Annotated in this window: 52 protein-coding genes and 1 tRNA gene (2 of these 53 running past the window's edge); 21 read left to right on the forward strand and 32 right to left on the reverse strand. The window is 64.6% G+C overall.

The features are described from left to right. The 3 genes from CFR71_RS05405 to hrcA form a co-directional block, all read right to left on the reverse strand. Positions 1–1,235: the start of a penicillin-binding protein 1A gene (locus CFR71_RS05405; protein WP_110528160.1), read on the reverse strand. 1,405 nt of this gene lie to the left of the window's left edge; the window shows 1,235 of its 2,640 coding nt (coding positions 1–1,235); the start codon lies at positions 1,233–1,235; its stop codon lies beyond the left edge, outside the window. Between the two features lie 292 nt (positions 1,236–1,527). Continuing rightward, positions 1,528–2,412 carry an aldo/keto reductase gene (locus tag CFR71_RS05410; RefSeq protein WP_110528163.1) on the reverse strand — a complete coding sequence of 295 codons (885 nt, stop codon included), beginning with the start codon at positions 2,410–2,412 and terminating at the stop codon, positions 1,528–1,530. 114 nt (positions 2,413–2,526) lie between these two features. Beyond that, complete coding sequence (gene hrcA / locus CFR71_RS05415; RefSeq protein WP_110528165.1) at positions 2,527–3,597, reverse strand: heat-inducible transcriptional repressor HrcA; 1,071 nt, start codon at positions 3,595–3,597, stop codon at positions 2,527–2,529. A gap of 243 nt (positions 3,598–3,840) precedes the next feature. Here hrcA and rph point away from each other — a divergent pair, with 243 nt between their 5' ends. After that, complete coding sequence (rph, locus tag CFR71_RS05420) at positions 3,841–4,569, forward strand: ribonuclease PH (RefSeq protein ID WP_110528167.1); 729 nt, start codon at positions 3,841–3,843, stop codon at positions 4,567–4,569. Continuing rightward, positions 4,566–5,183, forward strand: a complete 618-nt coding sequence (rdgB, locus tag CFR71_RS05425) for an RdgB/HAM1 family non-canonical purine NTP pyrophosphatase (RefSeq protein WP_110528170.1) — start codon at positions 4,566–4,568, stop codon at positions 5,181–5,183. The genes rph and rdgB overlap by 4 nt, the downstream gene beginning before the upstream one ends. Before the next feature lie 222 nt (positions 5,184–5,405). On the opposite strand, the gene CFR71_RS05430 is transcribed toward rdgB, so the two are convergent. The 4 genes from CFR71_RS05430 to truB all read right to left on the reverse strand — a co-directional run bounded on the left by CFR71_RS05430 (position 5,406) and on the right by truB (position 10,605). Beyond that, positions 5,406–6,824 carry an NAD(P)H-dependent flavin oxidoreductase gene (locus CFR71_RS05430; protein WP_110528563.1) on the reverse strand — a complete coding sequence of 473 codons (1,419 nt, stop codon included), beginning with the start codon at positions 6,822–6,824 and terminating at the stop codon, positions 5,406–5,408. Between the two features lie 122 nt (positions 6,825–6,946). Beyond that, positions 6,947–9,079: a polyribonucleotide nucleotidyltransferase gene (pnp, locus tag CFR71_RS05435; RefSeq protein WP_110528173.1), complete on the reverse strand. Its 2,133-nt coding sequence runs from the start codon at positions 9,077–9,079 to the stop codon at positions 6,947–6,949. 304 nt (positions 9,080–9,383) lie between these two features. After that, positions 9,384–9,653 (reverse strand): 30S ribosomal protein S15, encoded by a 270-nt coding sequence (rpsO, locus tag CFR71_RS05445; RefSeq protein ID WP_003617029.1) that lies wholly within the window; start codon positions 9,651–9,653, stop codon positions 9,384–9,386. Positions 9,654–9,684: 31 nt separating this feature from the next. Next, a complete protein-coding gene (truB, locus tag CFR71_RS05450) occupies positions 9,685–10,605 on the reverse strand; it encodes a tRNA pseudouridine(55) synthase TruB (protein WP_110528179.1) in 921 nt (306 codons plus the stop codon). A 257-nt stretch (positions 10,606–10,862) separates the two neighbouring features. Between truB and CFR71_RS05455 the strand changes: the two genes are divergently transcribed. Further along, entirely contained in the window at positions 10,863–11,831 is a 969-nt protein-coding gene (locus CFR71_RS05455) for an MlaD family protein (protein WP_110528181.1), read from the forward strand. A 286-nt stretch (positions 11,832–12,117) separates the two neighbouring features. Here the strand turns inward: CFR71_RS05455 and rbfA are convergent, their stop codons facing one another. The 5 genes from rbfA to rimP are packed head-to-tail and all read right to left on the reverse strand — an operon-like array spanning position 12,118 to position 18,094. Continuing rightward, positions 12,118–12,561 (reverse strand): 30S ribosome-binding factor RbfA, encoded by a 444-nt coding sequence (rbfA, locus tag CFR71_RS05460; RefSeq protein WP_110528185.1) that lies wholly within the window; start codon positions 12,559–12,561, stop codon positions 12,118–12,120. Next, positions 12,558–15,245, reverse strand: a complete 2,688-nt coding sequence (infB, locus tag CFR71_RS05465; protein ID WP_110528187.1) for a translation initiation factor IF-2 — start codon at positions 15,243–15,245, stop codon at positions 12,558–12,560. Before infB ends, rbfA begins: the two co-directional genes overlap by 4 nt. Next, positions 15,242–15,886 carry an RNA-binding protein gene (locus CFR71_RS05470; protein ID WP_110528565.1) on the reverse strand — a complete coding sequence of 215 codons (645 nt, stop codon included), beginning with the start codon at positions 15,884–15,886 and terminating at the stop codon, positions 15,242–15,244. The genes infB and CFR71_RS05470 overlap by 4 nt, the downstream gene beginning before the upstream one ends. Before the next feature lie 10 nt (positions 15,887–15,896). Continuing rightward, on the reverse strand, positions 15,897–17,447 hold the full coding sequence (gene nusA, locus CFR71_RS05475; RefSeq protein ID WP_110528190.1) for a transcription termination factor NusA: 1,551 nt from the start codon (positions 17,445–17,447) through the stop codon (positions 15,897–15,899). A 20-nt stretch (positions 17,448–17,467) separates the two neighbouring features. Continuing rightward, on the reverse strand, positions 17,468–18,094 hold the full coding sequence (gene rimP, locus CFR71_RS05480) for a ribosome maturation factor RimP (RefSeq protein ID WP_110528193.1): 627 nt from the start codon (positions 18,092–18,094) through the stop codon (positions 17,468–17,470). Positions 18,095–18,313: 219 nt separating this feature from the next. On the opposite strand from rimP, the gene CFR71_RS05485 reads away from it, so the two are divergent. The 3 genes from CFR71_RS05485 to CFR71_RS05495 all read left to right on the forward strand — a co-directional run bounded on the left by CFR71_RS05485 (position 18,314) and on the right by CFR71_RS05495 (position 21,310). Beyond that, on the forward strand, positions 18,314–18,946 hold the full coding sequence (locus CFR71_RS05485) for a hypothetical protein (protein WP_110528569.1): 633 nt from the start codon (positions 18,314–18,316) through the stop codon (positions 18,944–18,946). Then, positions 18,943–20,211 (forward strand): AAA family ATPase, encoded by a 1,269-nt coding sequence (locus tag CFR71_RS05490; RefSeq protein WP_110528195.1) that lies wholly within the window; start codon positions 18,943–18,945, stop codon positions 20,209–20,211. Before CFR71_RS05485 ends, CFR71_RS05490 begins: the two co-directional genes overlap by 4 nt. Before the next feature lie 157 nt (positions 20,212–20,368). Then, positions 20,369–21,310, forward strand: a complete 942-nt coding sequence (locus tag CFR71_RS05495; protein WP_206057957.1) for a hypothetical protein — start codon at positions 20,369–20,371, stop codon at positions 21,308–21,310. 194 nt (positions 21,311–21,504) lie between these two features. On the opposite strand, the gene CFR71_RS05500 is transcribed toward CFR71_RS05495, so the two are convergent. Together CFR71_RS05500 and acnA are read right to left on the reverse strand one after the other, a co-directional pair. Continuing rightward, positions 21,505–22,392, reverse strand: a complete 888-nt coding sequence (locus tag CFR71_RS05500; protein WP_110528198.1) for a LysR family transcriptional regulator — start codon at positions 22,390–22,392, stop codon at positions 21,505–21,507. Positions 22,393–22,668: 276 nt separating this feature from the next. Further along, positions 22,669–25,362, reverse strand: coding sequence for an aconitate hydratase AcnA (acnA, locus tag CFR71_RS05510; protein ID WP_110528203.1), 2,694 nt, complete (start codon positions 25,360–25,362; stop codon positions 22,669–22,671). Positions 25,363–25,634: 272 nt separating this feature from the next. Between acnA and ccmA the strand changes: the two genes are divergently transcribed. Beyond that, positions 25,635–26,279, forward strand: a complete 645-nt coding sequence (gene ccmA, locus CFR71_RS05515; protein ID WP_110528205.1) for a heme ABC exporter ATP-binding protein CcmA — start codon at positions 25,635–25,637, stop codon at positions 26,277–26,279. After that, a complete protein-coding gene (gene ccmB, locus CFR71_RS05520; RefSeq protein WP_110528208.1) occupies positions 26,276–26,956 on the forward strand; it encodes a heme exporter protein CcmB in 681 nt (226 codons plus the stop codon). Before ccmA ends, ccmB begins: the two co-directional genes overlap by 4 nt. A gap of 154 nt (positions 26,957–27,110) precedes the next feature. Here the strand turns inward: ccmB and CFR71_RS05525 are convergent, their stop codons facing one another. Then, complete coding sequence (locus tag CFR71_RS05525; RefSeq protein ID WP_110528575.1) at positions 27,111–27,497, reverse strand: copper resistance CopC family protein; 387 nt, start codon at positions 27,495–27,497, stop codon at positions 27,111–27,113. Positions 27,498–27,619: 122 nt separating this feature from the next. Continuing rightward, positions 27,620–28,750, reverse strand: coding sequence for a type III PLP-dependent enzyme (locus CFR71_RS05530; RefSeq protein ID WP_110528211.1), 1,131 nt, complete (start codon positions 28,748–28,750; stop codon positions 27,620–27,622). Positions 28,751–29,249: 499 nt separating this feature from the next. Here CFR71_RS05530 and CFR71_RS05535 point away from each other — a divergent pair, with 499 nt between their 5' ends. Next, complete coding sequence (locus CFR71_RS05535) at positions 29,250–30,239, forward strand: YihY/virulence factor BrkB family protein (protein ID WP_408891689.1); 990 nt, start codon at positions 29,250–29,252, stop codon at positions 30,237–30,239. Here CFR71_RS05535 and CFR71_RS05540 read toward each other — a convergent pair. Further along, positions 30,196–30,699 carry a septal ring lytic transglycosylase RlpA family protein gene (locus CFR71_RS05540; RefSeq protein ID WP_239020275.1) on the reverse strand — a complete coding sequence of 168 codons (504 nt, stop codon included), beginning with the start codon at positions 30,697–30,699 and terminating at the stop codon, positions 30,196–30,198. The two genes, CFR71_RS05535 and CFR71_RS05540, sit on opposite strands and share 44 nt — an antisense overlap. 335 nt (positions 30,700–31,034) lie before the next feature. Here CFR71_RS05540 and aroQ point away from each other — a divergent pair, with 335 nt between their 5' ends. From aroQ to accC, 3 genes are read left to right on the forward strand one after another with little or no spacing between them, the layout of a single operon-like run. Then, complete coding sequence (aroQ, locus tag CFR71_RS05545) at positions 31,035–31,490, forward strand: type II 3-dehydroquinate dehydratase (protein ID WP_110528217.1); 456 nt, start codon at positions 31,035–31,037, stop codon at positions 31,488–31,490. Beyond that, positions 31,487–31,948, forward strand: coding sequence for an acetyl-CoA carboxylase biotin carboxyl carrier protein (accB, locus tag CFR71_RS05550; protein ID WP_110528220.1), 462 nt, complete (start codon positions 31,487–31,489; stop codon positions 31,946–31,948). Before aroQ ends, accB begins: the two co-directional genes overlap by 4 nt. Continuing rightward, entirely contained in the window at positions 31,948–33,297 is a 1,350-nt protein-coding gene (gene accC / locus CFR71_RS05555; RefSeq protein WP_110528223.1) for an acetyl-CoA carboxylase biotin carboxylase subunit, read from the forward strand. Before accB ends, accC begins: the two co-directional genes overlap by 1 nt. A 184-nt stretch (positions 33,298–33,481) precedes the next feature. On the opposite strand, the gene CFR71_RS05560 is transcribed toward accC, so the two are convergent. The 4 genes from CFR71_RS05560 to CFR71_RS05575 form a co-directional block, all read right to left on the reverse strand. Continuing rightward, positions 33,482–35,716, reverse strand: coding sequence for an FUSC family protein (locus tag CFR71_RS05560; RefSeq protein ID WP_110528226.1), 2,235 nt, complete (start codon positions 35,714–35,716; stop codon positions 33,482–33,484). Between the two features lie 157 nt (positions 35,717–35,873). After that, positions 35,874–36,404, reverse strand: coding sequence for an adenine phosphoribosyltransferase (locus CFR71_RS05565; protein ID WP_110528229.1), 531 nt, complete (start codon positions 36,402–36,404; stop codon positions 35,874–35,876). A gap of 182 nt (positions 36,405–36,586) precedes the next feature. Continuing rightward, positions 36,587–37,900, reverse strand: coding sequence for a multidrug effflux MFS transporter (locus CFR71_RS05570; protein WP_110528234.1), 1,314 nt, complete (start codon positions 37,898–37,900; stop codon positions 36,587–36,589). Positions 37,901–38,081: 181 nt separating this feature from the next. After that, positions 38,082–38,819 (reverse strand): TVP38/TMEM64 family protein, encoded by a 738-nt coding sequence (locus CFR71_RS05575; RefSeq protein WP_239020276.1) that lies wholly within the window; start codon positions 38,817–38,819, stop codon positions 38,082–38,084. Between the two features lie 127 nt (positions 38,820–38,946). Between CFR71_RS05575 and CFR71_RS05580 the strand changes: the two genes are divergently transcribed. Continuing rightward, positions 38,947–40,047, forward strand: a complete 1,101-nt coding sequence (locus tag CFR71_RS05580) for a COX15/CtaA family protein (protein ID WP_110528237.1) — start codon at positions 38,947–38,949, stop codon at positions 40,045–40,047. Positions 40,048–40,148: 101 nt separating this feature from the next. Here CFR71_RS05580 and treF read toward each other — a convergent pair whose 3' ends face one another. Next, complete coding sequence (gene treF / locus CFR71_RS05585; protein WP_110528240.1) at positions 40,149–42,581, reverse strand: alpha,alpha-trehalase TreF; 2,433 nt, start codon at positions 42,579–42,581, stop codon at positions 40,149–40,151. Between the two features lie 973 nt (positions 42,582–43,554). On the opposite strand from treF, the gene tldD reads away from it, so the two are divergent. Then, positions 43,555–45,012, forward strand: coding sequence for a metalloprotease TldD (gene tldD, locus CFR71_RS05595; protein ID WP_110528246.1), 1,458 nt, complete (start codon positions 43,555–43,557; stop codon positions 45,010–45,012). Positions 45,013–45,147: 135 nt separating this feature from the next. Here the strand turns inward: tldD and CFR71_RS05600 are convergent, their stop codons facing one another. From CFR71_RS05600 to CFR71_RS05610, 3 genes are all read right to left on the reverse strand, one after another. Next, positions 45,148–45,939, reverse strand: a complete 792-nt coding sequence (locus CFR71_RS05600; RefSeq protein ID WP_110528250.1) for a pyridoxine 5'-phosphate synthase — start codon at positions 45,937–45,939, stop codon at positions 45,148–45,150. Further along, positions 45,936–46,907: a 4-hydroxythreonine-4-phosphate dehydrogenase PdxA gene (pdxA, locus tag CFR71_RS05605; protein WP_207781329.1), complete on the reverse strand. Its 972-nt coding sequence runs from the start codon at positions 46,905–46,907 to the stop codon at positions 45,936–45,938. The genes CFR71_RS05600 and pdxA overlap by 4 nt, the downstream gene beginning before the upstream one ends. Positions 46,908–47,062: 155 nt before the next feature. Beyond that, positions 47,063–48,472 carry a M20/M25/M40 family metallo-hydrolase gene (locus CFR71_RS05610; protein ID WP_110528256.1) on the reverse strand — a complete coding sequence of 470 codons (1,410 nt, stop codon included), beginning with the start codon at positions 48,470–48,472 and terminating at the stop codon, positions 47,063–47,065. Between CFR71_RS05610 and CFR71_RS16405 the strand changes: the two genes are divergently transcribed. Then, positions 48,471–48,713 carry a hypothetical protein gene (locus CFR71_RS16405; protein ID WP_165832035.1) on the forward strand — a complete coding sequence of 81 codons (243 nt, stop codon included), beginning with the start codon at positions 48,471–48,473 and terminating at the stop codon, positions 48,711–48,713. The two genes, CFR71_RS05610 and CFR71_RS16405, sit on opposite strands and share 2 nt — an antisense overlap. A 40-nt stretch (positions 48,714–48,753) precedes the next feature. On the opposite strand, the gene CFR71_RS05615 is transcribed toward CFR71_RS16405, so the two are convergent. Next, on the reverse strand, positions 48,754–49,044 hold the full coding sequence (locus CFR71_RS05615; protein WP_110528259.1) for a hypothetical protein: 291 nt from the start codon (positions 49,042–49,044) through the stop codon (positions 48,754–48,756). A 170-nt stretch (positions 49,045–49,214) separates the two neighbouring features. Here CFR71_RS05615 and CFR71_RS05620 point away from each other — a divergent pair, with 170 nt between their 5' ends. The 3 genes from CFR71_RS05620 to CFR71_RS05630 are packed head-to-tail and all read left to right on the forward strand — an operon-like array spanning position 49,215 to position 50,973. Continuing rightward, entirely contained in the window at positions 49,215–49,613 is a 399-nt protein-coding gene (locus CFR71_RS05620; protein ID WP_110528262.1) for a LapA family protein, read from the forward strand. A gap of 8 nt (positions 49,614–49,621) precedes the next feature. After that, the gene (gene pyrF, locus CFR71_RS05625) at positions 49,622–50,338 is read left to right on the forward strand and encodes an orotidine-5'-phosphate decarboxylase (protein WP_110528265.1); all 717 of its coding nucleotides are present in this window, start codon (positions 49,622–49,624) and stop codon (positions 50,336–50,338) included. Positions 50,339–50,340: 2 nt separating this feature from the next. Beyond that, positions 50,341–50,973, forward strand: a complete 633-nt coding sequence (locus CFR71_RS05630; protein WP_110528267.1) for a phosphoribosylanthranilate isomerase — start codon at positions 50,341–50,343, stop codon at positions 50,971–50,973. Here the strand turns inward: CFR71_RS05630 and CFR71_RS05635 are convergent. Continuing rightward, positions 50,970–51,302, reverse strand: a complete 333-nt coding sequence (locus CFR71_RS05635) for a hypothetical protein (RefSeq protein ID WP_110528270.1) — start codon at positions 51,300–51,302, stop codon at positions 50,970–50,972. The genes CFR71_RS05630 and CFR71_RS05635 overlap by 4 nt on opposite strands. 254 nt (positions 51,303–51,556) lie before the next feature. Next, a complete protein-coding gene (locus CFR71_RS05640) occupies positions 51,557–52,090 on the reverse strand; it encodes a DUF721 domain-containing protein (RefSeq protein WP_110528273.1) in 534 nt (177 codons plus the stop codon). Between the two features lie 10 nt (positions 52,091–52,100). Here CFR71_RS05640 and CFR71_RS05645 point away from each other — a divergent pair, with 10 nt between their 5' ends. The 3 genes from CFR71_RS05645 (at position 52,101) to hemH (ending at position 54,551) form a co-directional block, all read left to right on the forward strand. Then, positions 52,101–53,174, forward strand: a complete 1,074-nt coding sequence (locus tag CFR71_RS05645; RefSeq protein ID WP_110528276.1) for an A/G-specific adenine glycosylase — start codon at positions 52,101–52,103, stop codon at positions 53,172–53,174. A 101-nt stretch (positions 53,175–53,275) separates the two neighbouring features. After that, positions 53,276–53,416, forward strand: coding sequence for a hypothetical protein (locus CFR71_RS16410; RefSeq protein WP_165832036.1), 141 nt, complete (start codon positions 53,276–53,278; stop codon positions 53,414–53,416). Positions 53,417–53,507: 91 nt separating this feature from the next. Then, positions 53,508–54,551, forward strand: coding sequence for a ferrochelatase (gene hemH, locus CFR71_RS05650; protein ID WP_110528279.1), 1,044 nt, complete (start codon positions 53,508–53,510; stop codon positions 54,549–54,551). A 244-nt stretch (positions 54,552–54,795) separates the two neighbouring features. On the opposite strand, the gene CFR71_RS05655 is transcribed toward hemH, so the two are convergent. The 4 genes from CFR71_RS05655 to CFR71_RS05670 all read right to left on the reverse strand — a co-directional run. Continuing rightward, positions 54,796–55,161, reverse strand: coding sequence for a hypothetical protein (locus tag CFR71_RS05655; RefSeq protein ID WP_239019475.1), 366 nt, complete (start codon positions 55,159–55,161; stop codon positions 54,796–54,798). Between the two features lie 119 nt (positions 55,162–55,280). Then, the gene (locus CFR71_RS05660; protein ID WP_239020278.1) at positions 55,281–55,943 is read right to left on the reverse strand and encodes a hypothetical protein; all 663 of its coding nucleotides are present in this window, start codon (positions 55,941–55,943) and stop codon (positions 55,281–55,283) included. A 247-nt stretch (positions 55,944–56,190) separates the two neighbouring features. Beyond that, positions 56,191–56,267, reverse strand: a tRNA-Pro gene (locus CFR71_RS05665). A gap of 55 nt (positions 56,268–56,322) precedes the next feature. After that, positions 56,323–56,631, reverse strand: partial view of an LOG family protein gene (locus CFR71_RS05670; RefSeq protein ID WP_110528282.1) — the 3' portion only. The gene runs 273 nt beyond the window's last position; the window shows 309 of its 582 coding nt (coding positions 274–582); its start codon lies off the right edge, out of view; the stop codon is at positions 56,323–56,325.

Here is a 56,631-nt window from a genome sequence, read left to right on the forward strand (position 1 = left end):
GCCGACAGCACGACCGCCAGCCGCCATGTCGTCAGCATCGACGCCGGCGCGCCGACCCGCGCCAGCGCATTGGCCCAGTCGCCATGCGGGTCCACGCCATCGAGATGCGTCACCGGGCCGCGCCAGCCCCCATGCGCGCGGTCATAGCGCATCAGCCCCTCGTGCAGGGCGTTCGCCGCCACCTGCTGCAGGTGGGAATCCATGCTGGTATGGACCGACAGCCCCCCTTCCATCGTGGAGCTTACGCCATAATGCTCGATCAGTTCGCGGCGCACTTCCTCGGAAAACCACTCCGAACCGGGCACGGGGCCGGGACGGGTGAAGGAGGACGGGATCAGCGGCTCCTGCTCCGCCGCGCGGGCCTCTTCGGGGCTGATGACATGCAGTTCCGCCATGCGTTCGAGGACCCAGTTGCGGCGTCCTGTCGCCGCCTGCGGGAAACGCACGGGATTGTAGTTGGTGGGCGACTTGGGCAATGCCCCGAGGAACGCCGCCTCCGCATTGTCGAGCTGGTCGAGGGGTTTGTTGAAATAGGTCTGGGCCGCGGCCCCGATACCGTACGCGCCGTCGCCCAGATAGATTTCGTTAAGGTAAATCTCAAGGATCTGCTGCTTGGAGAGCGTCTGTTCCAGCCGCATCGCCAGCAGGGCCTCCTTGGCCTTGCGTTCCATGGACACCGCGTTGGAGCCCAGCAGCATGATCCGCGCCACCTGCTGCGTGATGGTGGACGCGCCGATCGGGCGGTGCTTTGTCCCGCGCATCATCACGTCCGTCAGCCCCGCGCGGATGATCGCCAGCGGATCGACGCCGCCATGGGTGAAGAATTTCTGGTCTTCTGCCGCCAGGAACGCGCTGCGGACCCGTTCGGGAATCGCGCTGTAGGGGACGAAGATACGACGTTCCGCCGCCAGTTCCGCCATGATCTGGTCATCGCCGGAATAAAGGCGGCTCATCACCGGGGGCTGGTAGGTACGCAGCCCGTCAACCGTCGGCAGCCCCTCCGACAGGTGCTGGTATTCCTGCCACGCGGCGACGCCCCCGACCCCGGCAAGCAGCAGCATGACACCCAGCGCCCCGCCGGCGACCCGGCGCACCAGCCGGTAGCGCGGGCGCGGTCCCCCGGTGGGCGGACGCGGGCGCTCCGAAGCGCCATTGCCGCCCCCGCCGCCACTGCGCGAGCCATCTGAAGTTCCATGCACCCGGCCATCGCGGCCCGATCCGTCAGCAAGCGTCATCCGGTGTCCAATAGGGAAATAGGGAGTGTCGTATGCCTCTGTCCTAGCACCGTCCGGCGTCCACGTCGCCCCCGATCCGCGACCGGCGCATGTCGGCCCCGGAGACTGCCTGAAAAGGCTGACCTGACACTCCCCTGAAATCATGAAAGTTTTTGGTGAAGCTTTTTTCAAAAAGCTTCAAAAAGACGCCGCCTTTTTGGAAAAAGGCGGCACCCAAAAACTTTTGTCACTTAATTATCAGACGATTGGTTTCAAACGGTCTCCTGGCGACCGGGATAATTCCCCATCCGCATCAGGCGTTGAGGCGATCCCATTCCGCGCGGCCATCACGGTCAAGGGCATGAAATTCCTCGTCCGTCAGCGACAGGGTCGCCGCCTGCGCGTTGGCGCTGACGTGATCGGGATTGGACGTGCCCGGAATGGGCATCATGACCGGCGAACGCCGCAGCAGCCACGCCAGCGCCACCTGCCCGGTGGACACGCCGCGCGCCTGCGCCACGCGGGTCAGCACGTTATCGCCCCGCACAAGGCCCCCGGCCGCCAGCGGCGCCCACGGGATGAAGCCGATATTTTCCCGCGTGCAGTAATCCAGCACCTCCTCCGAATAGCGGTTGACGAGGTTGAAGCGGTTCTGGACCGTCGCCACGGGGAAATACAGCCGCGCGCGCTCGATCATCTCCACCGTGACTTCCGACAGGCCGACATGACGGATCAGCCCCTGCGCGCGCATCGTGGCAATCGCCTCGAACTGGCGTTCCGGGGTGGCGTCGGGCCCCACGCGGTGCAGCTGCCACAGGTCGATGCGCTCCACCCCCAGGCGGCGCATGCTCATCAGCACGCACTGGCGCAGGTAATCGGGATTGCCGACGGGACACCAGATGTTGGGACCATGCCGGGTATGGCCGCCCTTGGTCGCGATCACCATCCCCGTGTAGGGCGACAGCGCCTCGTGGATCAGGTCCTCGCTGACGAAGGGGCCATAGGCATCGGCGGTATCGACAAAGTTGATGCCAAGCTCCGGCAGGCGCCGCAGGGTGGCAAGGGCCGCGTCGCGGTCGGCGGGTTCCCCCCAGATGCCGGGTCCGGTAATGCGCATCGCGCCAAAGCCGAGGCGCGCGACCTCCAGATCACCGCCAATCCTGAAAGTACCGCCGGGGCGTGATGTGGACAGGGTCATGGCTTCGTTCCTTTCTGCAACGTCACGACATGGCGCGACACCGTATGGCATGATGACGGGCGGGATCACCGGGGGTTGCGTGGACCCAGCCCTGCGCCCTGACGGGCGGGTCGATCAGCCCAGCATGCGCCCGATGACGCGCGCCGTGTAATCCACCACGGGAATGATGCGGCCGTAATTGATCCGTGTCGGGCCGATGACGCCAATCGCGCCGACGATGCGGTTGGAATCGGTGCGGGCCGGGGCCATGACCACCGACATGCCCGCCATCCCGAACAGGCCGCTTTCCGCGCCGATGAAAATCCGCACCCCCTCGGACTCGCAGGCAAGGTCCAGCAGGCGAAGCATTGTTTCCTGCGTTTCCAGACGGTCAAACAGCATCTGGATGGTCGAAAGCCGCTCGATCTCCGTCACGTCCGACAGCAGCCGCCCCTGCCCGCGGATGAACAGCGTGCCGCCACGCTCTTCCGCGTCGCTCCATGTCGCAAGGCCGCTGGAGACCACCTCCGTCGTCAGCTGGTCCAGTTCGGTGCGGTTGGCCGCGATGTCGCCGCTGACCTTTTCACGCAGGATGTCGAGCGTGCGGCCCGACAGATGGGCATTGAGGTAATTCCCCGCCTCCACCAGGGCGGAGGGCGGAAGTCCGGGCGGGATTTCGATCACGCGATTTTCCACCTGCCCGTCGGAGCCGACAAGGATGACCAGCGCGCGGCCCGGCCCCAGCGCGACGAATTCGATATGCTTGATCGTCCCGTCGCTTTTGGGGGCAAGCACCAGCCCCGCGGCCGAGGACAGGCCCGACAGCATCAGCGATGCCTCCCCCAGCATGTCCTGCAGCGAGCGGCCGCGCACCTCCAGCGTGCGGGTGATGGTCTCGCGTTCCTCCTCGCTCAGGCTGCCGAACTGCAGGAGGCCATCCACGAACAGGCGCACCCCCTTTTCCGTCGGCAGCCGACCGGCGGACGTGTGCGGCGAAAACAGCAGCCCGGCCTCCGTCAGGTCTGCCATGATGTTGCGGATCGTCGCGGGCGACAGCGACAGCGGCAGCCGCTGCGACAGGGTGCGCGACCCCACGGGACCGCCGGTTTCGACATACTGTTCGACAATTTCGCGCAGGATGGCGGCGGATCGCGCATCCAGCCCCGGCGGCAGGGCGGGACGTGAAGACAGCGCTCCGATATCCATGTCGTTCTCCCTCCTCTCCCCAGGCCATCACGGACATGATGGCAGCATGGATCTGGCGTGACCGCCCGTTCATGACAAGGTCCGTTCATGACAACGATAGGGACAATGGATTATTGCGACAATCACATGATGTGACGACCGCGCCCCCACGCCATCCCCTGCCCGCGACCGGACGGCGGGGCTGGAAAAGGACAGGGGTTGCGCGCTATGCCGCGCATCAGGATTTTATCGGGAGTTTCCTTCATGCGCCCATCCGGCCGCGCCATCGACGCCCTTCGCCCTGTTTCCATCCAGACCGGCTTTGCCCGCCATGCCGAAGGCTCCGCCCTGATCCGCATGGGCGGGACCGAGGTCCTGTGCGCCGCCACCATCGAATCGCGCGTCCCCTCCTTCCTCAGGGGCAAGGGGCAGGGCTGGGTCACTGCGGAATACGGCATGCTGCCGCGCGCGACCCACAGCCGTGGCCCGCGAGAGGCCGCCAAGGGGAAACAGGGGGGACGCACCCATGAAATCCAGCGCCTGATCGGACGCGCCCTGCGGGCGGTCGTGGACCTGCGCGCGCTGGGGGAAATGTCCGTCACGGTGGATTGCGACGTGCTGAACGCCGATGGCGGCACGCGCTGCGCCGCGATTACCGGCGCATGGGTGGCGCTGCGCATTGCGCTGGACCGGCTGGTGCGCGCGAACGTCCTGCCCGCCCTGCCGATCACGGCACAGGTCGCGGCCGTATCGTGTGGCCTGACCCCGGCGGGCGCGGTGCTGGACCTTGATTACGAGGAGGACAGCAACGCCGCGGCGGACGCCAATTTCGTCCTGACCGAAACCGGCGGCATCGTCGAAATCCAGGGCACGGCGGAACAGGCCCCCTTTTCACAGGAACAGTTCAGCGAACTGATGCGCCTGGCGCAGGCGGGCACGTCACGGCTGTTTGAAATCCAGCGCGACGCCGTGGCGCAGGCGGTGGCGGCATGAGCGGCCAGCAGCCACGCGGCCTGCGCCGGGGCGACACCCTGGTGCTTGCCAGTCACAATGCCGGGAAACTGGCCGAGTTTTCGTCCCTGCTGTCGGGGTACGGCATCAGGGTCGTTTCGGCCGCGACGCTGAACCTGCCGGAACCCGACGAAACCGCGGACAGCTTCGCCGGCAATGCCGAAATCAAGGCGCTGGCGGCGGCAAGGGCGGCCAACCTTCCTGCCCTTGCCGATGATTCGGGATTCTGCGTTCGTGCGCTCAATGGCGATCCGGGCATCTTTTCCGCCCGCTGGGCCGGCCCGAAAAAGGATTTTCCCGCCGTCATGCGCCGTATCCATGACCTGATGGGCGACAGTCCCGACCGGGGCGCGTGGTTCATTTCCGTCCTGTGCCTTGCATGGCCCGACGGACAGACCGAAACGTTCGAGGGACGCATCGACGGACAGGTCGTATGGCCGCCGCGTGGCGAACATGGCCATGGGTATGACCCCATATTCGCCCCCGATGGCAGCAGCCAGACCTTTGCCGAGATGAGCGACGCACAGAAAAACGCCGTCAGCCACCGTGCCATCGCCTTTCGGCTTTTCCGCGACGGATGCCTGCAACCGTCGTAAGGTCCGCGCGCTATGCCATCAAAAAAAACCCTGCCACGACATCGTGGCAGGGTTTTTTCATAAGGATTGTCCGGTCCGGACCTGCTGATAAGAAATGATAAAAGTTTCCGGGTATCGCCTTTTTTCAAAAAGGCGACGTCTTTCGAAGCTTTTTGCAAAAAGCTTCACCAAAAACTTTTGTCACTTCAGGGTTTTGTCAGGCCTGCCTTTTCAGACAGTCCCTCAGCGCCCGGTCATGATCCGTTCGACCAGCTGTCCCACCGTGGGGACGAACCCGTTGGCGTAATAGGGATCCGTCGCGAAACGCCATGCGTTGGTGCCACCGAACATCAGGTTGTGTTCCATGACATCCCCCGCATCCGGACCATGGGCATGGGCCACCGTCTGGAGCGTTTTCTGGATGCAGTAGGAACGCGGATCGGCCTTGTGCCCGTTGGTATAGGACGGTCCACGCTGGCTCCAGTTGGAAAAGCGGCATTCCGACAGGCACCCCATGCAGCCCGCCTGGTCCGCCAGGATCTCGCGCGCCTTTTCCGGCGTCACGAAAACCAGCGTGTTGTCGGGCGTGCGCAGCCCTTCGGTATATCCCTCGCGCTGCCACAGAAGGGCACGTTCGCTGTCCGCGGCGGTGACATAGACGACGCGGCCACGCGCACCCACGCTAAAGGGGGTGGCATGTTCGCCCACCGGTTCGACCACAAAGGCGATCTGGCGTTCGGAACGCGCGCGCAACTCGCGCAGGAACGCATTGTTGACCGCCGAGGAATAGAAGCCGGTCGGGGAGAAGCGGTTGAGGAACACGTCCCCCTTCTTCAGCGTCATCAGCCGCCGTTTCCAGACATCCGGAATGGGGCTTTCACGCGTCAGAAGCGGGCGGGTGCCGAACTGGAACGCCACCGGGCCAAGTTCCGGATTGTCGATCCAGTCCTCCCACTCCTCCAGCCACCATACGCCACCCGCCATGATGATGGGGGTGTCATCAAGCCCGAACGCGCGCATCTGCTTGCGCAGGGCAAGGACACGCGGAAGCGGGTCCTCGGGCGAGAGGGGATTTTCCGTGTTCGACAGGCCGTTATGACCGCCCGCGCGCCACGGATCCTCGTACACCACGCCGCCAAGCAGCTCGCCGCTCTTGTGATAGGAACGTCGCCACAGGGCGTTGAACGCCCGCGCCGACGACACGATGGGATAATAATGGACGCCATGTTCGGCCGCGATATCCGACAGGCGATAGGGCATGCCCGCGCCGCAAGTCAGGCCGTTGATCAGGCCCTTCGTGCCCTCGAGCACGCCACGGATCACACGTTCCGCCCCGCCCATTTCCCACAGGATATTGGCATGGATGCGTCCCCTGCCACCTGCGATCTCGTGCGCGATGCGGACCTGGTCGATGCCGCCGCGAATGGCGTAATCGATCAGTTCCTCATGCTTTTCCAGACGGGTGCGCCCCCGATAGATCTGGGGCACGATATTGCCGTCCGCGTCATACGAATCGGCATTCACGATCGATACCGTCCCCGCGCCGCCCGCCGCGGCCCAATGTCCGGACGAGGCCCCGGTGGAGATCGAAACCCCTTTCCCGCCCTCGACCAGAGGCAGGATATCCACCCCGCCCATCCGGATCGTGTTGATCGCCTTCATCGCCATTCCATCGTCATCTGTAAAACCGGTCCGCGCCGGCCATGTCGCGGGGATCGGGGGGCGCGACAACGTCCGCCGCGCCCCGCCCCGTCATGCTGTCGGTCGTTTCCGCCAACACGCGCTCAGCGCGCGCCGCGGCCCGCCTTGGCACCGACCACATCACCGATATCGGCACCGGTTTCCTGATCGACAACCCGCATGGACAATTTCACCTTGCCACGGTCATCAAATCCAAGAACCTTCACCTTCACCTCGTCGCCCTGCTTGACGACATCGGTGGTCTTGGCCACGCGGCCCTGCGACAGTTCGGAAATGTGGACCAGCCCGTCACGCGGCCCGAGGAAGTTCACGAACGCACCGAAATCGGCGGTCTTGACCACCTTGCCGTTATAGATCTTGCCGACCTCCGGCTCCGCGACGATGCCGCGGATGCGCTCGATCGCCTTTTCGGCCTGATCCTCGGACGACGCGGCGATCATGATCGTGCCATCGTCATTGATGTCGATCTTGGCCCCCGAATATTCCACGATCTCGCGGATGACCTTGCCACCCTGGCCGATCACGTCGCGGATCTTTTCCTTGGGCACGGAAATCGTGGTGATCTTCGGCGCGGAGGCGGAGACGTCGGAGCGTCCTTCCGTCAGGGCCTTGGACATTTCACCCAGGATATGCATCCGGCCCTCGCGGGCCTGACCCAGCGCGATTTCCATGATTTCGGGCGTGATGGACGTGATCTTGATGTCCATCTGCAGGGCGGTGACGCCCTTTTCGGTGCCCGCGACCTTGAAATCCATGTCGCCGAGGTGATCCTCGTCGCCAAGGATGTCGGACAGGACCGCGAACTCTTCCTCTTCCTTGATGAGGCCCATCGCGATGCCCGCGACCGGACGCTTCAGCGGAACGCCCGCATCCATCAGCGCCAGCGACGTGCCGCACACCGTCGCCATGGAGGACGAACCGTTGCTTTCCGTGATCTCGGAGACGACGCGCATCGTGTACGGGAAGGTATCCTTGCCCGGCAGCAGCGGATGCACGGCGCGCCATGCCAGCTTGCCATGGCCGATTTCACGACGACCGGGCGAACCCATGCGGCCGCATTCCCCGACCGAGAACGGCGGGAAGTTGTAATGCAGCATGAAGTTGGTGCGGTATTCGCCTTCCAGCGCGTCGACCACCTGCTCGTCCTGCCCGGTGCCCAGCGTGGCCACGACCAGGGCCTGCGTTTCCCCACGGGTAAACAGGGCGGAGCCATGCGCGCGCGGCAGGATGCCGACTTCGGAGACGATCGGGCGGATCGTCTTCAGGTCGCGCCCGTCGATGCGGTGGCCCGTCTCCAGCACGGCGGAGCGCACGACGTTGGCCTCCAGCTCCTTGAGCAGCGGCTTGGCCGCCTCGACATCGGCGGGATCGAGCTTGGCGAGGATCGCATCCTTGGCCGCCGCGACCTTCTTATAACGCGCCTGCTTGACGCGCTCCTTGTAGGCATCGGCGATCGCGGCACGGCCCAGCTTGTCGATCTTCTTGCGCAGCTTGATTTCCTCGGCGGTCGGCTCGACGAGGTCCCACGGCGCCTTCGCCGCGTGTTCGGCAAGGTCGATGATCGCGTCGATCACTTCCTGGAACGCCTCGTGCCCGAAGGTCACCGCACCCAGCATGATCTTCTCGCTCAGCTCGACGGCCTCGGACTCGACCATCAGCACGCCTTCCTCGGTGCCGGCGACGACGAGGTCAAGCTCGCTGTCCTTCATCTGCCCGATGGTCGGGTTGAGGACATACTTGCCATCGATGTAGCCGACGCGGCAGGCGCCGACGGGGCCGAAGAACGGCACGCCCGACAGCGTCAGCGCGGCGGAACAGCCGATCAGCGCCACGATCGCCGGGTCGTTTTCCATGTCGTGGCTCAACACCGTGGCGACGACCTGGACCTCGTTGCGGAAATTGTCGGGGAACAGCGGGCGGATCGGGCGGTCGATCAGGCGGGAATTCAGGACCTCGGCCTCGGACGGGCGGCCTTCACGCTTGAAGAAGCCACCGGGGATCTTGCCCGCGGCATAGGCCTTTTCCTGATAGTTGACCGTCAGCGGGAAGAAATCCTGCCCCGGCTTGACGCTCTTGGCGCCGACGGCGGTGCACAGCACGACCGTGTCGCCATAGGTGACGACGACCGCGCCGTCGGCCTGGCGGGCGATCTTGCCCGTCTCCAGCACGAGGGGACGGCCGCCCCACTCGATTTCCTTGCGAAAGTAATTGAACATGCAGACACGTCCTGTCCGTTGGCTACCGCAAACGGAACAGAGCGGTCCGAACATTGGGATATCGATGGCAGCGCCTCGGACGGCATGGAGCGATGACGGGCCGGCCGCCAATACACCATGTGGCCTGAAACGCTGCGACCCTGTCCGGGTGTCTCCGCCGTCATGTCGGCAGCGTTGTTTGCGGCATTCACCATTGAACGCCACGAAAATACGCGACCGCGCGGCCGCATGACATCGCTGTCACGCCGGCCCGCGCGGTTACGCGGCGGGCCGCATTATGAATGCGATCCCGCCATGCCGCAAATCAGCGACGCAGGCCCAGACGCTTGATCAGCGTTTCATAACGCGTCTGGCTCTTGCGCTTGACATAATCCAGCAGGCGGCGACGGCGGCCCACCAGCATCAGCAGGCCACGACGCGAATGGAAATCCTTCGCGTGGGTCTTGAGGTGTTCCGTCAGGTTGACGATCCGTTCCGTCAGCAGCGCAACCTGCACTTCCGGCGAACCCGTATCCTTGGCCGCGGTCTGGTATTCATCAATCAGCGCCGTACGGCGTTCCGGGGTAATCGACATCGTGGTGCTCCGTTTACAAAAAGATATGAGGTCACAGCATCCGCACGGGCCGCAGCCATCCATCCTGCGGACGGCACAACCCGACGACACGCACCCCGTCCATCGCGCGCACGACCCCGCTGCGGGGATCGACGGCATCCGGCATCCGGCCCATCAGGTCAAGCAGGCTGAGAGCCTGCCCATGTGACAGGGAGTCCGCTTCTTCTGAGGTCAGGGCCAGCGCCGGGATGTCGTCCAGCGCGGTCGCGACCGGAAGCAGCAGATCCGGCGAGGCAGGCGCGTTGTCGGCGCTGGCGACGATTTTGTCCAGCAGAATCGCATCCGATTCCCCAAAAGGTCCCACCTGCAGCCGGCGCAGCGCCGCCACGTGCCCCACCGTCCCGCAGGCACGCGCGATATCGCGCGCGAGCGAGCGCATGTACACGCCCTTTCCGGACTCCACCTCGAACACCGCCGTATCGGCGTCCGGGCGCGCGATCAGCTCGAAACGGTCGATGCGCGCGGGACGCGGCGGCAGGTCCGGCGGGCGGCCGTCGCGCGCCATGTCATAGGCGCGCTCCCCCCCCACCTTCAGCGCGGAAAAGACCGGGGGCACCTGCATGATGTCGCCGCGAAAGGCCGCCAGCGCCGCCTCGAACGCCGCATTGTCGGGACGCACGTCCGATGTCGCGGTCACAGTGCCATCCGCGTCATCACTATCGCGTGCCTCGCCGATGCGCAGGGTGAAGTGATAGCGCTTGGTTCCATCCATGACGTAGGGCACGGTTTTCGTGGCCGCGCCAAAGGCAACCGGCAGCAGCCCCGTCGCCAGCGGATCCAGCGTCCCGCCATGCCCCGCCTTGCGCGCGTCAAACAGATGGCGGACGCGGCCGACCACCTGCGTCGACGTCATTCCAGACGGCTTGTCCACAATCAGCCAGCCATCAATCGGGCGTCCACGCCTGCGTCGCATGAGCACAAGAACCTTTCGCGCAAGAACCAAGGCCCGTGCGTGTAAACGACGCGCCGGTACGGGGCAATGCCCTAATTCCTGCCCCGGGGGATGGCCGTTACGCCACCGTGTGATAAAACACCCCGGCGGGAACATGCCAGCCATCCGGTGCCCCCGCTTTCGCGACGGGCATTCTGGTGTCATCCTTGATGACCGGTCGCGTAACGCGGATTGGACTGTAACCTCTTTAATATTGCGTCGTAGGGAGACCTGAACACATGGCAGAACGGCAGACCACGGTCGGCGCTTTCGTGTTGGGTGGTGCCCTGCTGGGTGTCGCGGCGGTTGTCCTGTTCGGCAAATTCCACCCGTTTTCCGCCACCAACAACGCCGTCGTGATTTTCGACGGCGCCATCAACGGGCTGGGGATCGGGGCTCCCGTCACGCTGGAAGGCGTGCAGGTCGGCACGGTGGAAAATATCGGGATCAGGTTCGATCCCGCCTCCCACAAGGCGTACATCCCCGTTACGATCCAGCTGCAGGCGGACCGGGCGAAATCCACGCCGCACAGTCAGGGCCTGACGGCAGACGGCCTGCCGGACATGATCAGCCATGGCCTGCGCGCGGAACTTCATATGCAGAGCTTTGTCACGGGACAGGAGGAAATCGACCTGTCCTTTGACCCGGCCACGCCGCCGCGCCTGCATCCGGGGATTTCCGACCTGACGGAAATCCCTGTCCGCGAATCGGAAATGCAGAAGCTGACCGACACGCTGACGACGCTGCCGCTGAAAACGATCGCGACCAACGCCGATGAAATGCTGGTCAGCATCCGCAACCTCGCGGACCGGCTGGACAAGGATCTGCCGCCGCTGGTCACCAGCGTGCGCGAAACGTCCGACCGCAGCCGCGTGACGGTCGATACCGCGACAGACACGATCCGCGACCTGGACAAGCGTCTGGATGTCACCCTGACCTCCATCAACCATCTGGCCGACAGCGGCACACAGCAGCTTGATGCGCGCGGGGGCGAGCTTCATGACCTGCTGATCAATTCCAACAACACCGTGACCGAGGCACGACAGACTCTGGCGGGCCTGCATGATGTCACCGCGCCAAGCTCCGCCGATCGCGCCAACCTTGATTCGTCGCTGCGCGATCTTGCGGCGGCGGCATCCGCCCTGCGCGGTTTCGCCACCGACGTGGAACGCAATCCCCAGCTCCTGCTGATGGGCCGCCGCAACTGATCCCCGTCTGAAGGCGGGCACGGCCCCGCCATTTCCACCCATGGAACCAGAGCCGCTGGCGGCATCCACATGCCGGGCGGCCACTGCTGTTTTTTCCTGATTATGAAAAATGCCGCGCCATCATCGGGGCGGGACAGGCCGTGTTTCGCATGAAACCGAAACACGGCGGCAACAGCCACAGGACGGCAGGATCATCTGCGGCCCGGGGGCCGCGACGGAAATGGCGGCATGACAGACGGCCGGCGAAACAAATCCGCATTCCGTCACATTGCCGCAGCCTGATGCGTCAGTCGTCCTTGAGATCCCGCGCCACGGCAGGATCCCGCAGCAGATCATCGACATGCATCGCGTAATCCAGCGCCGTATCGGGCTGGAAATGCAGGTCCGGCACCCCGCGCAGCCGCACCATGTGCGACAGACGCGAACGCAGGAACGAAGAAACACGCTTGAGCGCAGGCAGCAGGGCCTCGATATCGCTGCGGCCCAGACGCGCGACAAAGACGGTCGCGTGCTTGAGGTCCGGCGAAATCCGCACTTCCGTCACAGTAATGCGGGCATCGACCAGTTCGGGGTCGCGGAATTCGACCCGCGCGAAGATATCGGCCAGCGCGCGCCGGATTTCCTCCGCCACGCGCAGCTGACGTTGCGAGGGGCCAGATACACCATGACCGGCAAGTTTCCCTGCCGGTCCGGTGGTCTTTACCCTGTCCCTGGAAGAGTTGCGGCTCATGCCGGGACCAGTTCCATTTCAAAGCACTCGACCACGTCACCTTCACGCAGGTCGTTATAACCCGCAAAGGACAGACCGCACTCATACCCGCGCGCCACTTCCTTCACATCGTCCTTGAAACGCTTCAGCTGGCTCAGCTCACCTTCATGGATGACGACGTTGTCACGCAGCAGACGCACGCCACAGCCACGCTTGACCACACCTTCGGTCACGTAACAGCCGGCGACCTTGCCCACGCGGGTAATGTCGAACACCTGACGGATTTCGGCATATCCCAGGAACTTCTCGCGATGCTTGGGCGCGATCTTGCCCCGCACCAGCTGTTCCACGTCATCGGCCACCTGATAGATGATCGAGTAGTAGCGGATATCCACGCCTTCGCGCTGCGCAAGCTGACGGGCCTGCGCCGTGGCACGCACGTTGAAGGCGATGATGACCGCACCGGACGCCTTGGCAAGCTGCACGTCGCTTTCGGTGATCTGGCCCACGCCCGCGTTGAGAACGCGGATCTTGACTTCCTCGTGCTCCAGCTTCTGCACGGTGATCTGCAGCGCTTCCGCGGATCCCTGCACGTCGGCCTTGATAAGGACGGCCACTTCCTTCTGCGCGCCAGCCTGAATCCGGGCCAGCATCTGGTCAAGGGTGCCACGCGCCGCCGTCTGGCCGGCCGCGGTGCGTTCCTTGATGACGCGCTGACGGAACTCCGAGATTTCACGGGCGCGGTTTTCATTGTCAACAACGACAAACTGCTCGCCCGCACCCGGAACGCCGGCAATGCCAAGCACTTCGACCGGCATGGACGGACCTGCGTCCTGAACCTGGCGGTTGCGGTCATCAACCATCGCACGCACACGGCCCCATTCGGCGCCAGCCACCACGATGTCACCGCGATGCAGCGTGCCCTTCTGGACCAGAACGGTGGCCACCGGCCCACGTCCGCGATCCAGGCGGCTTTCGATTACCGCGCCTTCGGCCATCCGGTCAGGATTCGCCTTGAGGTCAAGGATTTCCGCCTGAAGGAGGATCGCCTCTTCCAGCTTGTCCAGACCGGTCCGCTTGAGGGCGGAGACCTCGATGTCCTGGGTGTCGCCACCCATGCTTTCGACGACGATTTCGTGCGACAGCAGTTCCTGACGGACACGGTCGGGGTTGGCGCCCGGCTTGTCGCACTTGTTGATCGCAACGACGATCGGGGCATCGGCCGCCTTGGCGTGTTTGATGGCTTCGATCGTCTGGGGCATGACCCCGTCATCGGCCGCCACCACCAGCACCACGACATCCGTCACCGACGCGCCACGGGCACGCATGGCCGTAAAGGCCTCATGGCCCGGCGTGTCGATGAAGGTGATCCTGGCGCCCGACGGCAACGTGACCTGATACGCGCCGATATGCTGCGTGATGCCGCCCGCCTCGCCATTGGCGACGTCGGTCGTGCGCAGCGCATCCAGAAGCGAGGTCTTGCCATGATCGACATGGCCCATGACCGTGACGACCGGCGGACGCGGCCGCAGATCCTCCGGCCTGTCCTCGATCCCCTCGATGCCCAGCTCGACATCGCTGTCGGCGACGCGACGGACGCGATGGCCGAATTCCTGCACGATCAGTTCGGCGGTATCCGCATCCAGCGACTGCGTGACGGTCGCCATGACGCCCATCTTCATCAGCGCCTTGATGACTTCGCCCTGACGGGCGGCCATGCGGTTCGCAAGTTCCTGCACCGTGATCGTCTCGGGCAGGACGACATCGCGCACCACGCGGACCTGATCCGAACGCAGGCGTTCCAGTTCCGCCTGCCGGCGTTCACGCTCACGCTGGCGACGGACCGACGCCAGCGAACGCGTCTTGTCGTCATCACCCTCGATCGCGGCCTGAACGTCGATGCGGCCCGAACGACGGCTGTCATTCTTTTTCGACCCGCCCGAAGGACGGCGTCCCGGCGCGACATTGCCACCCGGACGACGGCTGGGACGACGCTCTTCCTCGCCACCATCGGCACGACCGCCGCGCAGACGCAGGGTTTCCGCCGGGGCGGCGCCCGCGCTGGAACGCGACGGCGCCGGACGCGACGGCGTGATCGGCTTGGCCGGCATGATCGCCCGCTCGGCCAGCGGCCGCAGGCGTTCCATCGGCGGCGCCAGCGTCACCTCGCCGGGAATCGGCGTGGCCGACACGACGGGGCCGGGAGGCTCCGGCGCGGCAGGCGCGGCGGGCGCGGTCTTTGACGCGGCACGGGCCTGGCTTTCCTCACGCTCGCGCGCTTCGGCCTCGGCGCGGATACGCGCGTTCTCCTCCGCCTCGCGGCGGGCATCTTCTTCCTTGCGGCGCGCTTCTTCCGCAGCGGACAGGATCGTGATCTTTTCCTGCTCGCGCCGTTCCTTTTCACGCTGGATCGCGGCCTTGCGCTGCTCTTCCAGCACCCGCTGGCGCGTCGCCAGCTCGGCTGCCGTCAGGGCGCGTCCACCACCGGCACGGCCACCGGAACGGCCACCCGACGGACCTGATCCGCTACCTGGAGTCCCGGCGCCGCGCTTTTTGCGCACCTCTACCTGGACTACCTTTGAACGACCATGGCTGAAGCTCTGCCTGACGGAACCGGCATCGACCGTCCGTCCGACTTCCCTCCGGCCCGCCGGCCGCAGGGACAAGCGTCCCTTACCCTGATCCTGATCGTTGCCTTCGCTCATGTACCCGCCTGTTCACACCGTCCGGCGGACTTATCCGCCGAATTCGGGTCCATCCTGCCGGACAGCCCCGCAAAACGTTCATTCTCGACACGAAAACGGCGCGCCAGTTCGCCATGCAGCATCGCTGCATGAACGACATGGTCGCGGCCGAATGCCGCCCCCAGTTCCGATGCCGTAGGAACAACCGCAACCGGAAGATCCCGTGCACCGGACAAAACTCTCATCCTCTCGTCAGGGCTCCCGTCCGCCGCCTGTATGACCAGCGCGGCGCGACCACCCACGACCAATTCCCGCACCTTGGCAAAGCCGCAGACAACCTGCCCCGCCCGCCGTGCAAGCCCCAGGACATCCATCATCCTGCGTTCCAGCCCGATTTCCACCACATGGGCCAGATCAGGCGGAATGACAACCTGTCCGCGCGCGGCGCGTGCAAACACGCCACGAGTCTGTGCCGTTTCTAGCACATCCCGCCGTGCGCTCAACCAAATTCCCCGTCCGGGCAGACGCGCAGAAAGATCGGGGGTCACGATCCGGTCCGGCGATATGACGAACCGGACCATCGTTTCCCGCGGCTGCCGCGCGCGCGTTACGGCGCAACGGCGCAGCGGCCCCCGTTCCTCATCCGTATCCTGATCTTCGATGGGATACTCCTCAGACGTCGGAATTCTCCTGCGTTTCGGTGGCCTCGCCACCCTCCGACTCGTCCTCGTCGAACCAGTGGGCGCGCGCGGCCATGATGATTTCGTTGGCCGCTTCCTCGTCAATGGCATCGGCGCCAAGGATATCGACCAGTTCATCGCCCGCCAGATCGGCCAGGTCATCAAGCGTCTTGATGCCCTTTTCGCCCAGCGTCACCAGCATCTGGACCGTAAAGACCCCAAGGGCGACGATATCATCCGACACCCCGAGGGCGCGACGCTTTTCGTCCATTTCCTCCTCGCGACGCGCGAGGAAACCTTCGGCGCGGCGCACCAGTTCGCTGGCCACGTCCTCGTCAAAGCCCTCGATCCCGGCCAGTTCATCCGCATCGGCGAAGGCAAGCTCCTCGATCGAGTGGAAGCCTTCGGTCACCAGCAGCCCGGCAATCACGTCATCGACATCCAGTGCCTCGACAAACAGGTTGCTGCGGCGACGGAATTCCTCCTGCCGGCGCTCCGATTCCTCGGCCTCCGTCAGGATATCGATGTCCCAGCGCGTCAGCTGGCTGGCAAGGCGCACGTTCTGGCCGCGACGACCGATGGCAAGGCTCAGCTGCTCGTCCGGGACGACAACCTCGACCCTGCCGGCCTCCTCGTCCATGACGACCTTGCTGACCTCGGCGGGTGCCAGCGCGTTGACCACGAAGGTCGCGGCCTGCGGGCTCCACGGAATGATATCGATCTTCTCGCCCTGCAGTTCCTGCACCACAGCCTGCACGCGCGACCCGCGCATGCCCACGCAGGCGCCGACCGGGTCGATGGACGCATCACGCGAAATCACCGCCATCTTGGCGCGCGACCCCGGATCGCGGGCGACGGCCTTGATTTCGATGATGCCGTCGTAGATTTCGGGAACTTCCTGCGCGAACAGCTTGGCCAGGAAGGCCGGATGGGTGCGCGACAGGAAAATCTGCGGCCCGCGCGGCTCGTCACGCACATCATAGATATAGGCGCGCACGCGGTCGGAATTGCGGAAGCTTTCACGCGGGATCAGCTCGTCACGGCGCAAGAGCGCCTCGGAACTGCCGATTTCGACCATCAGGTTGCCGTACTCGGTCCGCTTGACCGTGCCGTTGACGATTTCGCCCACGCGGTCCTTGAAGTCATTGTACTGGCGCTTGCGCTCGTATTCGCGCACGCGCTGGACGATCACCTGCTTGGCCGTCTGGGCCGCGATGCGCCCGAAATCGATCGGCGGCAGGGGATCGATCAGATGTTCGCCAAGCTGGATTTCGGGCCGGAACTTGCGCGCGATGTGAAGCGGGATCTGGGTTTCCTCGTTCTCCACTTCCTCGACCGCCTCGGTCCAGCGCGACAGGCGCACGTCGCCGGTCTTGCGGTCGATCGTGGCGCGGATATCCTTTTCATGGCCGTACTTGGCGCGACCGGCCTTCTGGATGGCCTGCTCCATCGCCTCGAGCACTTCCTCGCGGTCGATCGACTTCTCACGCGCGACGGCATCCGCCACCAGCAACAGTTCAGGACGGGAAACGGACGTATCCATCAGGGTCTCCAGAGCGTCTTTCAGTGGGCCTTGCGCGGCGGCCTTGCGCCACGCCGACCGCCAGTCTGTTCCAACATCCCGTCCGGCGACTCGGCCGTCGGGTCCTCATCAGTCTGCTGCGCCGCGTCATCGGGCCGCGCCATGCGGGCGCTCGCCTCGATCAGCGCGTCGGTCAGCACCAGCCGCGCCTTGCGCATCTCGTCGAAAGGCAACGCCACCTCAAGCCCATCGTCAAGGCGCATCAGGCCGCATCCGTCACGCGCGCCCAGCACGATGCCCGAAAACCGCTTGCGCCCGTCGACGGGCATGTTCATTTCCGCCCGCGCCAGATGCCCGGCGAAACGGTCCCAGTCCTTGGGGCGCGTCAGGGGGCGGTCGATCCCGGCGGAAGAGACCTCCAGCGTCCATTCCCCCGGCAGCGGGTCCTCCACGTCGAGGATTGCGCCAACCGCGTGGCTGATCTGCTCGCAGTCATCAATGGTGATCTGGGAGCCATCGGCGCGATCGGCCATGATCTGGACCGTGGGGGTTTCACGCCCCAGGACCGAGACACGGACCAGTTCGAACCCCATATCCACCAGCGCGGGGCCGATCATCTCGGCAATGCGGGCGTCAAGGCCGGTCAGGAAAGGCAGATCTGCGTCCAATGCAAAAAAGGCGGCCCTGCGGCCACCCCCCAAATAAACGTAAATTGAAGGAATTGCCCGAATATCTAGGGCATGATCGCCCACTTCGCAAGTTCTATAATAATAAGGCGGCGCGCAAATGCAGATGTGAACGCTTTTTTACACCCCGCGTAACATTGTGCGCCGCTTAAACGCTTGCCTCCCCCAACGGCCCCCATCATTATGAATGACATGATGCCGATGTCCGCCCCGCCGACGGAACCATCCCGCCAGCCACAGCGCCCGCGTAGCAGCAGTCGCATGGTGGTGGCGGGGCTGCTGGCGGCTGTCGTGGCGGGCGGATTTGGCGTCCACAGCCTGGGCGGCGCCTCCGACGCGGGGGGCAGCGGCGGCTCCACCACCCCGACCGCGCTGGCGGGACAGGGCGGCGACACCAGCGGCGGCAGCCTGCGGACAGTCGTGGACCATACCCGCGCGCATGCGGACCTTCTGGGTGAAATGCCCATGATCGCGCCGGAACGCGCGGCCGACATGCTGCAGTTCACCTCTTTCGACATCAACCAGAAGAACGCGATCCTCGCGGCGCTGAAGCGTCATGAGATCGTGCTGGCGGAAATGCCGCTGTATGACATGGGAACGGGCAGTTCCGTCGTCAGCGTGGAATCCATGGGTCTGACCCAGATCGTGCACCTGACGGGACGGCCGCGCACGGTCATCCTGCCGATCCGCATCGCGGGGGAGGTCACGATCCGTGCCGTCAATGACCCGGGGGCGGCGGGACTGCATGCCGGGGCGATATTCGTTCCCGGCCCGACGCCCCTGCCGGTATTATACAAGGACGGACAACTTGTGATCGGGGTCGTCGTTCAATGAAAGCGCTGTATCCGGCATTTGAACGCATGCTGCCAGTCATCATGGTCATATTCCTGATACTGGGCAGCATACAGGCCGCCGCGGCCCTGCATCTTTCACTCGCCAGCATACGGCATTTCATGGAATGGTGTGCCCCGGCCTATCCGGTCCTGGCCGCGGGTGGTGCAATTTTGACGCTGGCCGGTCTCTGGTTTGAAAACCGCGCAGAGAGACTGGCCAGAAAGGGACTCCGACGCAGACGGGGATGGATGATGGACGTACTGGCCAGACTGACCAATCGTAGTGCGCTGGAAGAAATGATGGCGCGCGAGCAGAAAGAAACCATCATAGATGCCGAGGAACTGGCGGCGAACCTGCGCGCACGGGTGATCGGCCAGGACCAGGTGTGCGAGGATATCGCAGCCCAGCTGCGACGCCGGCTGGCATTGCATATCCGGGGCAAGCCGGTGGGCATCTTCCTGCTGGCCGGGCCGCCGGGCACGGGCAAGACCTATCTTGCCAAGCAGCTCGCGCGGCAGCTTGACCGGCCACTGCTGAGCTTTGACATGACGCAGATGAGCTCGCCCCATGCTGCGACGCAGCTTTTCGGTTCGCCCAAGGGGTATGTCGGCTCCGACACCTATGGCAAGCTGACGGGCGGGCTGAAGGAAAAGCCGGACGCCGTCGTTCTGCTCGATGAAATCGAGAAGGCGCATCCCGACGTCTTCAAGAAATTCCTGACCGCGTGGAACGATGGCCACGTGACCGAAGCCTCCACCGGGCAGCATATTTCCACCGTGCGCTCGATCTTCATCCTGACATCGAACATCGCGACCGATGCGCTGTCGGATATCGCGGACCGTCTGGCCGATGAACCCGACAAGATGCGTGCCGAGTCGGTGGAAGCCCTGCGACAGGCGGGTTTCGCGCCGGAAGTGCTGAACCGTCTGGACCGGATTTTCGTGTTCCGTCCGCTCGAAGGGCTGGATATCGCCCGCGTTTCCGCCCTGGAAATCGAGGCGATGATCGACAGCTATGGCCTGAAGGTGGAAACGGGCGGCATCGATCCGTCCCTGCTGTTCCAGGTCATGCGTCGCCAGGATCGCATCGGCCCGGCCGCAAGCGCGCGCGACCTTGCGCGCTCCATCGAGGACATGATCAGCGATTCCCTCATCACCGCACGGCAGCAGGGCGCGAAGCTGGTCCGCATCGTATCGAACGAGGACGGGGTGGTGGCGGAAATCGCCAATGATAGCGAGGCCCAGAAAGCGCGTATCATCCAGTAACCGGCCCCCGGCCCCATCAGGGGCCGGGATGCCCGCGATCATGGCGCCATGATCGCCTTGTGCCCATCGGGAACACCGGCGTAAGGCGAAATGGTCTTTTCTATCCGTCCGTCCGTGGGTTTCGGGGCGGATATCGCGTCAGGATATGAATTCCGGAATGTCTGCTGTCTCCCGTCTGTGGCACCGTGCCCCCCTCTGGCGTCTGTGCCTGTATTCCATTTTCATCTTTTCCATCCTGATGCTGGTGTTTCCACCCGCTTACCTGTCGCGCCTATGGCCGGGGGTGCAGAACATCACCCAGCGCATCCATCACGCGCTGGGCATGAATGACGCGCCGCCTGCCGCCGAGAATGGCGGCGGGGGAGACGACGGGGTCGTGACCATGATGCCGATCACCGATCGCCTGACCAAGGCGATACCGTTCGCGGGCCGCATCCTGCCGCTGCCCGCCGGGGTATGGCATCCGGTCATGAACGTCATCACCGGCCCCCATGGCGAAATCCTGGAAAATATCCTTGTCCGTGTCCATGACCACGTTGTCACGGGCCTGATCGGGGCAGAAGCCAGCACGCAGGCCGTGCCGGAAAGCGCCGCGCTGACAATGGATTCAAGCTGCCATGATGACCGCAATCTCGCGGCCCATACGCTGCCGGCGAAACCGCCCGGGGTGGAATGCTGGTTTACCGCCGCCGTCTATCCCACATCCATCACGCGTACCGCCATCATCGCCAACCGCCTGAAGGAACTGGGCTTCACGCTGCCGAATGTCCTGTACAAGGCAAGCTGGACCTATGCCGCGCCATCCCCCGATCATACGGTCAATGTGGAAACGGTGACGATTTTCCTCAATCCCGTGGCCACGGAAAAGACCGCCTCCCTGCAGAGCCCCGATGACTGGGCCAAGGAAACCCTGTCGCAGCATCCCGCCGCCCTCAATTTCGTCCAGAAGGGCAATAGCTGGATGGAAACATGGGCGCATATCCTGCATGACGGCTTCAACAGCGACATGATGGCCTCGAGCGAGGAACAGCGCGCCCGCGCGTCACAGGACCCGGCAGCCCCGACCGATACGAAGAACGCCAACAGCTCCCTCGACTGAGGGACTGTTTGAAAAGACAGGCCTGACAACTCTCTGGAATCATAAGAGTTTTTTGTAAAAAGCTTCAATAAAGACGCCGCCTTTTTGAAAAAAGGCGGCACCCAAAAACTTTTATTATTTATTATCAGCAGGTTGTTTTCAAACAGCCCCCAAGCGGGACCGCTGGCGGACAGTGTCCCCAGCCGCGTTATCCCCTATCGCAGGACATCCGAAATATCGATCAGGAAGTCCAGCACCGTGCGGGTGCGCAATGGCAATGTGCGCGGCCCGGTATGCACGGCATAAAACGGCAGTTCCGGGACGGTCCATTCCGGGAAAAGATGGATCAGTCGCCCGCTGGCGATGTCTTCTTCTACCTGGAAGGAAGGCAGCATGCCGATTCCCAGTCCCGAACGGACCGCCTGCAGGACAGCTTCGCTGCTGTTGGCGCGGAAGGGACCGCTGGCGGCCACGACGTTTTCCTCGCCCTTGCAATCGAAATGCCAGTCATGGCGCGATCCGCCATAGCTGTAGGCAATACAGGGATGGTTCAGCAGGTCGCGCGGATGCGCAGGCGTGCCGCGTCGGGCCAGATAGTCGCTTGACGCCACGACATAACGCCTGACGGAGCCGAGTCGTCGTGCGATCAGGGACCCTTCGGCAATCGCGCCGACCCGCACCGCAAGGTCGAGTCCCTCTTCCACTAGGTCACCGAATCCGTCACGCATGACCAGTTCGACCGAAAGATCGGGATGTTCCTCCAGCAGCTTGCCCAGCTTGCCGGTCAGATACAGGCCGAACGCCGTCGTAACCCCCAGCCGCACCAGTCCCGATACGGATGCCCGGCGGCGTCCCAGCGCGGTTTCCGCCGTTTCCAGGATTTCCAGCACCTCATAGGCATGCGGCAGCAGGCTGCGACCATCCTCGGTCATCATCAGGCTGCGGGTCGTGCGCGCGAACAGGGTGGCGCCATAATGCGCCTCAAGCAGGGCGATATGACGTGAAATCGTCGGCTGGCTGGCCCCGGTTTCGCGCGAAACGGCAGAAAATGAGCCCGTTGCGGCCACGCGAACGAAGCTGTGCAAGGCAGAGAGCAGATCCATGAGGCCCCGGTACGTCCAGCATGTTATTACAACACTTGGGGTTTTAAACGATGCCGTATTTATACACAATATAGCGTAAAAGCACCGCCGACATGTGTTTGTTGCAAGGTTCCCCGACAAAAGGCGAATTCCCGGACTTCCGGTCATGAACCCGGCGCCATGCCCGCCCGGCCTGACGGGAATGTGCGCCTATCGCATAAAAAAACGGCGGCCCGCTGAGCGGACCGCCGTCTTTGATGTTCATGCTGGCGAAAACGCCAGACATTCCTGAAAAAATCAGGCTGCCTTGGTCATGCCACGCAGAACGGTCTGCAGAATGCCGCCATTGCGGAAATACTCGACCTCGTCCAGCGTATCGACACGGCACAGCAGGGGAACTTCCTGCTTGGAGCCATCGGCGCGGGTGATGGTCATCGTCATCGTCATGCGCGGGGTAATGTTGTCCAGCCCCTTGATTTCGATGATTTCATCGCCCTTCAGGCCCAGCGTCTTGCGCGTCGTGCCGTCCTTGAACAGCAGCGGCAGGACGCCCATGCCCACCAGGTTGGAACGGTGAATACGCTCGAAGCTTTCAGCGATCACCGCACGCACGCCAAGGAGCAGAGTGCCCTTCGCCGCCCAGTCGCGCGACGAACCCATGCCGTATTCCTTGCCGCCGAAGACAACCAGCGGGGTGCCTTCCTTCTTGTACTCCATCGCCACGTCGTAGATGGCGCCTTCCTTGCCGTCGGGATAATGCTTGGAGAAGCCACCCTCGGTGCCCGGAACCATCTCGTTCTTGATGCGGATGTTGGCGAACGTGCCACGCACCATCACGCGGTCATTGCCACGACGCGAACCGTAGGAATTGAAGTCCTTCTTCGCGACGCCATGGGCTTCAAGATACTTGCCCGCGGGGGAGCTTTCCTTGATCGCGCCGGCGGGCGAAATGTGGTCGGTCGTGATGTTGTCACCCAGCAGCGCAAGGATGCGCGCGCCGATGATGTCGCCACGCGGCTTGGGCTCGGGCGTGATGTCCTGGAAGTACGGCGGATCCTGCACGTAGGTGGAGGACGGATCCCAGGGATAGGTTTCCGAACCCGTCGCGACCTTCAGGTTCTGCCATTCCTTCGTGCCCTGGCTCACATGCTTGTAGCGCTTGATGAACTCGTCACGGGTGATGGCCGATCCCATCAGGGCGGCGATTTCGTGGTTGGTCGGCCAGATATCCTTCAGATAGACCGGCTTGCCATCCTTGGAGGTGCCCAGCGACGTTGTCGTCAGGTCCTCGCGGATGGTTCCCAGCAGGGAGTAGGCCACCACCAGCGGCGGGCTGGCGAGGTAGTTGGCGCGCACGTTCGGGGAAATGCGTCCCTCGAAGTTACGGTTGCCCGACAGGACGGACACGGCCACCAGCTTGTTGTTCTCGATGGCGTCGACAATGTGATCCTCAAGCGGACCGGAGTTGCCGATACAGGTGGTGCAGCCATACCCGACGGTGTTGAAGCCCATCGCGTCCAGCTCTTCCTGAAGGCCTGCGCGCGTCAGGTAGTCGGTCACGACCTGCGAACCCGGCGCCAGCGACGTCTTGACCCACGGCTTGGGCTTCAGGCCCAGCGCACGCGCCTTTTTCGCCACCAGACCCGCCGCGATCAGCACCGCGGGGTTGGAGGTGTTGGTGCACGACGTGATCGCCGCGATCACGATATCGCCGTGACCCAGTTCGTAGTTGGTGCCCGCGACGGGCGCCTTCTTGTTCTTGTCGGCTTCGGGGACGCCCAGGCTGCCGGTCAGTTCCGTCTCGAACGCCTTGTCGGCACCCTTGAGGACCACGCGGTCCTGCGGACGCTTCGGTCCCGCGATCGACGGCACGATGGTCGCAAGGTCGAGTTCCAGCGTGTCGGTAAAGACGGGGTGTTCCGAATGCGCATGACGGAACATGCCCTGCGCCTTGAGGTATTCTTCCGTCAGCTTGATGCGGTGTTCTTCGCGGCCGGTCTGGCGCAGGTAATCCAGCGTCAGGTCATCGACCGGGAAGAAGCCGCAGGTCGCGCCATATTCCGGGGCCATGTTCGCGATGGTCGCGCGGTCGGCCACCGGCAGGTGGTCAAGGGCGGGGCCGAAGAATTCGACGAACTTGCCGACAACGCCCTTCTTGCGCAGCATCTGCGTGACCGTCAGCACCAGGTCGGTCGCCGTCACGCCTTCGGGCAGCTTGCCGGTCATCTTGAACCCGATGACATCGGGGATCAGCATGGCGATCGGCTGGCCCAGCATCGCGGCCTCGGCCTCGATCCCGCCGACGCCCCAGCCCAGCACGCCCATGCCATTGACCATGGTCGTGTGGCTGTCGGTGCCGAACAGGGTATCGGGATAGGCGTATTCCTTGCCGTCGACCTTTGCCGTCCACACCGCCTGCGCGATGTATTCCAGGTTCACCTGGTGGCAGATGCCGGTGCCCGGCGGCACGACCGAGAAGTTCTCGAACGCTTCCTGGCCCCAGCGCAGGAAGGCGTAACGTTCGCCGTTACGTTCGAATTCGATCGTGACGTTGTCCTGCAGCGCTTCCGGCGAGCCCGCGACATCCACCATGACCGAGTGATCGATCACGAGGTTGACGGGAACCAGCGGGTTGACCTTCTGCGGGTCACCCTTGAGCTTGAGGATGCCATCGCGCATCGCGGCAAGGTCGACCACGGCGGGAACGCCGGTGAAGTCCTGCATCAGGATGCGCGCGGGCTTGAACGGCACTTCCTTGGTCGAGCTGCCCTTGGGCAGCCAGCCGGCGATCGCCTTGGCGTCGTCAGCCGTATAGGAATGTCCGTCCTCGAAACGCAGGACATTCTCCAGCAGCACCTTCAGGCTGACCGGCAGTCGCGCGACATTGCCGATGGTCTTCTCGGCTTCGGGGATGGAAAAATAGTGGTAGGTCTTGCCGTCCACATTCAGTGTGCGGCCCGTTTTCAGTGAGTCGTGCCCAACCGTCTTCATTGGCTTTGTTTCCTCCGAGGCATCAGCAGCGATCCATCCACCGAAGCTCTCCCGCCACATGAACAGACAGCGGTGGCGTGACCTTTCGGTGGATAACCGGCTTGATCTCCCAACGGTGGTAGAACATACCCGGACGCGGGGCCGACACAAGCTGGCCCCGGTAACAAGAACGCGGGATCGGGTTTCCGCCCGGCCCGCCACATCCCCCACGCGACCATGCGGAGGACCCGGCCATCACTGCCTTTGCCCCCAGGAATACCCCCCTGCTGAAAGTGGAAAATATCTCGGTTTTTCGCGGGGAACGCCTTGTTCTGGACCAGGTTGGCTTCGCGCTGGACGCGGGTGACGCGCTGTTGCTGACGGGTCCGAACGGGGCCGGCAAGTCGACATTGCTGCGCGTGCTTGCCGGGCTGCGCAAACCGGAAGGCGGCCATGTGCTGTGGTCAGGCGTCGATGCGCTGGCGGACCGTTCGCGGCATGCCGAACGCGTGGCCTACCTGGGGCATCAGGACGCGCTGAAACCCGGCCTGACGCTGTTGGAAAACCTTACGCTCGCCGCCAGGGCAAGCGGGGCGGATCCGTATTCATGCATGTCCGCACTCAATATTTCCGGACTGGCGGACCTGCCGGCGCGCATGCTTTCGGCGGGGCAGAAACGTCGCGCGGCACTTGCGCGGGTGCTGCTGGCGCGCGCGCCGCTGTGGCTGCTTGACGAGCCGAGCCTCGGCCTCGACAGCAACACGATGGGACTGCTGGAAACGCTTTTCCGCGCCCATCGCGATGCTGGCGGAATCGTGATCGCAACCACCCACGTTCCCCTTCCCCTGCCTGACGCGAAATCGCTGGCGCTGCCGGGACTGAACGAATCCGATATCCCCCAGGCGATGGAGGATTTCCCCGAGGACGACCTGTTTTGAAGCTGCAGACCCCTACCCTGATCCTCGCCATCCTTGAACGCGATCTCCGCCTTGCCCTGCGGCATGGGGCGGATACGCTCGGCTCCGTCCTGTTCTTTATCCTGGCGGGCGCGCTGTTTCCGCTGGCGCTTGGCCCCTCGCCCGAACTGCTGCGGCACATGGCGCCGGGAATCGTCTGGGTCTGCGCGCTGCTGGCGGCCCTCCTGCCGCTTGACCGCCTGTTCGGGGCGGAGCTGGAGGACGGGTCGCTGGATCAGCTGATGATGACCGGCCTTCCGCCGTCGCTGATCGCGCTGGCCAAGATGATGGCCCACTGGCTGACCACCGGACTGCCGCTGCTGCTGGCGGCGCCACCGCTGGGCATCATGCTTGGCATGCCCACCGACAGCCTGTCCATCCTGCTGATCGGGCTGCTGCTGGGCACGCTGATCCTGTCGCTGATCGGGGGCATGGCGGCGTCCGTCGTCCTGGGCGCGCGCCGGGGCGGGGTGCTGCTGCCGCTTCTGGTGCTGCCACTGACCACGCCCGCGCTGATTTTCGGGGCGGCGGCGCTGGACGCGGCGCAGACGGGACTGTCATGGGGACCGGATCTGGAACTGCTGGGCGCGTTCCTCGCGGCGGCGATTCCGCTCTGCCCGCTCGCGGCCGGGGCAGGCCTGCGCGCGGCGGTGGAATGAAGGGAAAACGCTCCCCAGCCCGTCAGGACGCGGTGGCGTATTTCCTTAATTCACTGAAATCATAAAAGTTTTTGGTGAAGCTTTTTGCAAAAAGCTTCGAAAGACGTCGCCTTTTTAAAAAAAGGCAACACCCAAAAACTTCTGTTTTTTATCATCAGTGCCCGGCGGGCGCCACGACATGGAATGGCACGCTGCCGTGGCTGATGCCGCTGGCCCTGCCCCCCGCGCGCCATTGCAGGACATAATCGCCCGGCGTGCCCAGCGGCACGTCCACCGCGATCTCCTGCTGCTCGTCATCCTTGGGCGATGCCAGCAGAAGCTGTGGCACGCCACTTGGCCCCAGCAACACGAGTCGGGTGTGAAACGGATCGATGACCGCATTGAAATCCAGCCGGATCGACACCGTTCCGGCATTCACATTCTGCCCCGCCGCCGGGGTCGCATGCACCAGCCCCGGGCTGGCCCATGCCGGGCGCGCCAGCCCCAGACATAACATCCCCCCGACAAGGAATGCGGGCAGGAACAGGAATGGATTACGCATGGAACGCCCCCGCACGGAAATGAAAGACGGATCCTGTTCTATAGCGCCCTGAAAAATAAAAAAGGGACGGGCGCGAATCCCGCGCACCGTCCCCCACGTTTCCGCCACCCGGAATGGCAGGTTCAGATATAATGCTCACTCAGCGGCGCAAGGCCGTTGAACCCGGTCGAGCAGTAGGTCGAGACATAGGCCCCGGTCGAGAGCAGTTCGACACGATCCCCCGATTCGAGGCCCAGCGGCAGGTTATAGGGCGTCTTTTCATACATGATGTCCGCGCCGTCGCAGGTCGGTCCCGCGATGGCGACCGGCCCCGTCGCCATGCCGTCATGCGGCGTGCGGATGCCATAGCGAATCGCCTCGCCCTCCGTTTCCGCAAGGCCGCCGAAACGCCCGATATCAAGGTAGACCCAGCGCACGCCATCATCGATGCCGCGACGGCTGACCAGCACCACCTCGGACGAGACGACGCCCGCGTCGCCAACGATGAAGCGGCCCGGTTCCACGATCATTTCCGGCAGGTCATTGCCGAAATGCTCCGTCATCGCGTGGCTGATCGCCAGCGCGAAACGGTCGATGCCCGGCACGTCATCGCGATAGCGAATCGGGAACCCGCCGCCCAGATTGACCATGCGCAGTTCCAGTCCCGCGGCCTTCAGGTCCGTGAACAGCATGCCGACGCGCGCGATCGCGGCCTCATAGGTCCCGGTCTCGGTCTGCTGGCTGCCGACGTGAAAGGACAGGCCGTAAGGATCAAGCCCCAGGTCGCGCGCGCGCAGCATCAGGTCGCGGGCATTGTCCAGCGTCGTGCCGAACTTGCGCGACAGCGGCCAGTCCGCGCCCTCATTTTCCACGATCAGGCGGCAATAGACCCGCGATCCCGGCGCATGACGCGCCAGCTTGTCCAGTTCCTCGGCACAGTCGAAGGCGAACATGTCGATGCCCGCCGCGTGCGCGTGGGCGATGGCCGACGCCTTCTTGACCGTGTTGCCAAAGGAGATGTCCTGCGGCGCGGCGCCGGCGCGCAGGCACATCTGGATTTCTTCCCACGAGGCGGCATCGAAGGCGGAGCCCAGCCCGACAAGCCGGTCGAGGATGGCCGGCGCGGGATTCGCCTTGACCGCGTAATAGATCCGCGCGAGCGGCAGCGCCGCGTGAAGCGCGCTGTAACGTTCCTCGACGCGATCGACGTCGACGACAAGGCATGGCGTAGCAGGGGCCTGCTCAGCCAGATAACGAGCGATTTTGGGAGTCATCGCACCCAAATCCCTTCTGTACTGCCGTCCGGATGCGTATGAGAATACTGAACAAACGGACAGATGTTGCGAAACGGTCTAACGGACCAGCGACCAGTGAGGGGCCCAAGCAGCAGGCCCCGATTGCCAGAACGCTTGACGTCGTTGCGTAACCTCAGAGGGCCAGTGGCACGTGCGTTGTTGCGTAAGGAGCGCATATGAGGACAATACGTCCGTAACGCAATAGAAAAATTGGCCTCACCCACACCTTTTTCGTCTAAGGTGGATAAAATCGACCCCAGTAATGTCATGACCCGCTTGCGTCCCGACGGCGGGCGCGATCGCAGAAATAACAGGATACCGGCGCCCCGGCCCGCCCTGTCGAGACCACGAAATCAAGCAGAGCCTGGACAACGCATTGATCTCTTCTTCCCCAGACCAGATCGGGGTAACGGCGCCCGTTACCCCCCCGCCATCGCCTGCCGGGCGCGCCACGAAGAATGCCACGGAAATGACGGACATGAATGACGCCCTGCACCGTCACATCCTGCCCGTCATGAAGCAGGTGGCCACCAATATCGCGTCCGACCAGATCACGCTGGCGGCGGCCGGATGCGCCTTTTACGCCACCCTGTCGCTGTTCCCGGCCATGAGCACGCTGATCTCGCTTTACGGGCTTCTGTTCGATCCCCAGACGGTGGAGCCGCAGCTTGTCGTGCTGCGCAACCTGCTTCCCCCTGCGGCGTATGACCTGATCTGCGACCGGATCCATATCCTTGTCGCGCAATCGCATTCATCGCTGACATTCAACCTGATCGTGTCCACCACCATCGCCATGTGGTCGGCCTCCGCCGCGACGCGTTCGCTCCTGCTGGCGATGAACGTGGCCTACAACACCCCGGAAACCCGTAGTTTCCTGCGGTTTCAGGCGATGGGCATGATCATGACCCTGTCGGCCATCTGCGGCGGGATCCTGACGCTGGCCCTGATGGTGGCCCTGCCGATCCTGCTGGACTACCTTCCGCAGAAGCTCTCGCTCGCGCCGCCGCCGGGTTCGGTCGAACTGCTGGTGCGCATGGGCGGTCCCGCCCTGATGCTTCTGTTCGTGCTGTCGGGATGTTCCCTGCTTTACCGATTCGGCCCGAACCGGCAGAGCACGTCGTGGCGCTGCATCCTGCCCGGTTCCGTGGCGGCAACGCTGCTGTGGCTGCTGACGTCCGTCGGGTTTTCCTATTATGTCAGCCATATCGCGGGCTATGGCGCGACCTATGGGCCGCTGGGTGCCTTCGTCGCCACCATGATGTGGTTCTATGTCTCGGCCTATGTCGTGCTGCTGGGGGCGGAACTGAACGCGGGCCTGGAAATACAGATGTGCCTGCGTGACAACGGCCCGCAGATGGAAGGATGGTCCATCGTGCGCAAACCCGCCACGAAACCGCAGGAAGCCCGGCCCGCCACCGCCGTCCCTAGCCGTGAGGCCACGCCGCTTCCTCCGGGGGAAGCGCCATGATGTCCACCGCCGTCGTGCCCCGGTCCAGAAGCCCGATTTCCCGCGCGGCGGCGGGCGAAAGGTCGATGATCCTGTTTCCGCGATAGGGACCACGGTCATTGATCGTGACAATGACCGAACGTCCCGTCGCAACCGCCCGAATTCGCACCCGCGTCCCCAGCGGAAGCTGCCGGTGCGCCGCCGTCATCGCGCCGGGATCAAAGATGTCCCCCGATGCGGTGCGGTGGCCGATTTCACGATGCGTGCCATACCAGCTGGCCAGTCCATGCTGCGACCATGTGGACGAAACGCTTTGCATCGGTGCGACGGGGGGCAGCCGGCGCAGGTGATGATGGGCCGCCCTTGCATGACGCACGGCGTGCCGCGTGGCGTGGCGCGCGTGGGCGCACGACATGCCGGCCGTCATGCCACAGCCGAGCGTCAGCAGACATGACAGACCCCAGACCAGAAGATCCGGCATTTTCCGCCGCATGCGCGGTTGAACATGAAGGGGTCGGGCAATCATGGAATGGACCATTACATAATATACATAAAGGCGACCAGCCCGGTTCAGGCACATTTTCCAGCGGGATATTATGACTTGGAAAGTCACCTTTATATTTACTCAGGAATTATTTCATATTTCTGATACCGTTAGCAGGGCGGAACTGTATCCCCGCATGCCTGCGGCGCATGGCGGACGCCCCCGGGCTGGTTCCGGGCGGGTCCGGACGGGCGCGTAAAACACGCTCGATTCCCCGCCGGATGCAGAACAGGCTTGGATCGTGGCGAAGGGCATGCTACGGCGCCTGCATTATGGAGCGTCCCCTGATTGCCGTTCTCAACGGCCCCAACCTCAACATGCTTGGACTGCGGCAGCCCGAAGTGTATGGCGTCGCAACCCTTGATGATGTCGAACAGGTCTGCGTCCAGGCTGCGGAGCAGCTCGACGTGGCAATCGATTTCCGCCAGACCAATGGCGAAGGGGAACTTGTTTCGTGGATCCAGGAATGCCGGGGCCGCGCACGCGGCATCATCATCAACCCGGCGGCCTATTCCCATACTTCCATCGCCGTGCTCGATGCGCTGCTGGCGGTCGACCTGCCGGTGATCGAAGTACATATTTCCAACATTCATCGCCGTGAGGCGTTTCGCCAGAACTCCTACGTCTCCCGCGCCGCCATCGGCGTCATCTGCGGGCTGGGCGTGCGGGGCTATGCGCTGGCGCTTCAGGCCATGACAGACATGATTCTGGACGAGGACGATCAATGAGCCGACTGCTCGTGGATGCGGATGCCATTCGGGCATTGGCCGAAATTCTGACCGAAACCGGCCTGACCGAAATCGAGATCGCGGAAAAGGACAGCCGGGTGCGCGTGGTGCGCGCGGCCCCTGCCGCGACCCATGCCGTCGCGACGCCGGCACCTGTGGCGCCGGTGGCCCCCGCCGTCGCGCCCCCGGCCGCTCCGGCGGCGCCGGCCGACCTGTCCAAGCATCCGGGCGCGGTCACCAGCCCGATGGTTGGCGTGGCGTACCTGACGCCCGATCCGTCCTCCCCCCCGTTCGTCACGGAAGGCCAGCAGGTCACGGCGGGCCAGACCCTGATGCTGATCGAGGCGATGAAGACCTTCAACCAGATCAAGGCCCCGCGCGCCGGCACCCTGACCAAGATCCTTGTCCCGTCGGGCGAGCCCGTTGAATACGGCGAAGTTCTGGCCATCATAGAGTAATGTTTTCCAAGATCCTGATCGCCAATCGCGGCGAGATCGCCCTGCGCATCCTGCGGGCCTGCCGCGAACTGGGCATCCCCACCGTTGCGGTGCATTCCACCGCCGATTCGGATGCGATGCATGTCCGCCTTGCCGACGAAGCCGTGTGCATCGGCCCGCCAGCCAGCCGCGACTCCTACCTCAACGTGGCGGCCATCCTGTCGGCAGCGACCATCACCGGCGCGGACGCCATCCATCCCGGCTATGGCTTCCTGTCGGAAAATGCGGATTTCGCCGAAACGGTGGAAGCCCACGGCCTGACATTCATCGGTCCGACGGCCAGCCATATCCGCATGATGGGTGACAAGATCACCGCCAAGACCACGATGAAGGCACTGGGCGTGCCGCTGGTGCCGGGTTCGGACGGGGCGCTGGAAAACCTGGACCAGGCACGCGCCGTCGCGCAAGAAGTCGGCTATCCCGTGCTGATCAAGGCGGCGGCGGGCGGCGGCGGACGCGGCATGAAGGTCGCGGCGAACGCCGACGAGATCGAGGAAGCGTGGAGCGTGGCCAGGACGGAAGCCCGCGCCGCGTTCGGCAATGACGAGGTCTATCTCGAAAAGTACCTCGACCGGCCGCGCCATATCGAACTGCAGATCATGGCCGACACGCATGGCGAGGTCGTGCATTTCGGCGAACGTGACTGCTCCCTGCAGCGCCGCCACCAGAAGCTGCTGGAAGAAGCGGGATCCCCCGCGCTTGAGCCGCATCAGCGTGACCAGATCGGTGAGATCGCGACATCAGCCCTGAAAAAGCTGGGATACCGCAACGCCGGCACGCTGGAGTTCCTGTACCAGGACGGGCAGTTCTGCTTTATCGAGATGAACACCCGCCTGCAGGTGGAACATCCGGTCACCGAAATGGTCTGTGACGTGGACCTGGTGCGCGAGCAGATCCGCATCGCGGCGGGTGAGCCGCTGGGCTACAGCCAGAAGGACATCCATTTCTCCGGCCATGCGATCGAATGCCGCATCAATGCCGAAGATCCCCTGACCTTCATGCCGACGCCCGGCACCATCAGCGTGTTTCATCCGCCCGGCGGCCTTGGCGTGCGCGTCGACAGCGCGCTGTACGCAGGCTATCGCGTGCCGCCCTATTACGACAGCATGATCGCCAAGCTGATCGTGCGCGGCCCCACGCGGCTGGACGCCATCCAGCGCATGCGTCGCGCGCTGGACGAGTTCGTGATCGAAGGGGTCAAGACCGTCATTCCCCTGCACCTCAAGATCCTTGACGATCCGGAATTCCGGTCGGGCAACTACACCATCCACTGGCTGGAAAAATTCGTCGCGGCGCATCAGGACGACTGATCCCTGCAAACAGCCGGTTGATGGATAAAAGAAGTTTTTGGGTGTCGCCTTTTTTCAAAAAGGCGACGTTCCTTTGAAGCTTTTTGCAAAAAGCTTCACCAAAAACTTTTATGATTTCAGGATGTTATCTTCAAAAAAGCCAGCATGACGCAAGTCCGCTGGCTTTTTTCATGTCCATTGCCTGTCAGGTCAGGACGGGATCGAGATAGGGGCTCGAGGCGTCGAAGAATTTCTGGTTGTTATCCAGTTCGTACGAAATCACATACAGGCAGACCAGCGCGCCATTCATCTCCAGCCGCACGCCAAGGTTGCCTTCCTGCTGCGTCATGTTCTGGATCCGGTCGATCGCGAATTTTGTGGCCCGCGCCGTGCGCCCGTAATGGCCGCCATAACGCCCGCTGAACTGCGCCATGCGGGCCATCATCTCGGTCACGACTTCCTGCGCGGCGGAGGGCAGCAGATGGCGTTCCAGAATGCCACGCAGGCGGATGATGTTCAGGCCGATCGTCATGGCCGACAGGATGCCCTGCAGATACGCATCGATGATGGCGTCCGGGGTATTTTCCGCATCCGTCAGCAGCCGCACGAAGCGGTCCACGTTGCGTTCGACCACATACAGTGTCGTCGGCAGCGTGCGTGAACGCGCGACATGGCGCAGCCCGCGCAGGATACGGGTCCGCATCTGCCAGCGCATGTCGTTGGTATCGAACGGCAGCACAAGCCGGAAGACCCACATCGAATACCACAGCCCGAGGATCAGCGGCATCGCGGTATTGAAGAACGAGACCTCGTCCAGTCGCGACTGGTTTCCCGGCCCCAGCAGGATGGGAAGGAAAAGGTTGTACGACACCGCCCCCAGGATCAGCACCGGATAGGCGAACGCCAGTCCCCCCATCAGCATCGGCACCATCAGGCACATCGCCATCACTTCATAGGTCGAGGGCGTCGGCAGTACCCACAGCACCAGCACGGCCGCCATGACGCTGGCCCAGATCGCGCCGCCCAGGAACGCCTTGGTTGCCAGGGCGGGTTTTTCCAGCGTGGAGAACAGGCTGCATACGATGGAGACGAACATCATGAAGGTCAGGCCCGACGACCATGCCGTGGTGACCCAGATCAGGCCGGAGCCGAAAATCGTGACCGAGGCGCGCAGGCTGTTGGTAAAGGCCTGCTGCCAGTCGCGAAACGTCTTGATGCGGTAATGGAAATGATCGTGGCGCAGCGGATGGCGGCTGGCGTCGAACTGGATGATGGCCTGTTCCAGTTCATCGAGCATCTCCCCCAGCCCGTAATGCAGCATGCGCTGCTGCGACAGGATGTGGGCGACGGCTGGTGGCGCGGGGTCGCTGGTGGCGCTGCCCATTTCATCTTCGAGGGAGTCCGCGACGCTCTGCCGGCATTCCGCCTGCAGGGCCGACAGCGTGGCAAGGACGGGATGGATGTCGTCCGTCATCTCCAGCTGTCCGGCCATGTCGCGCAGGAACGCCTGCACCTTGGCCGACGTCGCGTTGAAGGCCGCGCCGGGCACGTTGCCGGGAATATGGATCAGCGCGGCAAGGTCCAGGCCGCGCGACAGCAGCATCGCCACCCGCGCAAGGGCCGCGCGGGCATGATCGCCCTCGTGCCCGCGCTGCGCGCCCATCTCGACCTCCGCGAACTCGATCTGGTCGCTCAGGGTCGTGATGTTGGCGAAAACCTGCCGCGCCTTCTTCAGCACGTCGCTGTCACCCGCCAGCAGGGAGGCCAGCGTCTGCCCCGCGCCGTCGATGGCCGTCAGGAAATTATGGGTCAGCCGGTCCTGCGCCCGCGCACCCAGCCGGTACTGGAACAGGGAGGAAACCGTGCTTTCCAGCACGATGCCCAGCACGATATAGGTCGCGCGCGACATCGCGATCATGAAGATATGCTGCGGGTCGGCAATCCCGTCGAGCGAGATGATGGCGTAGGTAAACCCGCTGGCCCGCATGCCATGGATGCGGTAGTTCGTCATCGTCGCGGGGCCGGGCAGCAGCGTCCCGATGAAACAGAACGTGCCGATCCCCACCGCCAGCATCAGGATGAACATCAGCGGCGCCTGCGGGAACGCCGCCACCAGCAGCACGGCGCAGATCGTGCCCACCACCATGCCGAACAGGTGCCATCGCGCCTTGGCCACGCTCTTGCCGCGCGTCCCCTGCGCCACCATCCAGACCGTCAGCGCGGCCCACTGGGGGCTGCCCAGTTCCCACCACAACGCAATACCCAGCGCAATCAGCGAGGTAATGGTCGTGCGCAGGGCATAGCCAAAGGTGAACAGCCCCGGCGCGAACAGCCAGCGCATGTGGTCCTGGCGCACCGGCACACCGGGCGGCCACAGACGCCGCAGGAAGGCAACAATCCGGGTCTGGAACTGTAGCAGGGAGAGCTCAAGACTATTCATCCCGGCATACGCGCTCCCTGCGATATGAAATACGGCTATACAGTTTCCTGTACACTTTACATGCGGGGCCAACAGACCGACACGTGATGTCCGGTATATCAGCGTTCATGAAACTGTATATTGCAAGACGGTTTCGCCGGCAAAGCCGCGATACCAATCAGTCGTCGTAGGACACCAGCGTCTTGACCGGCACATCCAGACGGTCACGCCCCTCGAGCGAACGGATCTCGATCAGGGTGGCGGCACCCACGACCTCGGCCCCGACCTTGCGCAGCAGCGCGATGGAGGCCGCAAGCGTGCCACCCGTCGCCAGCAGGTCGTCCATCACCACGACCCGCTGCCCCGGCACGATCGCGTCGGCCTGGATATGCAGCGAATCCTGACCGTATTCGAGGTCGTAATCATAGGAAACCGTCTGGCCCGGCAGCTTGCCCGGCTTGCGCAGCATCACCAGCCCGCAGCCAAGGCGGCTTGCCAGCGGGGCGGCCGTCAGGAAGCCGCGCGATTCAATGGCCGCCAGCATGTCGACCGACCACGGTGCCACCGCCGCCGTCAGCCGCCCCATTGCGATCTGCCATGCATCCGCATTCCGCATCAGGGTCGAGATATCGTAGAACAGGATACCCGGCTTGGGGAAATCGGGAATGCCCCGGATGTACTGCTTCAGATCGATGGTGGAAGTGGTCATGGCCTGTATGTATTCCCGAGAAACCTGTTCCGACGCGTGGCATCGCGATGGATACCGCGTCCACGCAAATTACATCCGCCCGAACGACAGGGATGCACGTCGCCTGTAGCCGCCGGGCCGCCGGACGGCAACCCCGCCACCGCCGCTTTTGTCACAAAGCGCCCCTGCACGGGCGCATCCCGTCAGGATGCCGGGGAATGCGTCCGCGCATCCGTGCCGGTCCCGTCCTCCGGCGCGCGGCGTGGCCGCAGCACCACCATCAGCAGCATGACCACCGCGCCGGCGAACATGACCGCCGCCATCGACACGGGCGTATCCGACGGCAGCATCCCGACGATGGCCCCCGCCAGCGCGCCCAGCACGTACTGCAGCGTGCCGACAAAGGCGGACGCGCTGCCGGCGAGGCGCGGATGATCGGCCAGCGCGCCGACGGTGGCGTTCGGCCCGATGATCCCGGTGGTGCCAAGCGAAAACATCATCGTGCCGATCAGCGCCAGCATGAGCCCGATGGACGGATGCCCCCCGCCCTTGGTCGTTTCCGCGATCAGGCTGGCGACCAGCGTCATGCCGATGGTGCCCACAAGGGCGATGAAGACGGAAACGCCCAGGATGCGCGCTGCGTCAATCCGCCCCACCAGCATGCCGTTAAGCTGCGACGCCCCGATCATGCACACGGCGAAGACGCCGAACATCATGCCGAAATGCGCCGGCGACAGGCCGAACTGGTGGATGAACACCGACGGCGCCGCCGAGAGGTAGGTAAAGGACATGAAGCATGAAAAGCCGGCGATCATCGCATTGGTGAAAAACCCCCTGTCGCGCACCAGCAGCAGATAGCGGCTGCACAGCGTGACGGGGGAAAGTTCGCTGCGGTTCTCGGGCTTCAGCGTTTCGGGCAGCACCCGCCAGATCAGCAGCATGCACACCACGCCATAGACCGCCGCCGCCCAGAAGATCGAGCGCCACGTCGTAAAGGACAGCACCAGCCCGCCCAGCGTGGGGGCAAGGATGGGCACGACCCCCATCACCAGCACCAGCCGCGACATCAGCCGCGCGGATTCATTGCCGTGCGACATGTCGCGCACGCAGGCGCTGGGGATGATCAGGCTGGCCGACGCGCCAAGCGACGCCACCAGCCGGAATGCCGAAAAGGTATAGATGTCGGTCGCCATCGCGCACCCGACCGACGCCAGGGTATAGACGAACGTGCCCAGCAGCATCGGCAGCCGCCGCCCGAAACGGTCGGAAACCGGCCCCATGGTGATCTGCCCGATCGCCAGCCCCACGAACCAGATCGCCAGCGTCATCTGGGCGGAACCCGCCTTCGCGTGCAGCGTCTTTTCCAGTTCGGGGAAAGCCGGCAGGTAGATGTCGGTGGAAACAGGCCCGACCGCCGTCAGGACCCCAAGCAGGATGGCGATCCATCCCATCGACCGGCTGGCGATTTTGCCAACCGGCGCATCGGATGACTGCGCCGCGAGTGCGGAAGAGCCCATGACGGCACTCCAGAAATCAAGAGAAGCAGGAATTGGAAATGTAGTAGCCGACGCCGCCGGAATTTTTCACCATCTATTCCGACATTACAGCCTTACGCTGACCGAAGGTATCGCGCGTGCATGCGCGTCGCGTCAACCGCCCACGGGGCCGGAAAAACGCAACGATACCTGAAACAGTTTTTTAGGCCGCACGTGTGGCGCGATCGGCACGCGCGATACGGCTGGCGCGCAGCAGCCACAGCCCGCCAAGCCCGGATGCCACGAACAGCATGAGCGCCAACGCGATACGGCCCTGACGGTTCATCTGCATTCCACCGCCCATCAGGACGAACACCGCCGTCTGCGGCAGGCTGCCCAGCGCGGTCGCGGCCACGAAGGCCATCATCCGCGCGCGCGCAAGGCCGGCCGCGATGCTCAGCATCATGGCGGATCCCACCGGCAGCAGGCGCAGCACCAGCACGGTGACGAAGGTCCGTTCGCGCAGGGGTTGGCCAAGGCGCGCGCCCATCCCGCGCAGCCGCGCGGGCATGCGCCCGCCCCCCAGCGCCCGCGCCGCGAAAAAATCCACCAAGGCCCCGCCCACGGTGGCGCAGGTGGCCATGACCATGCCCTCCGCCGTGCCATAGGCCATGCCCGCCGCAAGACACACCGCCTGCCGCGGCAATCCCAGCGCGCAGAACGCCAGCCCGGCCAGCAGGAACCACGCCCGCCCCCGCGCCCCGTCGCGCAGCACCACGACATCGGACAGCGCCGCGTGCAGGCCCGGCGCCACGCGCGCGGCCATGACAAGGCCCGCCGCCATCGCCACCATCAGCGCGGGACGCAGCAGGACCCGCAACCCGGCAGGCGGTGGCGACGGCGATGCGGGCGCCGGCACGGACGCGGTGGCATCGGGGGATGGGCCGCACGGTCGCGTCACGCAGGCGCCTCCTTTGTTGCGATGTCATGCATGCAGGTCATGCCCGGGGCGTAAGGCAGGCAGAAAACCTGTTCCGCGCCCTAGCATTGCCTTGCGGCGGCGTGCAAGGGCGGTCTAAATCCGCCATATGTCCGCACATCCTTCCGGTGGCCTCGCCAAGGGCCGCGACTCCGTCTTTCCGGCCAACGCGCACGACCGTCGCCGGGTCTCGAACTGGCTGCTTGCCATCTGCTTCATGCTGATCGGCATGATCGCGCTGGGCGGTTATACCCGCCTGACGGGGTCGGGCCTGTCCATCATGGACTGGCGGCCGATCACCGGCATGATCCCGCCGCTGTCGCATGCGGAATGGGAACGGCAGTTCGCGCTGTACAAAACCATTCCCCAGTACAAGATCCTGCATGACGGATTCGGCCTGGCCGGGTTCCAGAAGATTTTCTGGGCGGAATGGATCCACCGCTTCTGGGGGCGGCTGATGGGCTTCGTCCTGCTGCTGCCCCTGATCTGGTTCGCCGTCACGGGCGTCCTGTCACGTCGGCTGACGGCGCGGCTGATCCTGCTTTTCGTGCTGGGCGGCCTTCAGGGGGCCATCGGGTGGTTCATGGTGGCCTCCGGCTTCAATCCCGACAGCACGGCGGTCGCGCCGGTCCGCCTGGTCCTGCACCTGTGCTGCGCCTTTGCCCTTTATATCGCGATCCTGTGGACCGCGCTTTCGGCGCGTAACCCCGAACCCGAATTCATTCCCGCCACCCCGGCCGTGGTCCGGGTCCACCGGCTGGCGTGGCTGGTGTGCTGCGTTGTCGCCACGACCATCATCGCCGGGGGCTTTACCGCCGGGACGCATGCCGGGTTTTCCTACAACACCTTTCCACTGATGGACGGCCACCTGATCCCGGCGGGATATGCCCGGCTGCACCCGTTCTGGCTCAACTGGTTCCAGAATATCGCCGCCGTGCAGTTCGACCACCGCCTGCTGGCGACATGCACAGCGGCCTTGATCGGGGGGACCATCTTCCTCGGCCTGCGCACCCCGCAGCTGGGCCGGCCCGCGCAGGATGCGCTGATGCTGATGGGATGGATGGTGCTTTTGCAGTACGCGCTGGGCGTGACCACGCTGCTGCTGGTGGTGCCGGTATGGGCGGGCACCGTCCACCAGACCTGTGCCGCGCTGCTGCTGACGACCGCCATCATCGTGCTGCACCGCCTGCGCGGGGTGGGACGGGTCTGATCCCAGCCCCCGTCACGACGGGCTGACGCCTTCGCCCGTCGGGACATTTTTTCTTCCTAAATCCCCCGCAGGCGGACCTGCCGCCCTGGCCTCGCCGCGCCTTAATGCGCGGTGGGCTGGGACGTGGTGGAATTGCCCTGCGGCGCGTCCGTCATGTGCGGTGGCAGCGTCGGCACGGGAGCAGGCGTGGACGGCGTGCCGCCTGATGCCGCCGGGGTAGAGGCGGCGGACCCCGCCGGGGGTGTGACCGATGCCCCCGCAGGAGCCGGAGCCGGAGCCGGAGCCGGAGCCGAGGGGGCGGACGATGACGCGGCGGGCGCAACCGTTTTTTCAGGCGCGGATTTTTCCGGCACGGATTCAGGCGCGGACGGACTGGCCGGCGCAGCGGTGGTGGCCGGGGCGGCAGGCGTTGACGCCCCTGATGTCGCGGCATCCGATGCCGCCGTCGGCTGCTGCGCCTGCGTGGTGCCGGATGGCGCAGGCGAGGACGCGGACGGCGCGGACGACGGCGTTTCCTGCGGAGTCGGGGTGGCCTTTGCCTCCGCTGCCGGTGGCGTGGCGGGCGGTGCCGGCGGCGCGCTCAGCGGCGGGGTCGGCGCGCTTGCCCCCACCGAGGATATCTGCGGCAGCGTCGGGGTCGGGGCCACGGGACGCGGCGTCAGTGTTACGGTGGGCAGGTTGTACTGGTTGATCGTGTCCTTGTCGCTCTGCACGCCATAGGCATTCATCGGCGGCAGCGCGTGCGCGGTCGGGCGGTCCGGCTGGTCCGCGGCGGGGTTACGATCCAGAACCACGCGCGTATTCTGCGGATAGCGGTCCATCAGGCCCAGCAGCGTGCCATTGGTCCAGCCAAAGCCGATCTGCATCGGGTATTCACCGCCGCCCTTGCCGCCCCGGGGACTGATATAGGGGTTGGAGACGTCATATTTTTCCAGCAGCACGCCCGATTTTTCATACGTGCCGATCACGCGGCCCATCCAGCGCGCGGCGATGTCGCTGGCCAGTTCGTCATAGCCGTACTGGTTCAGGCCCTTGACCGCCATCCACTGCAATGGCGCCCACCCGTTGGGGGCGTCCCACTGCTGCCCGCTGTTGCTGCGTTCGGTGGCAATCAGCCCCCCCACCTTCAGCAGGTTCTTGCGGATCGTCTCCGCCACTGCCTTGGCCTGCTCCGGGCTTGCCATCTGCAGGAAAAGCGGCATGGCCGTGGCGCCCGACAGGATGGAGGTCGATTCGCCCTTCTTCCAGTCATAATCGATATAGGCCGCGCGGCGTTCGTCCCACAGAACGCGCTGGACCGCCGCCACCCGTTCGGCCGCGATCTTCGCGTACCGGGCGGAAGCTTCCTTGTCGCCCTTGAGCGCATAGGCATGGGCCAGCGTCTGCGCCAGGTGCGGGATCAGGCAGTTCAGTTCCACCGTCAGCAGTTCGGTGGTGTGGATGGTCGACAGCGTGTGCCCGTCCGCCAGCCAGCGCGAAGAGAAGTCCCAGCCCGTTTCGGACCCGGCGCGCAGGTCGCGGTAAACCTCCTCGGGCTTGCGGGCGGTCTGCGACGCCGCCGTTGCCAGATCCTGGGGATAGCTTTCGTCGCGCGGCGAATCGCGGTCGTCCCAGTGACGGTTCATCACCGTGCCGTCCGGCAGGCGCACCACATGCCGGTAGGCCCCGCCCGGCGCCACCGAATCCGCGCCATCCATCCAGTAATCGTATTCCGCCTGCATTTCCGGCAGGAAGGTGGTGTACGCGATCTGTCCGTCATGCATCGCCAGAAGGTCGACCATCAGCGAGAAGAACGGCGCCTGCGAACGGCTGAGGTAATAGGTGCGGCTGCCGTTGGGGATATGCCCGTAGCGGTCGATCATGGACGCCATGTCGCGTATCATGTCGCGCATCATGTCGATCTTGCCGTCCTCGTACAGCCCGATCATGGTGAAATAGCTGTCCCAGTAATACAGTTCACTGAAACGGCCACCCGGCACGACATAGGCATAAGGCAGCGGCAGCAGGGACGAATACTGCACCTGCGTGTCGGGCGGGCGTTTCAGCACGTCCCACATGCCCATGATGTAATCGCGCACGTTTTCATTGGGACTGCGCTGGTAGGTAACGGTCTTGCGTTCAGGCAGGGTGAAATGCTGGCTGACGAAATCCTTCAGCACGAAATCGGGCCGCGCCTTGGCCGCCCTGTACTGCGCCAGCAGGTCGGCGGGATCTTCGTCCGGGACGGCGTCCACCGCCGTCTTGGCGTCGGCATAGATGTGCGCTTTGGCGATATCCACGAACAGGCCATCCAGAACCACGGACGGGGGCCGCAGGTCCTGCGTGATGACCACGGGGGCCGCCGCCTCCGCCATCAGGGCGGTGGCGGGGGGAACCATGCTCGATCCCGCGGGTTCAGTCTTCTTCACGCCCTGCGGGGTGGAGGCAAGGATACCGACCGGCGTATCGACATGCGCCGGCGCCACAGTGGAGGCTGCCTGTGACTGCGTTCCCGACTGTGCCCCCGATGCATTCGCGGCCGTGGATGCAGGCATGGATGCGGGCGGGGACGTTTCGCCCTGCGGCGCAGGCGCCGTGGCGGCCGGACCCTGCGGGGAGGACGCCTGCGATGGAACCTGCGTACCCTCCGCCGTCGCGGCAGGAGCGGATACGGCAGGGGCAGGCGAGGCAGGAACCGGATTCGCAGGAACCGACGCCGGCGTGCCCTGCGATGCGGATGAAGATGCGGGAGCCTGCGATGGCGCGGATGCCGACGACGCGGCCGGGGACGACGCGGATGGGGACGCGGGTGGCGCCATCCCCTCGCCATCAAGGCCGTTTGGCGTGGGCGCGGCATAGCCATCGTCGTCCACGGGCGCGGACGGAGTCGTGGCAACCGGCGCCGGCGTGGCTGGCGATGTCGCAGGCTGTGGCGTCGCCGGTGCGGTCGCGGATGCCGGGGGGCGGGTGGGCGTGGCGGACGGGGCCGTGGGGACGGCAGGCGCGGATGCGGGATTCTGCGCCTCCGCTGCTGTTGTCCCTTCCGTGTGGACCTGCGCGGATGCCGCAGGGCTGGACACGGCAGGGAGAGCAGCAGTGGGGGCCGTCGTCGTACTGGTCTGGGTGTCCTGTGGACGCACTTCCTGCGACAGGACGGGAGTCACTGATGACACGAGCGCGACCAACGCAGCGCCAGCGCAAACCGCCACCGGACGCGACAGGGCCGAACCGGCCATGAGAGAAACTTTCACGAGACGTCTGAACTCCACGCTATTGGACCACACATACCGCACAGCATGCCCTGCCAGCGGCATCAACGAAAAGAAAAACCACCCACATGGAGGGAAGTTCATTTTTTATTGTGTCCAGTTTATGTCCAGTTCACGTTTCATCCCCCTTCCCGCCTGCCCCACCTGCGTGGTTCCACCATGATGGCAATCGGACTATGCTTGCAGGTCTTGGCCATGCGCCGCCGTCCCGCCGCATTCCCCGGACATGGCTGCGTTCCCGTTACCCGGAGTATTTCCGATGTCGCCTGATCCCAACCTGTCCCCTCTTGCCGCCACGGACAGCCTGTTTTTCGAACGCGCTGACGCCCGGCTTGGCCGGGTGGAGGCCGAACGCCTGGTGCAGCAGGCGCTCGGCGGCATGGATGACGGCGAACTGTTTCTGGAATACCGCGAAAGCGAGATGATTTCCCTTGATGAAGGGGTGATCCGTTCGGCCACGTTCGATACGTCCTCCGGCTTTGGCCTGCGCGCCGTGCTGGACCAGGAAACCGGCTTCGCCCATTCCGATGACATCAGCGAAAGCGCCATCCGCCGTGCCAGCGAAACGGTGACCCAGATCCGCGCCGGCCGCAACGGCACGCTGGCGGCGGGGCCACAGCCGACGAACCAGCGCCTCTATCCCACGCTCAACCCGCTGGGGGAGACGGATTTCGCCAGCCGCGCCGCCCTTCTGTCGGAACTCGACGCCTATGCCCGCGCCCGCGACCCGCGCGTGGTGCAGGTCATGGCGTCCCTGTCGGCACAGTGGCAGGCGGTGCAGATCATGCGTCCCGACGGACAGCGGATGGCCGACATCCGCCCGCTGGTGCGCATGAACGTTTCGGTCGTGGTGGAAAAGGACGGACGCCGCGAAAGCGGGGGGCACGGGCTGGGCGGACGGTATTCCTATACCCGCCTGCTGGATGCCGGGGTGTGGAAGCCGGCAGTGGACGAGGCATTGCGCATGGCGCTGGTCAACCTTGACGCGGCCCCGGCCCCGGCGGGGGAGATGGAGGTCGTGCTGGGCGCGGGCTGGCCGGGCATCCTGCTGCACGAAGCGGTGGGACATGGGCTGGAGGGGGATTTCAACCGCAAGGGAACCTCCGCCTTTGCCGGGCTGATGGGACAGCGCGTGGCGGCCCCCGGCGTGACCGTCATCGATGACGGCACCCTGCCCGAACGTCGCGGCAGCCTGACGATCGATGACGAAGGCACGCCCACGGGCCGCACCGTAATGATCGAGGACGGCATCCTGACCGGTTATCTGCAGGACCGGCTCAACGCGCGCCTGATGGGCGTGCGCCCCACCGGCAATGGACGGCGCGAATCCTATGCCCATGCACCGCTGCCGCGCATGACCAACACGATCATGCTGGGTGGTGACGCCACGACGGAGGACATGATCCGCACGACGAAACGCGGTCTTTACGCTGTCAACTTTGGCGGGGGGCAGGTGGACATCACATCGGGCAAGTTCGTCTTCGCCGCCTCCGAAGCCTATCTGATCGAGGACGGGAAGGTCACGACCCCGGTGCGTGGCGCGACCCTGATCGGTAATGGCGCGGACGCCATGACCAAGGTCACCATGATCGGACAGGAACCGGCACTTGACCCCGGAATCGGCACATGCGGCAAATCCGGCCAGGGCGTGCCGGTGGGCGTGGGACAGCCGACGCTGAAGATGACCGGCCTGACCATCGGCGGGACGGGCGGATAATCCCCCGCCGCCCCAGCGGAAAACCTGCCATCAAAAGTTTTTGGTGAAGCTTTTTCCAAAAAGCTTCAAAAGACGCCGCCTTTTTGAAAAAAGGCGGCACCCAAAAACTTTTACCACTTCCAGATATTCCCTGTCCTATTCCCCATCGTCATCGGACTGCGGATCGGCATTTTCCTGCGGCCTGACGCGGGCATGGGCCATCAGTCCCTTCATGTGGCGGATGACCGCCGGCAGGCCATCAAAAATCGCCTGCCCGATCAGGAAATGCCCGATATTGAGTTCGACGATTTCCGGACGCGCCGCGACCGGGGTGACATTGTCATAGGTCAGGCCGTGGCCCGCATGCACCTCCAGCCCCATGGACGCCGCCAGCGTCGCCCCGCGCGCCAGACGGGCCAGTTCCCGGAACTGCCCCTCTTCATCCCCGGCTTCGGCATAGGCCCCGGTATGCAGTTCCACCACCGCAGCGCCGATCCGCGTGGCGGCCGCGATTTGTTCCGCGTCGGGATCAATGAACAGCGAGACACGGATGCCCGCATCGCGCAGGCGCGCCACCCGCGATGACAGCACCGTTTCCTGCGCCGCCACGTCCAGGCCGCCTTCGGTCGTCACTTCCTCGCGCCGTTCGGGAACAAGGCAGCAGGCATGCGGACGCAGGCTGGTGGCGATGGCGACCATTTCCTCGGTCGCGGCCATTTCCATGTTCAGCGGGATCGACAGTTCGGCACGCAGCCGTGACAGGTCGCGGTCGCGGATGTGCCGCCTGTCCTCGCGCAGGTGGGCGGTAATGCCATCGGCCCCGGCCGCCTGCGCCAGCAGGGCGGCGCGCACGGGGTCCGGGTCGCTGCCGCCGCGCGCGTTACGCACGGTGGCGACATGGTCGATATTCACACCCAGGCGCTGCGGGCGAAGCGGGAAAGATGTCATGACCTGTTCCTGTGTACTGCCATTTCGGCCGCCATGCGCAACGCCGCCACCAGGCTGGAGGGATCGGCGGTGCCATGACCGGCAATGTCGAATGCCGTGCCATGATCGGGGGAGGTCCGGATGATCGGCAGGCCCAGCGTGACGTTCACCCCCTGGGCCATGTCCAGCGTCTTGAGCGGGATCAGCCCCTGATCGTGATACATGCACATCGCCACGTCATAGCGCGCGCGCGCCGCGGGCGTGAACATGGTGTCCGGCGGCCATGGCCCGGTGATGTCCATTCCCTCCGCCCGCAGCACTTCCATGGCGGGGATGATGATGTCGCGTTCCTCCGTACCCATCGTGCCGCCTTCGCCCGCATGGGGATTGAGACCCGCCACGGCGATGCGGGGCACGACCAGCCCGAAATCCCGGCGCAGCGCGGCATGCGTGGTGCGGGTGGCGCGAATGATGGCCGCCGCATCCAGTTCGTCCAGGGCGCGGCGCAGCGCCACATGCACCGTCACCGGCACCACCCGCAGGTGCGGACAGGCCAGCATCATGACCTCCCGCCCCGGCATGTCGCACAGTTCGCCAAGGTATTCGGTGTGGCCCGGATGGGGAAAGCCCGCGCGACGCAGCACGACCTTGCTGATGGGATTGGTCACGATGCCCGCGACCTCGTCCGCCTGCGCCAGACGCACGGCGCGCGCGATGCTCGCGGTAATGGCGCCAGCATTCGCGCTGTCGGGATGGCCGGGCGTCACCGGAGCCGCCAGTGCCTGCGACAGGACCGGGATGACATCGGCGAACGCCCCACGCGCCGCCGCCACGTCACCGACCACCCGCACCGTTCCCCCCGCGCGCGTCAGGATGCCCGGGTCGCCGATCACGACAAAGGACGGTCCGCCATGCCGCAGCGCCCGCCATGCCCCGACGGTGATTTCGGGGCCGATCCCCGCCGGGTCGCCCATCGTCAGGGCCAGCATGTCGGACATGGACGGTGTCCTTTCCTTGGAGACTGTTGATAACCGTTAATAGAAGTTTTTTGGGGGGCGCCTTTTGAAGCTTTTGCAAAAAGCTTTACCAAAAACTTTTATTATTTTTCATGGCATTACTGGTTTTGCCATTTTCAAATGGTCTCTTAACTCCGCGCATCGTCACCGATGGCATGCAGGATACGCACCCATGAACGGATCCCCTTGTGGAAGGAGACGAGGTCATACTTCTCGTCCGGGGAATGGGCGCGATCGTCATCCTGCGCAAAGCCGATCAGCAACGCGGACATGCCCAGAATATTACGCATGTCGGCCGCGACCGGGATGGACCCGCCACAGCCGATGGTCACGGCGGGCACGTCCCATTCCGCCCCCAGCGCCGCCAGCGCGGGACGCAGGCCCGTGGCGTCATCGGCCACCACGCAGGCGCCCGACCCGCCATGGGGCGCGAATTCCACCGTGCAATCGGCAGGCAGCGCCGCGCGCACGTGATAACAGAAGCTTTCGCGCACCCGGACCGGGTCCTGCCCGGCCACCAGGCGGAACGACACCTTGGCCGACGCCATGGCGGGCAGGACCGTCTTGAACCCCTCGCCCGTATAGCCGCCGGTAATGCCGTTGATCTCGAAACTCGGGCGGCACCATGTCTGCTCGATGGCGGTGTATCCCTTCTCCCCCGCCGGCTGCGACAGGCCGACCGCGCCCAGGAAGGTCGCGTCATCGGGCGCGATCTCGCGCCAGCGCTGGCGCAGCTCGGGCGAAGGCTCGCTCACCCCGTCATAGAAACCGGGCAGCGTGACACGCCCGGTTTCATGGTCACGCACGGAGGACAGGATGGAACACAGCAGTTCGATGGGATTGCGCGCCGCATTGCCATAGATGCCGGAATGCAGGTCGCGCGTGGCGCATTTCAGGGTCACCTCCTCCCCCACCATGCCACGCAGGGCGGTGGTGACGGCAGGCGTCGCGCCCAGCATGCCGGTATCGCAGATCAGGCCGATATCGGCGGCCAGTTCGTCGCGATGTTCCATCAGGAAGGGCACGAGGTTGGGGCCGCCGCTTTCCTCCTCCCCCTCGATGACGAGGGAGATGCGCACCGGCATCGTCCCGCGCGTCTGCCGGATGGCGCGCAGGGCCTCGATGAAGGTCATGACCTGCCCCTTGTCGTCGGAGGCGCCGCGCGCGACGATCTGGCGCGCGCCGTCATCGCGCGTCACCATCACGGGTTCGAACGGGTCGCTGTGCCACAGGTTCAGCGGATCGACCGGCTGCACATCATAATGGCCATAGAACAGGACGTGCGGGCCTTCGGGCGGGGTGCGGTCATGGGCGACGACCACCGGATGGCCCGGCGTTTCGCATACCCGCGCGGAAAAGCCGATATCCTCCAGCTCCCGGCACAGCCACTGCGCCGCCGCGCGGCAGTCGCCGGCATGTTCGGGCCGGGTGGAAATGCTGGGAATCCGCAACAGGCCGAACAGCCGCGACAGGCTTTCGTCAAGGGCGCGATCCACATGATCGAGCACAGGCGTCAGGTCACAGGACAGTTCGGTCATGGGTCTCTTGATCCTTAAAGCTTGCAGGCATGCTGGCATCCAGCGCAACGCGGGCGACTGTGCGAACGATGCCGCGAAAATGCAATCCCGTGGCCGTCATGCCTCCCTGTCGCGAATGCACGACAGGCTGTCTGAAAACAACCTGCTGATGAAAACAAAAGTTTTTGGGTGTCGCCTTTTTCCAAAAAGGCGACGTCTTTCGAAGCTTTTTGGAAAAAGCTTCACCAAAAAACCTTTATGATTTCACGGCATTATCCGGCCTGCCTTTCCAGACAGCTCTTTTAGAAAAACTGCCCCCGCAGGAAGCCCAGCGCCGGCAGCGGACGCCAGGCGCGCGGCAGGTCGGCGCGACGGACCGGGCGGATGTCATAGATGGGCACGGGCTGCCCCGACTGCCGCAGGAAGGCGCGATAGGCCGCCACCTGCTGCATGCGCCACTCACAATCGGCCAGCGCGGCCTGACGGGTGGCGTAAATGCTGGCGATGCGGGTCCGCCGCCCCATCGTCGCGACCACGCCCCACATGCCGTCATCCCGACGGGCGGTGGCGCCAAAGGCAATGACTTTTCCCATCCCGCCCCCATGTTCCGTGGCTGGCGCGCCTGCATGGCGGTTGCAGTTCCCACGACATCATGTTGCATCGGCGCGATCAAGCTTTCATGCTGTCACAAACATTGTGACAGGACAGCCACGACAGGGATCTCCTTGCAGGGAAATGTCCTTGACGCTAGGGAAAGCGCATCATGATCCGTCTGTTCATCACGCTGCCGTTCGTGCTCGGGCTTATTATCCTGGCTGCCTGCAACCAGGACCCGACCGCCATGCAATGGCTGACCCTGAAATGGCAGTCCTCGCCCGGTGTTCTGGCACTGGTGACGGGAGCACTGTTCTATGCGCTGGGATATGTCTGCGCATGGATCGGGACCCTTGGCCAGATCCGCCGCGCCCGCAAGGCCGAACAGCAGGTCCGCACGCTGGAGACGGAGATGGCGGACCAGCGCGCCCGCGCCTCCGTCACTGCCATGAACATGGCCGCGCCAGTTGCCCCCGCGCCGCAGGAGCCTGAGCTGGTGGCGAAGGTGCCGCCCGCCGCGCCCGATACGCATGCCCCCAGCCTTCCCCCTGCCGAAAACAGGACCTGAGAGTGCCGATGTCCGCCACGCGCGCCCGTTCGACCCGCCTGATTGTCGCGCTTGATACCAAGGACCCGGCGCAGGCCGTGGCATGGCGCGAGGCAACCGCCGCCAGCGCCGGGGCCGTCAAGCTGGGGCTGGAGTTCACCTATGCGCAGGGTCTGGACGCCGTGCGCGATGTCGCGGGCACGCGGCCGCTGTTCCTTGACCTGAAGCTGCATGACATCCCCAATACCGTCGCCTCCGCCATCGGCAGCCTTGCGCGGCTGCGTCCGGCCATGCTGACGATCCATGCCGCGGGGGGACGCGCCATGATCGCCGCCGCGCGCCGGGCGATTGACGAGTCGTTTCCCGACGGTGAACGGCCGCTTTTGCTGGCGGTGACGGTCCTGACCAGCCTTGACGCCGCAGCGCTGCATGAAACGGGCGTGGAGTCGGACGTGGCAGATCAGGTCGTGCGCCTCGGGCGTCTTGCGATGTCGGCGGGGGCGGACGGGCTTGTATGCTCGTCACATGAAATCCGGCTCCTGCGTGACGCGCTGGGCGATGATCCGGTGCTGGTCGTCCCCGGCATCCGCCCGGCGGGAAGTGCCGCTGGCGACCAGAAACGCATCATGACCCCGGCACAGGCCCGCGACGCGGGGGCGGACTGGATCGTGGTGGGACGTCCCATCACGCGCGCGCCCGACCCGGCGGCGGCCGCGGCTGCCATCGCGGCGGAACTGTCGGCCTGACCATGCCCGTGGGGGTCAAGATCTGCGGCATAACCGACGCAACCGGGTTCGACACGGCGGCACAGGCCGGCGCGCGGTGGATCGGGTTCGTGTTTTTTGACCGCTCCCCCCGCGATATCGCGCCACGCGCGGCGGCCGCGCTATCCGCCCGCATGACAGGCGGGCCGGAACGCATCGGCCTGTTCGTGCAACCCGATGACATCGCGATCGAAAGGGTGCTGGATACCGTTCCGCTGGACGGGCTGCAGGTTTATGCCCCGCAACAGCGGGCCATCGAAATCCGGCAACGTTTCGGCCTGCCGGTCTGGCGCGCGGTCGGGATCGAAAGCCGCGCCGACCTTCCCGCCCACGCATCACCCGACAGGCTGGTCATCGAATCGCGACCACCGGCGGGCAGCACGCGGCCCGGCGGCAATGCGCGGCAGTTCGACTGGACCCTGACCCAGGGGTGGAAAAGCCCGGTTCCGTGGATGCTGGCCGGGGGACTGACCCCGGATAACGTGGGCCGGGCCATCGCCCTCAGCGGGGCGGAGGCGGTCGATGTCTCCTCTGGCGTGGAAAGCGCGCCAGGCGTGAAATCGCCCGCCCTGATCCGGGCTTTCATCGCCGCCGCATCGGGCGTCCCTACACCTTAGGGATAGGGGTAGGGATAAACCGGCGGGGGTGGCGGCGGAGGCGGCGGATAGGCATAGTACGGATAGGGCGCGGGATACCGGTAGACGGGATAGGGATACCCGTATCCATACCCCCCGTAGTAGCGATAGGGCGCGATGGCCGTCCCGACCATGGCCCCCGCGAGCATGCCGGCGCCGAATCCGCCCCAGCCCCAACCCCAGCCACCGCCGTGCCAGCCCCAGCCGCCGCCACGCCATCCGCCGCCCCCGTGCCATGCATAGGCGTTGGAAGCAGGCATCATGCTGGCCAGTCCAAGCGACACCGCCAGCATCATCGCAACCCTGCGCATCGACCCAGATCCTTTTCCCATCATCGCTGTCCCGCCCGTGGGACGGGAACATGCAAGCCTTTCAGACCAAACCTGCAACATCATGCCGGAAACCGGCATTCCAGCCCCGTCACATGTCCATGAACCGGAAAAACGTCCATTCCGCGACCATTTCATGGCCGCGCACCCTCATTATGTAATACGCCCCGGCCTTTTCACAATGCCACGCCAATTCGGGGCCACGGCCTGTCCGGGGCCATGACCTGTCGAGAGGCCTAACGCCGTCGTGTGCCCGTTTTGCGCTGGCCCACCCATCCCCCCAGACGCGACAGCGCGTCGCGCAGCGGACCTTCGGGCATGTCCTCGATCGCCACCGGCGCGGGCACGGGACGTGGTGGAGGTGGCGGCGGCGTGGGACGCAGGGTCATGTCCTGCTGCATCCTGAGCCTTTTGACCACGCCGGGGCCGCATGCGCCGTTGATGCGCGCGATCAGCGCGGGCGCCAGATGCTGGAGCTCCATCGCGACAGGCCCGTTGCACGCCACCGTCAGGGTCCCGGCCGAAAGCCGGCGCGGCACCGTGGAACGGGCAAGGTCCGGCCCCACGATGTCGGGCCAGTCCACCATCACCTGCACGGCGGCGGGCGACTGCTTGCGAAAGGCCGGGCGGGTCACACCGGGCATCAGCGCGCCAAGGCTGCGCAACGCCCGCGCGCGGTACTGCTGCCGCCCGGCGGGTTGCGCGTCAGGCGTGGAAGGGGCGGAGGCAGGGGCGCCCTTTCGCTTGCCCCGTGTCGGTTCCTTCGTCATAAGCGGGCCTGTGTCACTTTCTGCTGCCAAACTGTTGCGCTGGTATGACCGGCATCGCCGCACCCTGCCATGGCGCGCGCTGCCGGGGCAAACGGCAAATCCGTATCATGTCTGGCTCAGCGAAATCATGCTGCAGCAGACGACCGTGACCGCCGTCATTCCCTATTTCGAACGCTTCACCCGACAGTTTCCCACGGTCACCGACCTTGCCAACGCGGACCAGGACACCGTCATGGCGGCGTGGGCCGGGCTTGGCTATTACGCGCGGGCGCGCAACCTGCATGCCTGCGCCCGCCGGGTGGCGGACATGGGCGGCCGGTTCCCCGACACGGTGGAGGGTCTGCGTGCCCTGCCGGGCATCGGCCCCTATACGGCGGCGGCCATCGCGGCGATCGCGTTCGGGCGGCCCGTCGTTCCCGTCGATGGCAATGTCGAACGGGTCACGACGCGGCTTTTCGCCATGACCGATCCCCTGCCCCGCGCCCGACCCGCCATCGCGGCGCAGGCGGCGCGGCTGAATGATGATCCCGTGGCGCATGGCCGCCCATCGGATTTCGCACAGGCCCTGTTCGACCTTGGCGCGGGGATATGCACCCCCCGCACGCCTGCCTGCGCCCTGTGCCCGTGGCGCGCGGACTGCGCGGGACTGCGCGAAGGGATCGCCCCCACCCTGCCGCGCAAGGCGCCCAGGGCCGCGCGCCCCACGCGCTATGGCGTGCATTTCCACGTGACCGACGCCACCGGCGGCCTGCTGCTGCACAGGCGCGAGGAAACGGGACTTCTGGGCGGAACGCTGGGCCTGCCTGGCCCGCAATGGCGGGCGGAACGCTGGTCGATGGAAGAAGGGCTGTCCCATGCGCCGCTGGCGCAGCCCGCGGCGCAATGGCGGCATGTGGGCGAAGTCCGGCATGTCTTTACCCATTTCACGCTGATCGTGGATGTCTATGCCACGCGGGTCGAACGCTTCCCCAACGCCATCGCCCGTGATGGCGGACTGGTATATCCGCGCGAACGGGCGCAACAGATGGGCATCGCATCGCTGATGCGCAAGTGTATTGCGCTGGCGGCCGATCCCGTGGAATGAAATGAATGGATGGACGCGCAATGAATGTCGCTTTTTTCATTGACGCGGCATCACCGCGCGCGGTTCACTGACCATACCGTGATGTGGAAGGGGAACGTGTCATGACTCTTGTCCAGCTGTTTTCACCATTTATGGTCGCCCTCGCCGTCGGGGCGGCTGCCGCAGTCCATCTCGTGCGTAACGCAACACTGACGCCACAGGCCCGGCCGGTGCGCGTTCGCGCCAACGATCGACGCTACTAGGCGCGTCCTTCCTGACCGACGGGTCGGGATCACTGTGAACCGGAACAGGACTTTTGCATAAACACGTCTCCTCCTGTAGCACAGTGATCCCATGACCTTCATAACCATTCGTCGGGACACACCGATCCAGACGTCCCGGGTGGGCGTCCTGCTGAGCAATCTGGGAACGCCCGACGGAACGGGATATTCGGCAATTCGCCGCTATCTGGGCGAATTCCTGTCGGACCGCCGCATCATCGAAGCCAACCCGCTGGTGTGGAAGCCGATCCTTAACGGGGTTGTGCTGACCTTCCGCCCCCGCAAGACCGGGGCCGCGTACCAGCGCATCTGGCGTACCGACCGCGATGAAAGCCCCCTGCGCACCTATACCCGCGAACAGGCGGAAGGCCTGGCCGCCCGCCTTGCCCCCGAAGGCGTCGCCGTGGCGTGGGGTATGCGCTATGGCACCCCCAGCGTGGCGGACGCCCTTCATGACCTGATCCGGCAGGGATGCGACCGCATCCTTCTCGCGCCGCTTTACCCGCAATACAGCGCCACGACCACCGCCACCGCCAACGACCAGGTGTTTCGCGCGCTGATGCGGCTGCGCAACCAGCCCGCGACCCGGACGCTGCCGCCCTTTCCCGACCATCCGGCCTATATCGCGGCACTGGCGGCGCGCATGCGCGAACATCTTGCGACGCTCGGGACGCCGCCCCAGAAAATCGTCGCATCCTTCCACGGTCTGCCGCGCGAATATGTGGAAAAAGGGGATCATTATCCCCTCGACTGTGAACGCACCATCGCGGCGCTGCGCAAGGCGACGGGACATGACGCGGACACGATGCCCCTGACATACCAGTCACGCTTTGGCCCGGCGAAATGGCTTGAACCCTATACCGCGCCCTATATCGAGGCCCTGCCGGCGCAGGGGATCACGCGCATCGCGGTCATCATGCCGGGCTTTGTCTCCGACTGCATCGAGACGCTGGATGAAATCGGCAACGAAGTCCGTGACGGTTTCCTCAAGGCCGGTGGCGAGGAACTTACCCTGATCCCCTGCCTCAATGACGCGCCCGTCGCGATCGACATGCTGGAGACACTGATCCGCAACGACCTGCGCGGCTGGATCGACGATCCTTCCCCCGCCGCATGATGTCGTTGTCCAGACAGACAGACTAACATACTGAAATTTTAGAAAATTTTTGGTGAAGCTTTTTATAAAAAGCTTCAAAAGACGTCGCCATTCTGAAAAATGCGACACCTAAAAGCTTCTGCTGTTTTCAAACAGTCCCTTAAAAACAGCCATAAAAAAAGGAAGGTTCCCGCCTGACGGTGAGTTTCCTTCCTTTTTCATTCCATGCCCGGTCTTTTGGCAAAGACCTGCCGGATATCAGGCCTCAGTGGGCGGCGGCGGGCGTCGGCGCAGGGGGATGTTCCGCGTCGTACAGGGTGGCCTTCTGCTCGTCCGTCTTGCGGGTGCGATAACGTTCCCACAGGCTTTCATGCGGATCGGCAGGATGCTCCTTGTCATAAAGGGCGGCCTTTTCACGAATGCCCTTGCGGTATTCATGGCGCTTGTACATGCCAACCGCGCATCCGCCCATGGCGCCTGCCACCGTGTGATGGTTGGCGACATGGCCGCCCACCGCACCGACCGCGCCATATTTCAGGCATCCGCCCGGTTCCGCATGCGCCGCCACGACCGAAGTTCCCACCAGCGTGGTTGCCAGCAGGAATACCCTAGAAATTTTCTGTACCGTCATTGTCTGCATCATACCTGGCCCGATACTGATCCTGCCGGAAACGGGATGGCCTGCCCCGCCACGGCGCTTCTTGTTCAGGAATAGTAGTAACACAATCTTTCGGACATGCATCATCCCCGTCAGGGACGGTCACAGCTTTCCGTCAGGTCATTATATACCTGACCTTTGGGGCAGACATGCGATTTATGCATGGGCGTGGAAGGAACAAGGCCCCCCTGCGCACCCGTCGGCCGCCCGCCCACACCGTTCGGCGCGACAGGCGCGCCCTGCTGCTGCGGTGGCGCATCGGACAGGAGGCTGTTCAGTTCGGCATCATAGACGGAGTCATCTTCCGGGCCGGAACCACTGTTGCCGTTATAGATGCCCGGCGCGGCCTGATAGCTCGACGCAGCGGCTGCAGCCCCCATCGCGGCCCCCATGCCTATGCCCAGGCCATAACCACCCCAGCCCCAGCCCCAGCCGTACGGATATCCCCATCCGCCCCAGCCCCATATGGGATAGCCGCCGCCCCAGCCCCAGCCCCAGCCGCGACCACCCCAGCCGCCGCCGCGCCAGCCATCGACATTGTGCCACCGGCCTCCGCCGCCATGCCAGCCACCACTACGGAAACCGCCACCGCCGAAACCACCGCCGCCGCCACGAAAGCCGCCGCCGCCTCCCCCATGGAAGCCACCGCCGCCAAAGCCACCGCCGCCGCCATGCGCGTAAGCCTGCACCGGCTCACCGCCGATCATGCTTCCGGCGACGACCAGCGCGATGCCCCCCAGAAGAAAGCGTTTCATTTCCTGTCCCTCCTTCACCAGCGACAGTATGCCCTACAAATACGGCCCGACATGTCATCGGATCATATCAATATGTTGCCCTCCCGCCCTGCGGGGCGGCGGGACGCATATCATGCGTATCGGCATGGATATGGGGAATCACGCCCCCCTGTGCGAGGGCACGCATCCAAGTATTTTGCGGTATGGGAAATGGTGCCCGAAGGCAATGCCCCGCGGGCATGAAGGACCAGACCATTACACAAAGGTCTGGTCGGAGTGAGAGGATTCGAACCTCCGGCCCCTGCGTCCCGAACACAGTGCTCTACCAGGCTGAGCTACACTCCGTCTGGAGGCGGCTATACAGGGGTCCGTCACATTCCGCAAGGGGGTTCGCGTCTTTTCAGAAATGATCGACGTTGACGTTCCCGCTGCTGGTGGCGGTTTCATGCAGCGCGCGCATCACGGCGGGCACATCGTCCACCACGCGGAAAAGCTCCCGCACGTCGGGGGAGGCGAATCCGCTTTCGATCGTCGCCTCGATCATGGCGATCAGCGGCGCGGCCCATCTGGCGATGTTGACGATGAAAATCGGCTTGTCATGCTGCCTGAGCTGACGCCACGTCATGATCTCTATCGTCTCGTCAAAGGTGCCCAGTCCGCCGGGCATCACCACGAAGGCATCGGCGCGGGAAAACATCATCGCCTTGCG

The sequence above is a fragment of the Novacetimonas pomaceti genome (assembly GCF_003207955.1).
Classification (GTDB): domain Bacteria; phylum Pseudomonadota; class Alphaproteobacteria; order Acetobacterales; family Acetobacteraceae; genus Novacetimonas; species Novacetimonas pomaceti.

What these genes read in the sequence shown, in the direction of transcription:
- CFR71_RS16405 (WP_165832035.1), top strand. Translation starts at nt 48,471, where the DNA reads ATGGGTCTCTTGATCCTTAAAGCTTGCAGGCATGCTGGCATCCAGCGC.
- accC (WP_110528223.1), top strand. Translation starts at nt 31,948, where the DNA reads ATGTTTTCCAAGATCCTGATCGCCAATCGCGGCGAGATCGCCCTGCGC.
- CFR71_RS05540 (WP_239020275.1), bottom strand. Translation starts at nt 30,699, where the DNA reads ATGCCGGATCTTCTGGTCTGGGGTCTGTCATGTCTGCTGACGCTCGGC.
- CFR71_RS05560 (WP_110528226.1), bottom strand. Translation starts at nt 35,716, where the DNA reads ATGAATAGTCTTGAGCTCTCCCTGCTACAGTTCCAGACCCGGATTGTT.
- rbfA (WP_110528185.1), bottom strand. Translation starts at nt 12,561, where the DNA reads ATGAGCCGCAACTCTTCCAGGGACAGGGTAAAGACCACCGGACCGGCA.
- accB (WP_110528220.1), top strand. Translation starts at nt 31,487, where the DNA reads ATGAGCCGACTGCTCGTGGATGCGGATGCCATTCGGGCATTGGCCGAA.
- treF (WP_110528240.1), bottom strand. Translation starts at nt 42,581, where the DNA reads ATGCCTGCATCCACGGCCGCGAATGCATCGGGGGCACAGTCGGGAACG.
- CFR71_RS05495 (WP_206057957.1), top strand. Translation starts at nt 20,369, where the DNA reads ATGTCTGCTGTCTCCCGTCTGTGGCACCGTGCCCCCCTCTGGCGTCTG.
- CFR71_RS05430 (WP_110528563.1), bottom strand. Translation starts at nt 6,824, where the DNA reads ATGAAGGCGATCAACACGATCCGGATGGGCGGGGTGGATATCCTGCCT.
- CFR71_RS05600 (WP_110528250.1), bottom strand. Translation starts at nt 45,939, where the DNA reads ATGACATCTTTCCCGCTTCGCCCGCAGCGCCTGGGTGTGAATATCGAC.
- CFR71_RS05620 (WP_110528262.1), top strand. Translation starts at nt 49,215, where the DNA reads ATGATCCGTCTGTTCATCACGCTGCCGTTCGTGCTCGGGCTTATTATC.
- CFR71_RS05635 (WP_110528270.1), bottom strand. Translation starts at nt 51,302, where the DNA reads ATGCGCAGGGTTGCGATGATGCTGGCGGTGTCGCTTGGACTGGCCAGC.
- CFR71_RS05525 (WP_110528575.1), bottom strand. Translation starts at nt 27,497, where the DNA reads ATGCGTAATCCATTCCTGTTCCTGCCCGCATTCCTTGTCGGGGGGATG.
- CFR71_RS05410 (WP_110528163.1), bottom strand. Translation starts at nt 2,412, where the DNA reads ATGACCCTGTCCACATCACGCCCCGGCGGTACTTTCAGGATTGGCGGT.
- acnA (WP_110528203.1), bottom strand. Translation starts at nt 25,362, where the DNA reads ATGAAGACGGTTGGGCACGACTCACTGAAAACGGGCCGCACACTGAAT.
- CFR71_RS05565 (WP_110528229.1), bottom strand. Translation starts at nt 36,404, where the DNA reads ATGACCACTTCCACCATCGATCTGAAGCAGTACATCCGGGGCATTCCC.
- pdxA (WP_207781329.1), bottom strand. Translation starts at nt 46,907, where the DNA reads ATGCTGGCCCTGACGATGGGCGACCCGGCGGGGATCGGCCCCGAAATC.
- pnp (WP_110528173.1), bottom strand. Translation starts at nt 9,079, where the DNA reads ATGTTCAATTACTTTCGCAAGGAAATCGAGTGGGGCGGCCGTCCCCTC.
- CFR71_RS05615 (WP_110528259.1), bottom strand. Translation starts at nt 49,044, where the DNA reads ATGGGAAAAGTCATTGCCTTTGGCGCCACCGCCCGTCGGGATGACGGC.
- CFR71_RS05580 (WP_110528237.1), top strand. Translation starts at nt 38,947, where the DNA reads ATGTCCGCACATCCTTCCGGTGGCCTCGCCAAGGGCCGCGACTCCGTC.
- CFR71_RS05530 (WP_110528211.1), bottom strand. Translation starts at nt 28,750, where the DNA reads ATGACTCCCAAAATCGCTCGTTATCTGGCTGAGCAGGCCCCTGCTACG.
- tldD (WP_110528246.1), top strand. Translation starts at nt 43,555, where the DNA reads ATGTCGCCTGATCCCAACCTGTCCCCTCTTGCCGCCACGGACAGCCTG.
- CFR71_RS05630 (WP_110528267.1), top strand. Translation starts at nt 50,341, where the DNA reads ATGCCCGTGGGGGTCAAGATCTGCGGCATAACCGACGCAACCGGGTTC.
- CFR71_RS05490 (WP_110528195.1), top strand. Translation starts at nt 18,943, where the DNA reads ATGAAAGCGCTGTATCCGGCATTTGAACGCATGCTGCCAGTCATCATG.
- CFR71_RS05485 (WP_110528569.1), top strand. Translation starts at nt 18,314, where the DNA reads ATGTCCGCCCCGCCGACGGAACCATCCCGCCAGCCACAGCGCCCGCGT.
- CFR71_RS05660 (WP_239020278.1), bottom strand. Translation starts at nt 55,943, where the DNA reads ATGAAACGCTTTCTTCTGGGGGGCATCGCGCTGGTCGTCGCCGGAAGC.
- hemH (WP_110528279.1), top strand. Translation starts at nt 53,508, where the DNA reads ATGACCTTCATAACCATTCGTCGGGACACACCGATCCAGACGTCCCGG.
- CFR71_RS05640 (WP_110528273.1), bottom strand. Translation starts at nt 52,090, where the DNA reads ATGACGAAGGAACCGACACGGGGCAAGCGAAAGGGCGCCCCTGCCTCC.
- aroQ (WP_110528217.1), top strand. Translation starts at nt 31,035, where the DNA reads ATGGAGCGTCCCCTGATTGCCGTTCTCAACGGCCCCAACCTCAACATG.
- CFR71_RS05655 (WP_239019475.1), bottom strand. Translation starts at nt 55,161, where the DNA reads ATGACGGTACAGAAAATTTCTAGGGTATTCCTGCTGGCAACCACGCTG.
- infB (WP_110528187.1), bottom strand. Translation starts at nt 15,245, where the DNA reads ATGAGCGAAGGCAACGATCAGGATCAGGGTAAGGGACGCTTGTCCCTG.
- CFR71_RS05570 (WP_110528234.1), bottom strand. Translation starts at nt 37,900, where the DNA reads ATGGGCTCTTCCGCACTCGCGGCGCAGTCATCCGATGCGCCGGTTGGC.
- CFR71_RS05610 (WP_110528256.1), bottom strand. Translation starts at nt 48,472, where the DNA reads ATGACCGAACTGTCCTGTGACCTGACGCCTGTGCTCGATCATGTGGAT.
- CFR71_RS05535 (WP_408891689.1), top strand. Translation starts at nt 29,250, where the DNA reads ATGAATGACGCCCTGCACCGTCACATCCTGCCCGTCATGAAGCAGGTG.
- rph (WP_110528167.1), top strand. Translation starts at nt 3,841, where the DNA reads ATGCGCCCATCCGGCCGCGCCATCGACGCCCTTCGCCCTGTTTCCATC.
- pyrF (WP_110528265.1), top strand. Translation starts at nt 49,622, where the DNA reads ATGTCCGCCACGCGCGCCCGTTCGACCCGCCTGATTGTCGCGCTTGAT.
- CFR71_RS16410 (WP_165832036.1), top strand. Translation starts at nt 53,276, where the DNA reads ATGACTCTTGTCCAGCTGTTTTCACCATTTATGGTCGCCCTCGCCGTC.
- hrcA (WP_110528165.1), bottom strand. Translation starts at nt 3,597, where the DNA reads ATGGATATCGGAGCGCTGTCTTCACGTCCCGCCCTGCCGCCGGGGCTG.
- CFR71_RS05455 (WP_110528181.1), top strand. Translation starts at nt 10,863, where the DNA reads ATGGCAGAACGGCAGACCACGGTCGGCGCTTTCGTGTTGGGTGGTGCC.
- nusA (WP_110528190.1), bottom strand. Translation starts at nt 17,447, where the DNA reads ATGGATACGTCCGTTTCCCGTCCTGAACTGTTGCTGGTGGCGGATGCC.
- rpsO (WP_003617029.1), bottom strand. Translation starts at nt 9,653, where the DNA reads ATGTCGATTACCCCGGAACGCCGTACGGCGCTGATTGATGAATACCAG.
- truB (WP_110528179.1), bottom strand. Translation starts at nt 10,605, where the DNA reads ATGCGACGCAGGCGTGGACGCCCGATTGATGGCTGGCTGATTGTGGAC.
- CFR71_RS05500 (WP_110528198.1), bottom strand. Translation starts at nt 22,392, where the DNA reads ATGGATCTGCTCTCTGCCTTGCACAGCTTCGTTCGCGTGGCCGCAACG.
- rdgB (WP_110528170.1), top strand. Translation starts at nt 4,566, where the DNA reads ATGAGCGGCCAGCAGCCACGCGGCCTGCGCCGGGGCGACACCCTGGTG.